Raw genomic sequence first — 57671 nt, 5'->3', positions numbered from 1 at the left:
AGCCGCGCCGCCGCACTCTCCACGGCAGATCTCACCGACGTATCCCTCTATGAGACGCTTCACGAGAAATGCGGAATCAGCATCCACCGCAGCGCCTACAGCGTCATTGCGGCCATAGCCGACGCAACCCTGGCAAGGCTGCTCGGAACCTCGATCGGCGCTCCAGTGCTCGTCGGAGCCGAGATCGCCTACAGCGCAGACGGCACCCCGGTGCTACTCGGCGTCAACAACTACCGCGGAGACGCATACCGTTTCGAAGCCGACCTGTTCCGGCGAGTCTGATGCCCCAGCCCACGACCGCAATCGCTCATCCGCAGGACCGGCGCCGAGGGTATCGCCGGTGTTCGTTCACTGTGCCCGGCTGGACACTGTCCACTTTTACACTGTCCACTTTGGAACACTCTCAGGCACTGAGTGTGCCCGGGATTTCGCGAGAGCCCAACTGCACCCGATCCGCCCTCAACGACAACACCACTTTGATTGTGCCGGTAACCTCAAAAAGCGGCAGAAAGTCAGACCCGCGAGCATCATCGGGAAGGCCGTTTTGACATCCGTGAGGTCCGACAGCACACAGTGTCAGCACTCTCTTTTCTACGGTCGTCGTTCAGCCTAGGGGGGGCAGGAGCAGCTGACGGGGCTGCAGGAGGCTCAGGCGTGACGCGGTTGCACACCTGCTCACGCAACGGCAGACGTTGGGAGGAAGACCCGTAAGCGGTCCTCGATGAAGAGTACCGGCCGCTGTGATTGGCGGATCAGTTGAGCTACAGCGCTGATCTGGCCTTTGTGGGGAGTTGCCTTTGGGTTGTACCCCGGCAACCTTGACTTTGCCGGCCATTGGAACTTGGCGGATGCCTGCTGGGCATCCTTGGCTGTGTCAACCAGGACCGGCCCCGGTCTTCCTGTCGAAGCGATCAGATGTGCTTCTGCGATCGTCGGCACAATGTCTTCGGCCTCGGTTACGAGGAAGGAGTCCTTGGTGATGGGCGTTGTCATGCCGATGATGTCTGCTTCTTGAAGCGCATCGGTACCGATGAGGTTCGAGGACACCTGGCCGGTGATGATGAGCAGCGGAATCGAATCGAAGTGGGCGTCTGCTATGGCGGTGATGAGGTTCGTTGCGCCGGGGCCGCTGGTTGCGATGGCGACGCCGACCCGCCCGGAAGCCGTCGCGTATCCCGCGGCGGCGTGGCTGGCACCTTGTTCGTGCCTTGTCAGGATGTTCCGTATGGTGCTTGAATCCATGAGGGCGTCGTAGAGCGGCATGACGTTGCCGCCGGGTATACCGAAGATGTCGGTGACGCCGAGTTCCTCAAGGCTCCAGACGATTGCTTTCGCGCCGGTGATTACCCGGCCGTTTCGTTCACGGCTACTGGCGGCGCGGGATTCCGTCCGCACGAACGGGTCTTCAGTGAAGCTCCCGTCATTCAGTGAGCTGGTGAGCAGTCCCGTGCCTTTCTCTGTCATTGGATCACGTCGAGGGTGGCGCGGATGATGCTGTCGATATCGATGCCGTGGTAGCGGTAGACAGCATCGACGTCACCGGACTGGCCGAACCGGCTGACACCGAGGTTGCGGCTTTTCACCTGGTTCACGGTGGCGAGGAAGGCCAGCGTGTGGGGGTGGCCGTCGAGTACGGTGATCATGGGTACGGCGCGCTCGGGCGGCAGGATCTGATCCAGGATCCACGCTTGGGCGTCCTGTTCCTGACCGTTCCGGCTCTGCAGTGCCTCATAGAGCAGTCCGGGGCTGGTGACACAGAGGACGTCGACCGGGGAGCCTTGGCCTGCCAGACGTTCGGCGGCGGCAATTGCCTCCGGGACGAGGGCGCCCATGGTGACGATGGTGGCGCGGGGATCCTTGGCCGCCCGGAGAATGTACCCGCCGGAGACCACTTGTCGCCGTCGACGTTCGCGTGCCGCAGGGTCCGCGGGAATGGCGGCCAGTTGCTGATCGATGGGCTTGGTGGAGAGCCGGAGGTATGCGGATTTGCCGCCGGGTCGGCCCATCTGTGCCATGGCGGCCAGCAGCGTCCATTCGGCATCGAGCGCGAAGGCCGGTTCGTAGCTGGTGCAGCCGGGCTGTTCAAGCCCGATGGAGGGTGTCTTAATGGACTGGTGTGCTCCGCCTTCCGGGGCGAGAGTGACACCGGAAGGCGTTCCGACCAGGATCGATTGCCCGCCGGCGTAGATCCCGTACGACCAGGGTTCAAGTGCTCTTTCAACGAAGGGGTCATAGAGAACGCCGATCGGAAACAGCGGCTGTCCCCAGCGGCTCCACGTAGCACCTAGTTCCCCTATCAGGCCGACGAGGTTGACCTCGGCGATGCCGAGCTCGATATGTTGACCCGCGGGATTCTCCCGCCAGTGCAGCACTGTTTCTGCATCGTCGCTGAACCAGTTCTGGCGCTCTTCAGCCGACCACACGCCGACTTTGTTAACCCACCCGGCCAGGTTGGTGCTCGAACTCACATCCGGGCTCACTGTCACGACGCGGTTGGCGACCTCGGGCGCGGCGCGCTTCAGATCCAGCAGCGCACGTCCCAGGGCCGCCTGGGTGGTTGCGGTGCCGGAGGGTGTGCGTCCAAAATCGGTGGGGATCTTGGGCGGTGCAACGGGCACAATCGCTTCCCGTCGGAGGCGTGCAGCGGTGTCGGCGATTAGCTTTCCGGCCTCACTCAAGGGGTCGAACCGCTGCCACGGTGCGGCGGCGTTTTCTCCGAGCCGTTCTGCGAGCTCTTGATACTGCTCGGTGGTGAGCAGCGAGGAATGGTTCTGGGGGTGGCCCTGGGTCGGGAGGCCGTTGCCTTTGACCGTGTAGGCGATGATGGCCGTTGGCCTGGTGTCATCAATCTGTGAGTATGCCTCGCGCAGTGCTGCCAGGTCGTGGCCCCCGAGGTTCCTGACGGCCCGGACCAGTGTGTCGTCATCGATGTCGGCGATGAGATTTGCGATAATCGCAGTTCCTTCGCCGGTGCCTGGGAGGCGGTCGCGCAGTTCGTGGGCGGGGCAGCGCAGCAGCCGCTGGTATTCGGGGTTGGACATGTCCAGGATCCGCCGGCGCAGGGCATCGCCGCCGGGGCGTTCCATGAGGCTTTCCAGCAGGTGCCCGAAGCGCACGGTGATGACCTGCCAGCCTGCTGCCGAGAAGAGCCGCTCGATCTTGCCGGCCGCGATGTTGGGCACGACACGGTCCAGGGACTGCCGGTTAAGGTCGATGATCCAGACGATTTCGCCCAGCTCTGCGACGCTCGAGTCGAGCACGGCCTCCCAGATGGCCCCTTCATCCAGCTCTGCGTCGCCCACGAGTGAATACTGACGCCCCCGGTTCCTCGTTCCGCTCAGCGTCTCGGTGTAGCGCCGGGAGATAGCACCCCAGATGGGTGCCGTGGCACCAATGCCGACGGAGCCGGTTGAGTAGTCAACCGGGTCCGGGTCCTTTGCCCGGCTGGGGTAGCTTTGAAGGCCCCCGAATTCCCGCAGGGTCGTGAGATATTTTTCATCCAGGCTGCCGAGGAGGTAGTTGATGGCATGCAACACGGGCGAGGCGTGGGGTTTCACGGAGACGCGGTCTTCGGAGCGGAGCTGACCGAACCACAGCGACGTCATGATCGTGGCAATCGAGGCACTGGAAGCCTGATGCCCTCCCACCTTGATACCGGACGAGTTGGGCCGCACCCTGTTGGCGTGGTGGATGATCGAGGTTGAGAGCCACAGGGTGCGCTTTTCGATGGCGGCGAGCGTGTCCAGATGCGGATCGCCGTACCCCGGCAGGGTGTTGTGCGCGTGCGTCTCACCGGCGGGAATCTGGTTCATGACGGTTGGCCTTCTAAGCGGTGTTGATGAATGCGGCTGTTGAGGATCCTCACGCACGGCATATTGGTTGGGCCTGAAGCGGGGGATTAGTGAGGCGGCTCTTGTGAGCCGGATGTCGGCGATGGTGTGGAAGCTCTCCGCTGTGCCGCCTTGTGCACTCGTGATGCAGAAGTTTTATCTATTGCAGCACTGATATACATACTGCGCAAGAGACGTATGATGAGATGATCATTATGCGCATGACTAGGCTTTGGGGAGATCGGAGAGGTAATCATAATGGGCAAACAACGGAGGGCTGACGCCATCGACGCGGCGTTGTTGCTGGCGTTGATCAAGGACCCTGACGCGACCAACATCGCGGTCGCTGAGTCCACGGGACTGGCCCGGAACACGGTGCGCGCACGCCTTGCCCGGTATGCGGAGGAACAGGCGCTGCGGACATTTGAGCGACGGATCGACCCGGCGTTCCTGGGTTATCCGTTGAGCGCATATGTTGTGACTAAAGTTGTCCAGCGCAAGTTGGCTTCGGTCGCCCAGGCACTTGGCGAGATCCCTGAAGTGCTTGAGGTCCAAGGGCTGAGCGGCATCAATGATCTGCTGGTTCATGTTGCCGCCCGGGACGCGGACGATCTGTACCGGATCGCCGGACGCATCCTGGACACGGATGGGGTGAAGCGAACAAACACCGGTCTGGTGATGCGTGAGCTTATTGGGTACCGGATAGCGCAACTCATCGAAGTGAACCAAGCCCAGGAACCACTATGAGCCTGCGCGAAATCCGATGGATGAGAACAAACTTGTGAAGCGTTCAAAGCGTTAGTAGAGGTGCTGGGTGGTGGTTTCGGCCAGAGCTTCCAGTGCCCTGGCGGCACGGGCGCCGGATTCAATTGCCAGGGCGGTGTAGAGGGCGTCAATGACGGCGAGGTGGACGATGCGGCTGTGCATCGCCCCCAACTGATAGGCGTGGACAGGGGCGCCGGCGACGAGGGCAACGGCGGCGGTTGCCGTGAGTGGGGTGCGCCTGTATCCCGTGATCGCAATGACGTCGGCGCCGCCTTGGGCGGCGAGCTGGGCGCCTTCGACGGTATCTCGGGTGACGCCGGAGTAGCTGATAGCGACACATACATCTCCTTTTCCCAGGAGGCGCGCGGCGCGGTGCTGGGCGAAGGAGTCCGCGGGTGCATGGGTATGCGGCAGACCGATGCTGGCCAGGCGGTAGGCGGCGTCTTCGGCTGGTGCGCGGGAGTTGCCGGATCCAAGGACGAGGATCTGGTTGGCATGCATGAGCAGGTCCACGGCTCGTTCGAAACTGCTGGGGTCGACAGTGGTGACCGCGGAGGTGAGTGCGTAAGCGGACATATGCAGGACGTGGTGCAGGATCTGCTGGCGAGTGGGCTCTTCCGGCAGGGTGGGAAGACTCGGTCGGCCATCGGATCGTCCGATGTCTTCTGCCAGTGCAAGCCGTAGTGTCTGGAAGCCGTCAAAACCCAGCGCCTGGCATGCGTGAATAACAGTGGACGGGGCCACCCGAGCGCGACGAGCGAGCTCGGCCACCGATGACGTGAGGGCGTGCTGCGGGTCCGCAAGGATGCTCTCGATAACCCGCCGGTCGCCTTCCCGCAGACCGGGTAGCGCCACCGTAATCGCTGAAAGCACCGAACTGGACGGGGTGCTGGCCGGAGAACCGACGGTAATTGTCTCAGCCTTCGTCATGGTGAACATCATACATGAACGCATGCCCGCTGTACCGAACAGTATTCGCTAACTTCACCCCGTGTTTACCGAATGCTCTTTCCCTTTATGGTCCCGAAGAATAGAATGTTGTTCGCAACACATACCGCCATGGAGACCCTCGTGGGCATCCTTCGCGCACACCCCGTCCTTCGACTCAAGAGAGATCTCAAATGTTTGGTATGAACTTACGTGCGTCCCAACACACGCCTGGGGCGCGCCGACGCCGATCCTTACGCCTCTGTGCGGGCGTTGTGGCAGTCAGCCTGGCCGCGTTCCTCGCTGCATGCACAGCGCCTGCTGCTTCTACGACCGACGGATCCTCCTCGAGCGCGCAGTCGGCCACGGCGGCTGACGGCGGAAATATGCGGATCGCCTTCGGCTCAACGAGCTCGGGTGCATTCAGCCTTGATCCTGCGACATCCAAGCGACTGTACGAGTCGCTCAGCGCCCTCTACGGCTACCTGGTCACTTATGGGCCGAAGTATGAACTGACCGGCGATCTGGCGACGTCCTGGACGCCGAATGCCGATGCGACCCAGTGGACCTTCAAACTTCGTGAAGGCGTGCGGTTCCACAACGGCAAGCCCTTCACCGCTGCTGACGTTGTATACACGATTCAGCGGGTAATGGACCCCGCCGTTGGGTCTTCGGCTTTGTCGCTGCTGAAGCCCGTGCTTGATCGTGACGGAGTGAAGGCAGCGGACGATCACACGGTGGTCTTCCAGCTCAAGACACCGAACAGTACTTTCCCGGGCATCTTCACCGCGCAGCAATTGGCGATCATTCCGGCCGGCAGCGGTGACACCATTGCGAAGACGGGTATCGGCACTGGCCCCTTCAAGCTCCGCGATTTCCCGCCCGGAGGCACCGTGGTGGTCGAGCGCAATAGCGACTACTGGCGAGGCAAGCCGAAGCTGGACACGATCAGCTTCGTCCCTATCCCGGATTCCGCTGCACGCATCAACGCTTTGCTTGCCGGAGAAGTCGACTTGCTGTACTCGGACTCGATCGGCGCCACGGACGCCCAGCGCCTGTCCCAGTCACCCTCCAGTTTCGTTTACTCCGCCCCTTCGGGCTATTGGGACAGCCTCGTGATGAACACCACGATGAAGCCCTTCGACGACGTGCGCGTCCGTCAGGCATTCAAGGCGGTGGTGGACGAAGATAAGATGCTTGCCACCGCCCTTCAAGGAAACGGCAGTACGGCATCGAACAACCCTGTCGGACCGCTGGACGCGGCACGGGTTGCATCCCCGGCGGTGCGGGACGTTGCGAAGGCGAAGAAACTACTCAGTGATGCGGGTTACCCCAACGGGATCGACATCACGCTGGATACCTCTCCCTACAACGCGAACTACACGCCACTGGCGCTTAGTTTCCAGCAACAAGCAGCGGAAGCAGGCATCCGTGTAGAGATCAAGCAGCACCCCTCAGACGGATACGAGACCTTCGCCGAATCGAAAAGCCCCTTCTACATGGACTACTGGGGCCCGCGTCAAGCCGACATCCTGATGAACACGATATTCCGCACCGGGGCAGCTTCGAACTACCCGCACTGGTCCTCGCCGGAGTTCGACTCGCTGCTGGATCAGATCCGAGCCACGACAGACGAAACGAAACGCAAGGAACTTTACGGCCGGGCACAGGAGCTGCTGGCCAGCGAGAGCGGGAACATCATTCCGGTCTTCGAGAACGTCGTCCGGGCAGGCGCGGCAACCGTGCGAGGGTTCCCCGGGGCCAATCCGGAAGCACGCCCCGATTACTTCACCCTCGGGTTCGCGGCTAAATGATGAATGTCGCCCTGCGCCTGGCCCGCCGCGTCGGCACTGCTGCCCTGACCCTGTTGATCGCCTCAGTCGCCATCTTCACGGTGAGCGAGGTGCTGCCAGGTGATGCGGCGACCGCGAGCCTCGGACGGGATGTCACCCCGGAACAGATCCAGGTACTGCAACAAGAACTCGGGCTGAACAAGCCCGCGCCCGAGCGCTATCTGGATTGGGCCACCTCCGCGCTAAGCGGCGATTTCGGACGATCGATTCAAAACCAGCAACCTGTCGCCTCGAATCTCGCGATCCCGCTCAGGAATTCGGCCATGCTCGCGGGAATCACAGCGCTCCTTGGGATACCGTGCTGGATAGCCCTAGGCGCCCTGGCGGCCTGGAAGCGGGGCCGGATGCTCGACATGTCCGTCTCCGGCTTCGTTCTCGCAGGTGTGGCTGTGCCGGAATTCGTCGTCGGTACGATCCTGATCCTCACACTGGCGATCGGCCTGAGGCTGTTTCCGGCTGTCACCACGGTCTCGCCGAATGCACCCGCCCTGGACCTACTACCAGCGCTCTGGCTGCCTGCCATCACGATCATCATCGGCAATGCCGCCTATGTCACCAGGACAGTCAGGGACAGCCTGATCGACGCCCACCAGTCGGAGTCGGTGATGGCAGCACGACTGCGCGGCTTAGCCCCGGCGCGGGTGTTCTTCCGCCACACGATGCCGCTCGCCTTGGCACCGACAATCAATGCCACCGCGTTGACTGTGGGCAGCTTCCTCGGTGGTCTCGTCGTCGTCGAGTCCCTGTTCAATTACCCGGGACTGGGCACGCTGGCGGTGAACGCGGTGTCCAACCATGATCTGCCGCAACTCCAGGCGGTGACGCTGCTGGGCGCAACGGTCTGGGTCGCCGTCAGTCTCGTTTCGGACGCGATAGGCGTCCTCATCAACCCGAGAATGCGAGCCATAACCCGATGAATGCCCTCCTAACCGCGCGCCGCTCACGGTCGACAGCCTCCGGACGGACGGCCGGCCGGATCTGGCGCTGGCTACGAGGCCACGGGGCCGTCATCGCCCTGGCGGTCCTCGGCCTCCACGTCGTCGTCGCCGCTTTGGCCAGTATCCTGGCACCATACGCGCCCAATGAAATGGTTGCGGCGCCTCTTCGCGCCCCCTCCGGTGCGCACTGGCTTGGAACGGATCCTCTCGGCCGGGACGTATTTTCCCGTCTGTTGTTCGGCGGCCGGAATCTGCTGTTGATAGCCCCGCTTGCCGCTGTGATCGGAGTCGCCGCCGGCACGGCGATCGGCGCAACGATCGGCTACATCGGCGGCTGGATCGACGAGACGGTCTCCCGGATCATTGACGGCATTCTCGCCATACCGACCGTGCTGATGATGCTCGTGGTGGTCGCAGGTTTCGGCAATAACCCGGTCGTGCTCGTCGTTGGCCTGGCAGGGGTTTACGGCATTCCCTGTGTACGCACTGCCCGCGCGGCAACGCGCGACTTGCTGGGACACGATTTCCTCCTGAGTGCCCGGGCACGCGGAGAGAGCCTCGGTCGGATCATCTTCGGCGAGATCGCCCCGAATCTGATCGGCGTCGTCACCGTCGACCTGCCCATCCGCATGTCGTACTGCATGATCATGCTCAGTTCCCTTGCTTTCCTCGGCGTGGGCGCGAACCCGCCCGCCTCCGACTGGGGGCTGATGATCGCGGAGAGCCGATCGACGATCACCCTCACGCCGTGGGCGCCGATCGGCCCCATCGTCGCCTTGGGTTCACTCATCGCGGCCCTGAACATCGCTGCAGGCGGGATTCGGCCTGATCGCTCACCACGGAAGGGAACATCATGATTGCGGAGGTCCGGAAACTCTCGATCGGATACAGCGACAGCCAGGGCAACCTCGTGCCTGTACTGCACGACATCGACCTCACCATTGAGCCAGGCCGCAACCTTGGACTCGCCGGAGAGAGCGGATCGGGAAAATCGACCCTCGCCCTCGCCCTCACCGGCGCGCGTGGACACGGCGCTGTACGGACAGGCGGAGACGTCATCCTGTATGACGCGACAGGCAAGCCGATCAACCTTTTCACTGCCTCGCATTCCGCACTGAGGTCGATCTGGGGCCGCGACATTGGCTACCTGCCGCAAAGTCCGGCCAAGACGCTCACGTCCACCCTGCGCATCGGCAGTCTGCTGATCGAGACGATCCGGACACACCATGCCTGCTCCCGGACCGAAGCGCGTCAGCGTGCAGAAGACGTGCTGCGTAGGGTGCAGCTGCCCGCAACGAACGATCTGCTGCGCCGTTACCCCCACCAGCTTTCCGGCGGGCAGCAACAACGCGTGGCGCTGGCGCTTGCTCTCGCCGGCGATCCCAGGATTCTGATCCTGGATGAACCCACGACCGGTCTGGATGCCACGACCAAGCTGGAAATCGTCGACCTTCTCGCCGGGCTGCGGGACGGGAAGCGGACGATCATCTGTATCAGTCACGACCTGGGGGTCCTGGCACGGCTGTGTGAAGACATCGCCGTCGTGTATGCCGGGAAGATTGTGGAGAGCGGCCCGGTGGATGCGATCCTCCGACGCCCTGCTCATCCCTACACACGAAGTCTCGCCGGAGTTGACCTGGCGGATGTTGATACGCAACAGCGGGCGGCAGCGACAGTTCCGCTGGAACCGGGCGGGGTCGCGTCCGTCGGCTGTGACTACACGAACCGCTGCTCCTATGCCCGTTCGGAGTGCCACTCTTTTCCGCCGCCAGTGGTAGCCGACCTGGACTTTCCAGGACGCATGGTGATGTGTCACTACCCGTTCCTTTCCGGGCAAGACACGATTCTTGGGCAGCGCACCGGTGACACGGAGAAGCCCCGCGATCATCCGGCACCTGAGGAACTGCTCAGCGTAAGTGGCGTCACCGTCCACTACCGTTCCTCGCGCCGCCAAAAGGACGCACCCGTCGGTGTCCACGAGGTCTCCGTGACCGTTGGCGCGGGGGAAACGGTAGCTCTGATCGGCGAAAGCGGAAGCGGCAAGTCCACGCTTGCACGGTGCATCGCCGGGGTCCTGCGCCCGGCCGCGGGCGGCATGCAGCTCCTGGGACGGTCGCTGCCTGCTGGAGTTGAAAATCGTGATCGCGGGCAAAGGCGCGCTATCACGATAGTTTTCCAGCATCCTGAGACTGCTCTCAATCCCCGGCACCGGGTCCGGGACATCATCGCCCGTCCCGCCCGGCTGCACTTGGGTCTTAGCCGCCGGGATGCATACGCCCGGGCCCAGGAGCTGATGGCGGAAGTGGGGCTTGCGCCGGACCTGGCAGAACGCTTCCCCCGTGATCTGTCCGGTGGGCAGCGTCAGCGTGTGGCCATTGCTGCTGCTCTGGCCAGCTCACCGAGCCTGATCGTCTGCGACGAGGTGGTCTCCGCTCTGGACGTCTCGACCGCAGCCAAAGTGATCGCTTTGCTGCGCAAGGTCCAGGCGGACCGTGGAGTCGGATACCTGTTCATCACGCATGACATCGCGATCGCTGAACGGATCGCGCACCGCCTCGTCGTCCTTCAGAACGGTCGTGTCATCGAACAAGGTAGGACCGCCGATGTCCTGGAACGTCCGGAGGACGCCTATACACGCAGACTCGTCGCCGCTGCCCGCATGGGGGAGTTTGCTCGCGAGGAGCTTCCTGTGTCGCAGCAGAGACAATGACGCATGTATGCAGAGCACATACCCAGCCCGCGATCATCACCACGGGCGGTGGTCCGCCTACTTCCGCCCGACTCACGACCCAACACCAACCCGTCATACACGACAACCCGAGGATGAACCCATGACAACTGAACAGTCAACCCGAACTCAGCTCTACGTGCACACGTATGGATACCGCTACCGTCTGCGCCACGACCCCGCGTTCACCTTCTTCGACGTCATCGCCGACGCCAAACGCCGCGGCTTCGACGGCATCAACGCCTCTGTCTACTCCCCCTACCATGAGATCTCTGGTAACTCCCCCGAGCACTTCGCCAAGGTCCGTGCGGCCCTGCAGGACGCCGGTCTTGGGATCGACATCGAGACCAACGGAACGGACCCCGAACACCTGAGCGGTATGCTCAGCATCGGTGCCCAACTAGGCGCGCAAAACCTCCGCACCTACACCACAGGATCGCTCGACCGCGCGGCCCGAGTCCAGGAAGCCATCACCAACCTTGCCGCAGCCGCGCCTCTCGCCGCCGAGCTCGGAATCTGCATTGTCCTGGAGAATCACGAAGAACTCGACTGCGACGAGGTCGCAACCGTCCTGAAAGCCGTCAACTCACCCTCGGTGCGGGCTCTGTTCGACTACGGCAACGACATGATGCTCAACAGGCATCCCCTCGACACAGTCGACGCAGTGCTCCCATGGATCAGCACCGCCCACCTCAAAGACCAAATCGTCTACACACCAAACGGATCGACCACCCGACGGACCCTCGGTGTCCCGATTGGTCAAGGACGGCTCCCGATCCGAGAGATCACCGAACTGCTCATCAACGCCGGCGTCCCCCGAATTTGCTTTGAGAACACCTGGGCCTACGTCGCGGGGATCAGCGGCTCCGCTGACGGCACCGAAAACCCCGATGGCATCTTCGATCCGCAGGCCCTGTCCGAAGAACCAGGGCACTGCATCGAAGCAGCAGCCCTCGAACGAACCCACCCCTGGTATCTCATCGAAACCGAAGCGCGCATGCTCGATGAGAGTTGCAACGGGCTCGCTGACCTGCTCCACGACCTAGCGATCACCAGCCCGCATCCTGTACCGGTGCCCTAACGCTCTGTTTACCTGCCGAGGGGCCAGTCGCCTGATGGCATCATCGTGTCCGTGGCGCCAAGCATCAGGGTCTTTCATACCTGCCAGCATGGCCGACAACTCATCGGGGTGTGTGGGCGCTGTGCACACCAAGTGCCAGCACCACGCACCCCTGGGCACTGCCACGGTATCACCGCCCGCTGGCCCGCGGTGATCAAATCCCCTTGCCTCATGCGTGGCGACAAACGTCTACGGGCCGGCATCCAAGGTGCCGGCCCGGAACGCCTCGACCGGCTCGTCGAGGTCCCGGGCGAGGACGCAGACCTCGGACTTGGACGTAACCCAAGCGCAACGTTAGAGGGGAAAGACATGGATCTTTTTGAGATCAGCCTTCGACTTGGCACCGCCGTAGCCGCTGGCCTTGTCGTGGGCATCGAGAGAGAGATCACCGGCCATCCGGCCGGAGTCAGAACCCACGTCCTCGTGGCACTGGGCGCGGCGATGTTCTCACTGGCCGGAGCATACGGCTTCGCTGACGTTACACACGGACCAAACGTGGATCCAGCACGCATCGCCGCGCAAGTTGCCTCGGGGATCGGTTTTATCGGGGCGGGGGCGATCATCCGGGACCGCGGCGCGATCAAAGGACTCACCACTGCTGCGACCGTGTGGCTGGCGGCATCGTGCGGAGTCGCAGCCGCGGCAGGCTCATATCTGGAGGTTTCCGTCGGGACAGTGTTCGTACTGATCACGCTCATCGGCTTGAGGCTTATTAGGCCCAGCAAATGGCGTCAGCAGCAAAAGATGCAACTGGAAATCGAATATTCGGCAAGGCAGGGAACCCTGGCCCCCATTCTGGAGACATTGAAGTCCTCCGGCACTGTCGTAACCGGCATTGACGTACGCGATGAACTGGACACATCCATGCGTCATCTCAGTCTGAGGGTCACCGTCCCGGCCCGGTCCAGCTCCGAGACGGTTGTGGCCGACTTAGCCCAACTCGCCCAAGTCCACCGGGTGGCCGTGTCGGACGAGGACGGATAGCAACTGAGACCGCGATGCGCTTCCTGTCGACAATAAGGCAAAATCCGATGTTGTCGCTGCGATAGCCCTGGGAACCCGAGCTTGTGCTTATCGTCCCTCCAGCAATTTCGACACCAGGAGCGCAATCAGTTGAACACTCCTCTAAATGCTCCACCATGAGTACCGCGTTGCATGGGAGTCTTCGGTCCAGACTCCGTAGCTGACGCCGATACCCGAGTTGTAACCACGCCCAAGTCCTCTAAATCAATAAAGGAAACCCATGAATTCGAATACCGCGTCTCCGCTTCCCAAAATCGCAACCTACCGGAAAGTGGGGAACCTGACGTTCCTGGCCGGACACGTGGGTTCGGGCCCAAAGATGGACCGGATCGAGAGCTTCACTGACGAAGCGCGTCTCACCTTCGAGAATCTGAAGTCCACATTGGCTGACGCCGGAGGCGGGTTTGAACACGTTGTCAGCATCCGTGCATATCTGACCGATTTTAAATATTTCGCGGACTTCAACGAGGTCTGGAGCGAGACCTTCCCCGTTAATCCCCCAACACGAGCAACCGTGCAGGTCGGTCTGGCGGATCCTTTCCGGATCGAGCTCGAGGCTATCGCCGAGATCTAGAGCGATGTCGCTCATTTCTGTCAAGGTCTTTCCTCAGCGGCGGACACCCCAGTCCCGCTCCAGTGGGCCGTTCTCTCACGTCCGCCGCATGGCTGGAACGGAATACTCCCCAGCTTTACCCGAAAGCGGACCCGAACCTGGCCCGCCCCTTCCTGATGTTCCACGGAGGTAGGCCGGACCAAAGATGCGCGCCTACTCGTGAACATGCGAAGATTCCGGGTGACCTGACGCAGCCTTCCGTCCACGACGGTCGGGAACCAGCCCGCGACCATGTCCCGCCACTCCGTCGCAGCGAGTCCGAGCCCGGGCGCGAGACCTTCCGCCTCTGCCGGGGCCAGATACTTCTGTACCGTCTTGCGGTCCATGCCCAGCGACATCGCGAGCTCGCTCGTTGAGCGGCCTGCGTCCCGGTGCAGGTACAGCTCGACCAGATCCATCGATTCCACACTCCTACGCCAAAACAACGAACCCTGTCTCCAACCTGACCATTAGACCCGGCACAAGGCCCTCGGACACGGAAGTGGCTTTATCGGTGTCCTTCAGGGGCGGATTTCAGCCGCCGGGATGCCTGGACCGGGAGGTGAGAACCGACGTTCCCGGCGAGGGGACGGCGTCGTAGACGAGCGACGGGGGGCGACAGCCTTGCAGCCGCCGCCCCCTTGCTGGCCCGGATTAGCATCGTGGCCCATCCTCTGGACTATCCCCCGCGTCTGAACGGTTCAGCCGGTGAGGACAGCCAGGCTGGCGGCGGTGAAGAATCCGTCGTCGGCCATTCGTGGAACAGTTTCATCGGCATCGAGGTCGGCCGCGGCGTCGACGTCGGCGGCGAAGCCCTTTTCGATTAGCTCGCGTCCGGTGGTCGAACCGCGCAGCCACCGGCCCAGCCCGTCGCGTTCGGCGGCTTCGAAGGTGGACGCGGCGGCGTGGGCTTCTGCGGACAGGACGATGCCTGAGTCGGCGGCGGCGCGGGCGATGGCACCGGCGCCGAGCCAGTCCTCGATGCTGGGACGGAGCCCGTTGACGGTGTCAAGGGTCGAGGCCCATTGTTCGGCGGCGGCTATCACGGTCACTCGGGTGACCGTTCCGTCCTGAAGTGCCGTGGCGCACCAGCGGGCGACGGCGCTGCGGTTGCGCAGGCTGCCTACGAGGAGCTCCGGGGCGTGTTGTGCGCTGCACGCCACTTCGGCTCCGTTCAGGGAGACCAGCCCGACCCGGTCACCTGGGGCGAGGTTGGCGACGCTGCTTGGCGAGAGGGTCAGTTTCGCGCCCGATTGGTCGCGCAGCAGGGCGGGTTCGGGCACACCGTACTTTCTGGCCACGGCCTCGACCCCGCCCAGCCCTGCGATGCTGGCGCGGGGCAGCGGGATCACCTGCGCCCCGGCCGCGACCGCCTTGCTGAGCGTTGTGGAGAACGTCAGCGTGTCGACGATGACGACGGCGTCGCCGCGGTCGGCGGCGAGCCTGGCCGCCTGCCCGCCCCACTCGACGTGCAGCTGCGCGGCGGGCCAGGGTTCGAATTCAGTGGCCGGCAGGTCGGCGCCGGGGAACGGCGCCGATCCGTCCGGCAGGCTCTGCTCAGGCACTTCGGACCGCCACGAGTACGCTTGAATCCGCGGTGACGGCCGCTTCGGCGCCGTTGAGCCGCGGGTGCCCGAAGGCGAAACGCCGCTTGTCGGCCTCGTTGTGCAGCAGTGCCGGGCCGCCCGGGGGTGTCAGGTCGTCCAGGACGATCGTTCCGCCGATTTCGAGGATGTCCACGGTGGCGTCCCAGCCGGAGGGGTGCAGCTCGGTCCGCAGGCCGGCGTCGGCGAACAGCAGGTAGACGTTGTGCAGTTCGGCGAGCACGTCGTGCCAGTCGGCGTGCAGCACGGTGACACGGGGGTCATCCGCGAACAGCTCCCGGACTGCGGTGGCCTGCTCGGCGTTCGTCTCGACGGTGACCAGCCGGCCCTGGGGCGATAGGCCGTGGAGCAGCCAGGCGGTGCCTACTCCGGCTCCGCTGCCGAACTCGACGACGGTCGCGTCCTCGTGTGCGGATGCTGCGGACGAGAGGGCTGCCAGGAGGCGGCCCACCTCGGGCAGGCAGGAGGTGGCGACGCCTTCGACGGGCCGGATCGGCGGCATGTTGAAGCGCTTGCCCAGTTCCAGTGCGGCGGGAAGGTGGCGTGGCTGGCTGCCGGCCACGGTCGTTGTGCCGTCGGCGGTGTCGGAGGCAGCGAGTTTGATGCGCTTGACCAGACGCGGCCGGACCCCTGTAATCTCGGTGCGCCCGTGCAGCACACGCGCGTTGTCGGCGAGCAGCACGTCACCGGGTTCGAGCTGGAAGGTGGTCGTCAGGTCCGGTCTCGTTGCGGCTTTGACGAAGGCCTCGACGGCGGCACGGTGTGCGGGTCCGGCGTGCTGGGGGTGGCGCTCGAACCCGGCGAGCAGTGCGTCGTGGCGGAACCGGGCGCCCCAGCGGCCGTATGTCTGCTTGGTCAGGACCGCCGCGACGACGGGTGCTTTGTCCAGGTGCAGCGGGGCATCAAGGTAGGGGAAGGTCGGTTCCTGCAGCAAACGGGTCGCTTCGCCGCCGTCCCGGGCGTCGAGGGCGGCTACGATGTCGTCCACGTGGACGATGGTGGACAGGCCTCCGCCGCCCGGGTCGCTGGTCACGCAGGCCAGGCTGAGCAGGGCGTGTGGCTCCTGGCGCACGGGCGAGTCGGTGTGCGGCAGCTGGCCGACGCGGCCCTTGGACAGGTTCGCCGGGCCCTTCGCTGCGTCGTCGGGCGAGACTTCGTAGACCAGTTGCTCCCGCGGTGCCCCGTTGCCGTTCTTGGTGGGCAGCCCGAACGCGGACAGCAGCCCGATCAGGGCGACGTTTGAGGAAACCGGGAAGCCGCGGAATACTACTGCGGAGTCGGCGTGCAGGTGCTGCTGGGCCTGGCCGATCAAGGCGGCCAGTTCCGGGACCTCGCGCTGGAATGCCTCGCTGATGATCTGCTGGTTCGCAGGCTCCCCCAGGTCGTCGTCGCTGAAGGGGTGCCGGTTCGCGGTGGCGAGCAAGCGGTCGTGCAGCTCAGCGAAGTCGAGCGCGGGCGGGGCGCTGCGGTGGGTGGTTTGGGTTGGTGCGGTCATGGGATTTCCTCCTTTGGTGGGGCATTCACCCGCGGGTCGTCGGCCTTTGTGTGCCCCGACCCCGGCGAATGCGGTTCTTGTTGTGGTATTCGATACGCATGTCGAAGACGTCCGGCCGGCTCCAGCCGCGGCCGTACTCCAGCGGCCGGCCGTCGCGGCTGTCGATCACGAGGCTCGTCAGGCACCACACGCGGGGCCGGCCCTCCAGCTCCAGGTCCGTAGCGACCCGTTCGGACGGGATCTGCATCTCCACCCGGGTCCACTCGCGCTGCGGGTGGTAGCCGAGGCTGGTGAGGATGGTGTAGAGCGACCCGCCCATGGCAACCAGGTCGTGCAGTCCGGGGGCGAGGTCCGCGGGAAGGTTGGTGAGGGTGGTGTTGGCGACCAGCCCGTTGACCAGCCCGATCCGCCGCAGCTCGATGACCTTGTCCTTGGGGCCGAGTTCGAGGTTTTCGGCCACGTCCGCGTCCGGGGTCACCAGGTTCGCCTGGACGAACCGGGTCGACGGTTCGCCGCCGGCGCGCCGCACGGTCTGGGACCAGCTCGGGGGCAGGTCGGCGCCGACGGTGAACGGCAGCCTCAGCGCCACGAATGTCCCGGAGCCCTTGCTGCGCCTGACCAGGTGCCGTTTTTCCAGTTCCTGCAGCGCTGCGCGGGCGGTGACCCGGCTGACGTCGTGCTGTGTGACGAGCTCGCTCTCGCTGGGCAGCCGTTCATTGCCGGCCATGCCGGCGATCAGCTCCTCGAGGTTGTCGGCCAGGGCGAGGTAGCTTGGTGTGGGACTTTTCAGCATCGTGGTTCCTCCGATACGTGATCTGCAGTGGTTACCGGCAGTATGCCTGACACCCGGCGCCCGTCGCGGTCGAACAGGTGGATGTCCGATGCCTTGGCGGCGACGGACACCTCGGCGGGCACCGGCCTGTCGGCGTGCACCCGTACCCGGATCCGCTGGTCTCCGGCTCCGGTGAAGTGCACGAGCCGTTCCCTGCCGAGCAGCTCCTGGGCCACGACCGGGCCGCGCAGCAGGAGCTCGCCGGCCGGTGCTTCCTCGCCCTCGTGAAGCAGCCTCAGGTCCTCGGCCCGGACGCCGATCTCGGCGACCTTCCCCGCACCGACCGAAGCCTGGAGCTCACCCGGCAGGACCATCGTGTGTGCGTCGCCGGTGCGGCCGGGCTCGACTGCGAGGAGGCTCATGCCGCCCAGGAACGAGGCTGCAAAGCGTGTGGCCGGTCGTTGGAAGGCGACCTCGGGCCGGTCGTCTTGCTCGATGCGGCCCTCCCGCATGATGATCAACCGGTCTGCCAGAGCCAGCGCCTCAGCCTGGTCGTGGGTGACATAAAACGTCGTCGTCCCGGTGCGCCGCTGCAGGCGCTGGATCTCGGTCCGCAACTCCATCCGCAGCTCCGCGTCCAGGTTGGACAGCGGCTCGTCCATCAGGAGCACGTTCGGTTCCCGGACCAGGGCCCGGCCGATGCCTACCCGCTGGCGCTGGCCACCGGACAACTGCGCAGGGCGCCGGTCGAGCAACGAGCCCAGGTGCAGCCGGTCCGCCATGGTCCGGGCGCGCTCCTGCCGTTCGGCCCGCGGTACCTTGGCCATCCGGAGCGGATACTCGATGTTCTCGAACACGGTCTTGCCCGGATACAGTGCGTAGTTCTGGAACACCATGGCCAGTCCGCGGTCACCGGGGTCACGGTCGGTCACGTCCTGCCCGCCGATCAGGATCCGACCCGAGGTCCGGCGCTCCAGCCCCGCGATGCAACGCAGCAGGGTCGTCTTGCCGCACCCGGAAGGGCCCAGCAGCACGACGAACTGGCCCGCCTCCGCCGTGAGGTTGACCCCGTCAAGGACCGGGGTGCCCTTGTCGTAGGTCTTGCTCAGCGCGGACACCTGCACCGACCGGCCGACCCCAGCGCGGTCCGGGCCGGCGGGGACCAGTCCCGTGCTGTCGGTGCTGCTGTGGCCGGGGTTGTTGCGTCCCGGTGCGGGGATGGTCCGCGTCGAGGTATTGAAGGTCACTCCCATCTCAGTGCCCGACCAGTCCGGCGGCCGAACGGGAGCCCTCATCCAGGGCCGCCTGGACGGGCTTGGCGCCGGTGAGCGCGGCGAGGACGGAGTCCCGCACGCCGTCCTGGGCTTCCTGGGCCCGGCCGCCGGGGAACTGGTACCAGGGCACCAGGGTCCCGATTTCCTTGGTGGCCGCGGCGCGCAGGGGCTGGCCGGCGAGGAAGCCCGCCAGGTATTGCGGACTGTCGATGGCGGTCCGGTTGACGGAGGTGTAGCCGCTGTTCTTGACCAGGACGGTCTGCCCTGCTGCGCTGATCAGCTCTTGCACGATGGCCCAGGCCGACTTCTGCACCTGGGGGTCGGTGGCGAGGATGGTCGCGGAACCGCCGCCCGGAGGAGTTTTGAGCGTGCCCCCGTCGGGAACCGGCAGCGTGTCGGTGCGGACCGGGAACGAAATACCGGCCGAGATCGCGGCGGTCTGCGAGGACGTCTGGAGCATCATGCCCAGGTCCCCGCGGGTGAAGGCCGCGGTCATGTCCGCCGATTTCATCGGGGTGCTCACCCCGGCCTGCACCAGGTCGCGCCAGAACTGCAGGATCCCTGCCGCGGGGGCCTGGTTGATCGTCACGTTCTTTTCCTGGCTGTCCATCATCGAGCCGCCTGCCGAGAACAGCATGTTCTGCAGCGACCAGTTCGAGTCGGCGTCATAGGCGAAGCCCGCGCCGTAGCGGGCCGCCTTCGCCTGAACGATTTTGGCCGCGGCCGCCTTCAGCTCGCTGAAGGTCCGGGGCGGATGGTCGGGGTCCAGGCCGGCCTTCCTGAATGCGTCGACGTTGATGTAGAGGACCAGCATGCTGACCGCGTACGGCACAGCCATGGTCTTACCGTCGAACCGGCCCACGTTCAGGAGTGAGGGCGGGTACTGCGAGGAGTCGACGCCTGCCTGGGTCATCAGCTGATCCATCGGCTGGGCCACCTTGCTGTCGGCGTAACTGCGTACCGAGTTGGTGCCTACCAGGGCCACGTCGGGCCGGTGGCCGGCGGTGATGTCGGTCTGGATGCGCGAATCAACGTCGCTCCACGTTGATCCGGCCTGCTCCACCGTGACCGTGATGCCGGTCCGCTGGGTGAATTCGGGGCCGAGCGTCGTTTTGACGCTATTGGCGATCTTCGGATCGCTGGAGGTCAGCACGGTGATGTTCTTCGGGTCGGCACTGCCGGTGCTGCTGGTACTGCAGGCGGTTGTCAGGCCGACGGTCAGGGTCAGCGCGGCGGTCACCGCGGACCAGCGCAGGAGTGTGGCACGCATGGGAAATCCTTTCGGGTACGAACGGGAAGGGCAGGTTGGGAAAGTTCCCCCGCCTTGATGAATGTGCTGCTTGCCTCACTCGCCGCCGTTGGTCAGGGCGATGCCGCGGACGAGATGACGCTGGATGAGCAGGAAGAAGATGAGGAGCGGGAGCACCGCGAGGGTCGCGGCGGCCATTTGCACCCCGTAGGTGCTCAGACTCTCCGGGGACGCGTAGCGGGCGATGCCGTACGGTACCGTCGCAACCCGGTCCGAACTGAGCAGGACCGAAGGCCAGAACAGGTCGTTCCAGTGCGAGACCACACTGAACACCGCGAAAGCCGCTATGGCCGGGCGGACATTGGGCAGCACGATCCTCCAGACGATGGCGACGGGCCCGACCCGGTCCACGCGTGCCGCGTCGAACAGGCTTTGCGGGATGGACAAGATGAATTGGCGTAAGAGGTAGATCCCGAACGCGCTGCCGACACTGGGCAGGATGAGCGCGGCGTAGCTGTCGAGCAGCCCGAGTTTGGACAGGGCAAAGAACACCGGGATGACCGTGACCTGCGGGGGGATCGCCAGGCACAGAAGCACGGTCCAAAACGACAGGCGCTTGTTCCGGAAGCTGCGCCTGGCCAGGGCGTACCCGGCCGGCAGGGAGGTCAGTATCTGGGCGAGGAAGACCAGCACAACCACCACGACGCTGTTCGTGTACAAGCCCACCCAGTCAACGTCGTGCCAGGCCTGGGCGAAGTTCGACAGGGTGAACCCGGCGAATTCGAACGAACCGGGCTTGAGCCGGTCCGCCGGTGTCACCGCTGCGAGCAGCATCAACAGGAACGGTGCAAGCATCACGACCGCGCCGGCGCCCAGGACGACGCGCAGCGCCATCCGTACCCGCCAGGCCCGGTCTCGAAGACCGCGGGGCGGGCGGGGCTCAGGGTCCCCCGCAGCAGGCTTCTGTATCCGTTCGGACGAAACAACGGAGACGCTCATCGACGTCCCCTCTCTTCCCAGTTGCGGCCGGCCAGCAGCAACTGTGCTGCGACGCAGACAAGCACCAGGACCAGCAGCACAGCGTTCACCACCGAGCCGCCACCGATGTCGAGGTACCGCACGCCGCGCTGCCAGGCGAGGAACGACAGGGTGCTGGTGCTGCCCAGGGGTCCGCCGTCGGTCAACACCTTGACCTGGTCGAAGACGCGCAGCGAGTCTCTGGTTGCGATCACCAGGGCGAACGCGGTGGCCGGACCGATGGCCGGCCAGATCACCGACCAGAAGCGATGCCAGGCATTGGCGCGGTCCATGCGGGCGGCGTCGTCAAGGTGGCCGGGAACGTTGGACAGCCCGGCCAGGAACATGACCACGCACGCACCGATCCCGGCCCAACTACCGACGATCGCGGTCGCAGGCAGCGCCAAGGCAGGAGAGTCAAGCCATCCGTGCTGGCCGACCAGCGCTCCCAGGGTCTGGTCGACGATTCCATCACGCGGGTAGAACAGCCACCGCCAGACCACGGACATCGCGGCCAAGGTGGCCGCGGCCGGTGCGAAATAGATGGTCCGCCAGACCGCGGCTCCGGCGCCGGCGGCCCGGATGGCCAAGGCGATCAGCAGGCCAAGCACCACCTCGACCGGGACCGTCATCAGCGTGTACAGGGCGGTATTGCCGGCGGCTTGCCACACCTCCTTCCCACCGAGCATACGCAGCCAGTTCTCCGCGCCGACGAAGCTGGTCGCCTGGGACAACGGGTTCAAGTCCACCAGGGTGAGTAAACCGATCGCGGCGATCGGAAGGAACACGAACAGCAGCAGGAAGCCGAACGCCGGTCCGAGGAGCGTGAGAGTGACTCCGGCGCGGCGCAGCCGAACGCCGAACGAGGGCCGCGGGTCGCCACCGGCGGCCGGCAGCTCCGTCCGGGACTGGGAGGAAACGAGGTTCATAACCCCAACCCTAGAAACCCCAATCAGTAGCATCAACCAACATAAGTGAACTAACAGGTTAACAACCTGTTACTACAGCTTTCGTTCGTGCCATCACCGGACGTTCACGTCCAGGACACCCTCACACCCCCTTGGCCTGCTATCACCGGAAGTCATGAACACGACGACACCGGCCTGCCAGGACAGAGACAGCACTTGGGCCAACGACGGGCGTTCCGCGCCCGGGCGCTACACCATCCGGGACGTGGCAGCCGTGCTGCCCGGACAGGTGCTGGGCCGGGCCAGCATCCACGTAGAGTCCGGCATCATCGTCGACATCCGCGAGGACCTCCTCACCGGCCCGGTCTCCTTCGACGGACAGGGACTGGTCCTCATGCCCGGACTGGTTGACCTGCACAGCGACGTCATCGAGCGCACCGCACTCCCCCGGCCCGGCACGGCAATGCCGAGCGACGTCGCCTTGACCGCCGCCGCCGGCGAGCTGACCGGAGCAGGCGTCACCACCGCATTCCACGGGGTGGCCTTCGCCACCACCCAAGGACGCGCACGGGACACCGGCGCCGCGCAGGGGCTGGTCCGGCAACTGCTGGCCCGGAACCGTCTTCTGGGAGATCACCGGCTGCTGCTGCGCCTGGAAGCGCACAGCCCGGCAGGCTGGGACGTGCTCGACCGACTAATACCGGATCCCACCGCCGCCAGCCGGATGATGGTCGCATGGCAGTGCCATCCAGACGTCACCCCATCAGATAACAGCGACCAGCAGCGGCTGGACCGGCTGTCCACACTGGCCCGCACCCGCCCCGGACTGCCCGTCCTCGCCCACGACCTCTCCACCGCCGGCGAGGTGGCCGCAGCACACGCGGCCGGCGCCTGCATTGCCGAATTCCCGACCACCCGGGAGGCCGCCGCCGCAGCCCGAAACCTCGGCCTGGCCGTCGTGATGGGGGCACCGAACGTGCTGCGCGGCGGATCGCACGTGGGCAACGCCTCCGCCCTCGAGCTCGTCGCCGCCGGCCTATGCACCGCGATCGCCTCGGACTACCTGCCCGCAAGCATGCTGTGCGCACTCCCCCGGCTGGCCGGTGCCGTGGGGCTGCCAGCCGCCGCGCGGTTGCTGACAACAGGACCGGCCGACGCCGCCGGACTCACCGACCGCGGACGGATCGCCCCTGGCGCCCGCGCTGACCTGCTGCTTGCCGACCTCTCCGGCACAGTGCCGGCCGTCAGACGGGTCTGGCACGCCGAACCGCAAGAATGATCAAGCCGCCGCCCATCACAATCCCGCCGACTACGCCGTAAAGGGCCACCGCCCGCCAGACCGGGGCGGCCTTCTTTCTGCGTCGACGGTCACATACGCCCCGGCAGCAGGAGCGCCGGGTTCCTCCTCCAAGTCCTCACAGGACGCGGGGACAACCTCCGCCGCGGTCACCTCAAACCAGCCCTCGCCGGGCTGGACCTTCCATGAAGGCGCATCATGGCGTTGTCGGTCTGGGAAGTAGGACACGCCCGGAGCTGACTTACCCAGCCAAACCTCAGCGGTGTGCCTGCGGGATTCTTCGGTTTGTCCCAGTTGACGGGGCCACTATTGGATGCTGCCTTCGCCATAAGGTCGGCGCCATGGGCATGAATGTGACCCGCACGCTGGCGCGCCCGGCCGGCGGAAATTTCCAACCGACAGTGTTGCATGGATCACATTTCGTCTATGGTTGTCCGGGGCGCCACAGCGTCGTGGCACACAACGGAGAGCGGAGAAATTTTCGTGACGACAGAGAAGCTTCGAGTGCTGGTGCGCGTGGACATCGACTGCGCAAAGGCCCAGGTTGCCACCCAGGGCCGCGTGACGTCCGAAAGCGTCCATGGCCTGTATGACGTGATGAAGCGTGCCAACTCGCTCACCGCGGGCATGACGCTGGAGCTCGATATGACCCGGGCCTGGATCGAGCCCGATGCGCTGGAAGAACTCCGGACTTGCTCGCGGTCCCGCCATCTGCCTGCCCACGTCGATCCGCTCCAGTCCGAATACCGGCTGAGCATCCTCGCCCCCGACTGCGCTGCGCCCCCGGGACCATTAGCTACCCAGGCGGCGTGACCGGCAACAGCAATCCCCAACATTGGGGTGGAAAACCCGTCAGCGAGTCTCCGCATGATTCGGCGAAACGGTCACCGCACGGTTCCTCACTCCCGTATTTTCCGGGGACTCTGCCAACGCCGATAGCAGCGACGTCCCCATTCAGCGTTGCTTGCCCATTCAGCGTTGCTTGAGAGTATGGACTCCATGGATAAGTCTGCAGCCAGGAACATGGATGGAGCGGACGCTGTCCTGGAGGTTCGTGTGGAGCTCGTCGGCAGCGTGCCTGCAATTTGGCGTCAGGTTGAGATCCGGGGCTCCATGGCTCTGAAGCAGGTACACAAGGTTCTGCAGGCGGTCTTTGGTTGGGAGGACGCGCACCTGCACAGGTTCACAACAGATGATCCCTTCGCCCGCTGCGGCCGGTAAACGGCGAGATTCCGGAAGTCCTGCAGTGGCTACCAAGGCAGGAATGCGAAGAACCGGGAGACAGGCCTGAAGAGGAGTGCTCACTGGACCAGTTGCTCGACCTGAGTTCAGGCGCGGCCTTCTACGAATACGACTTCGGCGACAGCTGGCTGCACCGGATCGAACTGATGTCCCGCCGCCCCGCAAACGACGATACTCCACCAGCTCTGCTGATTGACGGCGGCCGGCGCGGCCCGCTGGAAGACTCCGGAGGATTTCCCGGTTACGAGGAGATCATGGTCGCCCTCGCCGACCCGTCCCATCCTGGCCACGCCGAACACTCCGCCTGGGTGGCCGACATGACCGGCACCGACAAGCCTTTCGACCCTGCATTCCTTGACGCCAGGCACAACGCCTTCCACCCACGCTCCCCCAACCGCTTAACTGGCGTGCACGGTTATTCATGGAAGGGCTGTAGCCGGTTGCGCCTCTTCCCATTGGGCACCAGGCCGATGTGGATGGCAGCAGCGCGCCTTCCGCCTCTTCTCGTGGGGCGGGGAGTCGCACCGAGGGTTTATCAACTGATTTAACTTATTACTGCAGGTCCTGCATACTTATTCCTCTAAGGGCAAAAGAAATCAAATTCTACGCCGGTTCGTGACCGGATTGTTCACTAATCGCACGGTCGGGGGTTCGAGTCCCCTCGCCTCCACGCATGGGGGTGTAGCTCAGTTGGTAGAGGATGCGCCTGATTTAGCACCCTTCCGTGCCTTTCATCGTTCTCGGACATTATGAGCTTGTAGGCCTGTACACTCCATTCCTCGATGGCCTCAGCGACTTCTTGTGTTGTGAGGAGAGAAAGCCGCTGCAAGGGGCGAGACGCCGGGGCAACGCTCAAGTAGTCAGGTATCGCGCGTTGCCAGAGCTATTTCTACTCCCGTTGGGTAACTGGCATTCGAGGGTATTCATGGGCCGGGAGTAGCTGGGGTGCCCAGTTGACCGTCTGGGGTGTCGGTCCGCCGTGAGAAGCTGGCGTAATGAAGCCTGGTAAGGACGTGCATTACCGACACCTCAAGAACGGAGAAGTCTTTCCGCTGCTCCAAGAACTCCCCCGGCGGCGTCAGCCACCGCTCTGCGCCGGATCGGCCAATTAAGGTCGTGGAGCAGGCTATGCACTAAAGTTAGGAACTGCCCTGGATTGTGCTGATCGCCATTTGACGATTCGGTTCGCCGAAGGCTAGTGCGATTGCTTCCCCGACCTCCTTCTTCACAAGATAGTGACCGACGTCGTGCGGCCGAGAACCATTGTCGAGACTGCTCATCGACTTCACGGAAACTGCCGATCCGGCGGACGGGGGAAAGAGATGAGCCAAGTCCGTTACGACAGCGACGAGATCGTCCAGATCTGCGAAGTTATCCCAACGGGAGAGCGCAGTGGGAACGCGCGGCGGTCGGACCATCAGTCGGTCATAGACCACGTGAGGGGTGCCGAGAGGGGAACCAAGCGTGACCAGATTCACGTTGTTGTTAACGTCATGGAGGGCTTCATAGGCTACGACCGAGCCGAGTGAGTGCGCGACCACAACTCGAGTGTTGGCGTCGACGAGGTCACGGACACGCGCCTGGGCAGCAGTGCGAACGGAAGAGTTCGTAAAATAGGTGGTCACCTGACGGAGGGCGGGAAACAAGAACCGTTCCGTTGCGGCAACGCCACTGATTGAGAACCATCGAATCTTTGAAAGGGCCTGAACGGGACGGCGGAGGATAACGCCTGCGCCCTGAGAGACACCGTCTGCCTCCCGTGCAGCCAAGTAGAGTCCTGCTTCCGCGCGATCTCTGGGGTCCTCGGCACGCTCGGCGGTAGCCCTCAGCACTTGGAGAGCGAACTCGTCCTCCAATGCGGTCTGTTCTACCTCTTGATCGTTGGCTAGCGGACCCCTGTTGGACGAAGTAACAAAGAGATCGCCATAGTGAGCAACCCTTGCCAGTTCTCGCTCTTTCCGATCGACGATTCGTTCGGCGAGCTCAATGGCTCCCGCACGCCGCACCCCGTCAGAGAGCGCGGGGATCCAGCGCTGCAGCTCCACCTCGGGCCCGGACTGACTTGCTCCAATCCCGTGCACTAGCACTATCTCGGCCATGACATTCCCTTCGGCAAAGCGGTCTTTTGACATCCAATTGCATCCGGCCAGACACATGGGGTTATTTAGACACGGATGCCCCGCTCCTTCAATAGCATGGTCTCAAAGAGCAATCGACCGCTAGCGGGAATTGTGTGTATGCCTATGAAAGATGAACGCCCCTCTCGTATTGCCCTGTTGATCGCCTCGGCCAAGGGAGCTGCTCCTGATGCTGATCAAGGGTTTGCAGGGGATCGTGAGCTGAGACAAGCCGGAGAACTTGCAAAGAACCTCGCCCGCGAGTTGAGTCAGCGCGGACAATGGTCCATATACGAAGGCTCGCCTCTAATCGACCCAGATGCGGGTACGGCTGAGAAGTCAATTCGGTCTGCGGTGAAATTCGCGGCAAGCCAGGCGAAACCGCTGCTTATTCACTTCATTGGACACGCTAGAGCACAGCCTTGCCCGAATGATCTGTCTAGACTCTTGCTTCAGCTCCCGGGCGAGCATCCGATGCCCGGCATGGCGGCAGATGAGCTAGACATATTGGCTGTCATCAGAGAGGCACTCACCGATGCAGTCGGAATCGATGGCGTCATTCTCCTCATTGACGCCTGCTCGACCGGGGACGTGCCGCTGAAGGCCTCCATAGACTTCGCCGAACTGACAAGCGGGCGCCTTGAAGTTCTTGTCGCGAGTGACGCCCCGGACATGCCAGCCTTCGACGGGAAATTCACCCAGGCTTTAGCCGACCTGTTGCGCACTGGGCTGCCCGGCGAGGGCGCATATCTTCATCCGGCACGACTGCTGACCTATCTCGCCAAGGCATGTTCAGGGCAGGCGCCCCGTCAGATCTCGTTGAATAGCGGAAGGGTGAATGCTGCCGGATTCTTCGACGAAGGCCTCTGGCTCGCGCGGAACGCGAGCGTTCGCCGAAATGCGCTGACCGGACGGCCTGACGCTGCACGGGTGGAATCACTGCTTCGTGATATGCCACTCAGCGACGCCCAACGAGAAATCTTGGTGGCGATCGATGAGACCAAAAATGCTCGCCTTCGTATAATCCGAGGACCAGCAGGATCGGGGAAGTCGGCCATGGCCGCTGCGTTGATCGAACCTGAGCTCGCCACCCAAGTTTCCGATGCCCGGAGCTTGCGGCTACCGCAGCTAGTCTCGGCGGCAGTTTTCCTCGACCCCGTCAGTACTCCTGGAGGCGTTGCGGTAGAGCTCGCGACCCAGCTGGGGGAGACTTTTCCAGCCTTCTGGGAAGCCCACGAGAAGGTGCGAATCCTTCTTGACTCCGGAGGCTACTGGGTTCGACGCGCAAATATCGACACTGCTGAGCGGCACTTATTGCGTCCTCTTGCTGAATGGCTAAGGCAATACCCAACCGAACGCGCACATCTGCTGCTGGACGGGATCGACCAACTCGCACCCGAACACCGGCAGGCCTTTCACGACATGTTGCGGCGCCTCGTCTCCGACAAGTCGCTGACACGCGTGCGGTTGATCGTAACTGAACGCTCTGGCCAGGAGTTCGAAACGTTCGAGCAATGGGGAGGGCAGGTCCATGTAATTTCAGCCCCCACTTGGGCGGATGCAGCGCACGCCTTCGGTTGGGGCAACAGCTTTAGAGATGCATATCGTCAAGATGCTGAGATACCCGGCGGCTGGCTCACTGCTCGCCTCTTGACAGTTCTCCCGCGCGAACTCCTTCTTGGCGTCATGGTTGGAGCTCGAGACATGCAAGAGGATGGAAGCCATATATCTTCGCTGATTTTTGCGGGAACCACCACCGCCGCCCGCGACTACGCAGTGAGCAGCCTAGGGCGTCTCGGCGGCTTGGCCGAGGATGTACTTGCTATCTTGTCCGTCACTACTTTGGGGCCAACGCTCCCCCTCGCGGTTCTCCTGGGCACCTTACCTGATTCATTGTCCTTGTCGGATCTGCGCACTGTATTGGCAGCTCTCGAGCCCCTCATCCAGCGAGGTCAAGCCGGAACCGACAATGAACATGTCGGCATCGCCCATGCTGAACTCTATGCGCAGTTGCAGCCGAAGGAATCATGGCGAGCCGTTGAATCCCATGGGGCGGTGCAACACGCTATTAGCCAGAAGTTCGCTGACAAGGAGCGAAAGCCTTCACCAGAAATACGACGTTATGCACTCGAGGCATGGGCGGGTCATGCATTCGCGGCCGGAGATGGCAGAGCCGGCGTCTCCGCTCTCGAGATGCTCGACGACCCAGGCGATCCTCGCGGCACCTACGAACGGTGGGATTCTGCTGCGACCGAGATCGAGGCACTACTGGGGCCCGTCGCTCCAGGTACTTTGACAATGCGAAACAGCCGAGCAGGCTGGCTTGGGGAGTCTGGTGATGGGCCGGGCGCTGTCGCCGGCTTCCGGGAAGTCTTGCCCCTTCGGCGCACTCATCTTGGAGAGGTAGACGAAGCAACCTTGCGGAGTTGGAACAACTTTGCGCTCTGGATGGCGCGCACCGGTGACCTGGACAAGGGATTGGCGGAGTTCGAGAAGGTCCTTGCCGTCAGACGAGCGGTTCTGGGGATGGAGCACCGTGACACGTTACGCACATGGAATAACTACGCGTACTGGCTCGGTATCGCCGGGAACGTGAGAGCATCGCTCTCTGGGTTTCGAATTCTGGCTCCACTTCGCCACAAAGCAAATGACGTAACGCCTGGCGAAGCACTGCGGACTCGAAACAACTATGCGTATTGGCTTGGCCAAGCGGGCTATTTGCGTGAAGCTCTCGAAGAGTTCCACTCTCTGCTGCGAGATCGGAGGATGGTTTGGAGGGATGAGCATAGAGAGGCATTACGGTTTCGCATCAACGAAGCCGAGGTGTTGATGATGGCTGGCCGGCATCCTCTTTCATTGCAGTCATATCGTTCCGTTATTCCGGCCCAAGAACGTTCGCTCGGCGAACGGCATCCGGACACTCTGGAGTCACGTGGTGGGCTCGCGATTTTGCTGGGACTGCGAGGAGACGCTGCCGCTGCACGACACGAACTGCGGATGATCGTGAATGTTCAGCGTGAGGTGCTCGGAGAAGAGCATTACGCCACTTTGCGATTTACCAGCGAACTCGGGCGCTGGACAGTGGCCGCGGGCGCTCGTAGGGAAGGGATCCGTATTCTCAGGAAGGCCATCGAATACTTGGGCCGGAGGTACGGTGAGACGCATATGTATTCCTTGAGGGCGCGAGTATACTTGGCAAGCGCACGCCAAACGCGGCAAATGTCTGGGCGCATTGCCACTGAGCTGCGTCTTCTCGTTCGTTCGACGATCCGAGTTTATGGAAAGACCCATCCTGAGGTCCTGCTTGCGCGCCGCGAATATGCACTCGCATTGCGCCGGTCCGGGCGCATCTCCGAGGGAGTCCGCGAACTCACACGAACGCTCGGACTGCAGGAACGCCGATTGGGTAAGCGACACCCCGCTACCTTGGAAACTGCTGCAGCATTGCAATCTATGGCGCGCTCCCGAAGTCACCTCCCTTGAGTGGGTTCGCCGGTCCTGTGGCGCTTTGGTTGGGCAGGGCGCAGCCTCTCGGGTGGGCCGGCCTCATTCCGATGTTGGTCCGGTGCCTCGGGCTCCAGCCCGACCTAGCCATCACTGGGGCCGACGATGTTTGGGCCGCTGCTGATTGAACCCTTACGGGTCGAAGCCGTCCCCGATCCCGCGAGCCAGTTCGGCTGCACCCGCGTGCTGAGAATCCGCGGGATCCTCGTACGCATCCATGAAGTCAAATTAGGAGTGGGTTCCGCTGCAGTCTTCGGTTGGGCAGGCGTTCTCCCCCGCGATCAAGCGCACCGGGAGCGGGCATTGGGTGCTAAGCTGGCCGAAGTTTTACCAGTTTCACCAGTTTTACCTACTTTTACCCGGGAGGTTCCGTTGCAGAATCCCTTCAAGCCAACAGCGGGCGCCACTCCCCCTGATCTGGTCGGGCGGGCCGGGCTCCTGGACGAATTCGAATATGGTCTCCGGCAGGGTTCCGGAGCGCCCGGACTGCTAACGATCATCACAGGGTCCAGAGGCATCGGCAAGACCGTGATGCTCAGCGCAGCGGAATCGATCGCCCGGGAGCATGGCTGGGCGGTGATCTCCCGGACGGCCAACCCAGGGTTCCTGGCCAAGGTCGGCGATGACATGCTCCGGCTGCTCGACGAACTCGGAGACGGACCTCCGACGCGAAAAATCACCGCCTTCTCGGCCGCCGGTTTCGGCGTGACGACACAACTCGCGCCGGAACGGATCCCGGATTGGCGGCGCACCGGAGAGGAACTGCTGCGTCTGCTGGATAGCAAGGGCACCGGGCTGGTCATCACGATCGATGAAATCCATGCCGTGGACCGGACCGAAATCTCCCAACTCGCAGCAGATGTGCAGCACTTCATTCGCGACGGGTTGCCCGTCGGCCTCATCTTCGCCGGCCTGCCGTCGGCCGTTTCAGACCTCCTCAACGAAGGCGTCGCGACTTTCCTCCGCCGGGCCGACAGGATCAATCTCCACGAGGCCGCCATCGGCGAAGTCACCTCGTCCTACAAGGAACTTTTCAGCGAAGGCGGCATCGACGTCCCGCAGGAGCTCATCAACGAGGCCGCAGAGGCCACGGAAGGTTACCCGTTCCTCATCCAACTCGTGGGTTACTACCTCTGGATGGAGGCCGACAGAGCACGCTCGACCCTTGACCGGGCCGGTGTCACCAGCGCCATCGCAGCCGCGCGGCGACGGAACGCCCTGGTTGTCGTTGAGTCCGCCCTCTCAGACATCTCGGAGAAGGACCGTGAATTCCTTGACGCCATGGCCCAGCAGGAAGGCCCATCATCAGCTGCCCAGATCGGGAACATCATCAAGTCCAAACCCAGCCTTGTTTCGAAGTACCGCAACCGGTTGATCGCGGCGGGGCTGATTGAATCGGCAGGGTACGGCAAGGTCGACTTCGCCATTCCCGGACTGAGGGACTACCTGAGGCAATAACCGCCCGAACATCAGCCGGCCCGGCCGGGAAGGTTCAAGTGTCCAAAGAAGACGGATTCGCGAACACGTGCCTCGCACGGCAACGCGCACCGTTCTTCCCCCGCGAAGCCCCGGTCCATCACAATCGGAATCTGGCGATCCCCTCCAAATCAGGCCCCCTCCCCGCACGCCCGTCGACGTTGTTCGGGGCAGCTCCGCTGAACTGGTCAGTCAGCACCCCCCAGTTGTGCTTGGGGATGATGCTGGAGGATAGCTTGCCGGCCTTCGCCCAGGCGCGCCAAATGGTGAACGCGTTGGCTCTCGGTTCGCCAAACCGCAAGCTTTTCCAAGTATGCCGCGCCTCCCTCAATGAGGGACAGCAAGTAGCTCGCATCTCCTACGGAGCTCTGGCGTCGGTTGCCTACTGAGACATAGACCGCAGAGGTGTGGGCCGCTATATCGATGGGAGATTCGGTGTACAGCTTGCCCCGGCCGTAGCAACGCGCTGCGAGCCATGAACTGCCATCGATTCTCACCGTCGCCTCCAGATCGGCCGACAGCCCGTCGGGATTCGCATCCGCTCGGGCAATGACCTGTCCGTTCTGCACGAGGTCTATCACCTCGAAAGGCTGGCCCGCACGGGCTGTTGCCGTGACACGCACTTGCCCTCCTTCTGACGGGAACTGAATCACGTCGCCCGGCACCTTGCCGTCAACAGATAGTTCGAGCGACGGGCCGGTTGAAACAAACGTCCGGCCGTTCGTGATTGCGGCGCACCAGGCATCGTAGTCGAAGGACGCTCCATCGCCGAGATAGCTGTATGTGCGCAGGGCACCGACCGCCACTGCGTTGGACATCTTGTCTGTCCCGCCGATGGCCGGCAGGCGGTATCCCGCATTGAGGTAGGCGTACCACTGCTGCACACCGGGGAAGGAGAAGGGCGTTTCTCCCCAGTGGCCGTCGATCTGCAGATGGGCCGCGTACCCGAAGTCGAACCAGCGGACTTCTACTGCGTCGACCAAGCCCAGGGCAATTGCTGCACACACTTCAGCGTGCGGTGTTGGAGTCAGCTGAGCGAGCACGAGGCCGCCTTGGGCTTTGGAGGCCGAGCACCAGTCGATCAGGCTCGCCTCTTCCCAGCCGCCGATGTCGTCCCGCTCGGCTCCGCCGCTTGAGAGCGGGAGGATCGGCTCAGCGAGGTTCAGCAAGAACACGTCGCCCATCATATGGTGGCGGTTTTCGCTCCCGATCTGGACCAGCCGATCGGATGAGCCGTCCCCGTACGTCTGCGATATGCCGTGCGGGATGTTCGTATGGGCGCGGCCCCATTGTGCGGCCAGGATGTTGATCACGTTCAGGTCCTCGGCCCCCATTTCGAGCGCCGCCGTCACCGGATCGAGAAAGTGCACGTGGACGTCTCCGGAAAAGTATCCTTTCCGGCGAAGGTTGCTCCACCTTTCCACCTTCAGTACGAGTTCCGACTGCCCCGGCTCGATGTCGAGTTTGAACCTGGCGGTTTTATATTCGAAGCCGTGCACAACTTCGACTCCGACTACTCCAACGGGCAGCATTATCTCGAATCGGCCGGGCACGTAGGCATAGCTCGTCCTGCCTAGTTGCACGTCGCCGCCGACACTTTGGCCCCAGGTCTTGTCCACAACCGGCGTGTGCCCCAGAGGCGGCAGATACTCGCCGTGCTCTCCCCGGAAATGGATTCGGGACGGCAACTCACGCCCGTCTGCCGCATCCAGCACGCGAACGGCAAGGCGCGTCCACTCGTGTGCAGCACGCTTGATCGGTGACTTCGACTCCAAAATATCTTTCCAGCGGAAGGCAAGTGTGGAATTCTCCCTCCGCACCAATAGGTGCGCGTCGGGTGCTGCACTGATCTGTGCGTAGATGCGAGAGTCAGGCGCTTGTTCTGCTGGCGCCCCCCAGCCCCTGAAAGGAGCCTTGAGCCACTCTCCGATCGGCTCCGACGGCAGGGTATCGCATCGGATGACGTCGCCAAGGGTCACGGCCAACGCTATCCCGTCAGTAACAGGGATGAATTCGGTATTTGGTGGGAAGTCAATGATGGAGTGCTGCTCATCGCCCGCTTTATCCAGTTCTGCCAGATCGATGATGATACCTTCGCGTGGTCCCCGGCGGAGGGGATTGGCTGAAGACCGGGAAAGGGTGATTCCTCCAATGAGCGTCAAGTCTGGATGGCGGGCCGCCAGCTCGATGGCGGCGATCTCTTTGTTTGGAGACGGGTTCTCCAGGACCATGATCCAGTACGTTTGAGGGCTGTCTATTGTCTCGATGCCGGTGAAGTACGAGCGGCTGTCCGATCCAAGGGCGGTGGTGCGGGCGGGCCGATATTGGATATGGGGCAATGCGGCGTGGCCTTGCGTCCCGATTGTTCCTTGGCGCCCTGCGATGTCGAATTGCCGGCGCACCGGAATCTCGGCGCGCTCACCGTCGGAGAATATCAAGGTATAGCATGCGAGCAACTCGCCGAGTCTGGCTTCTGGCGTTTCCAGGTCGGTGAAATGGGCGACCACCAGGCCCGCGGCCTTCTGGGGCTCGGGCAGGCGGATTACGGTCCTCTGGCTGAACACGCCGGGTTGGTCGCTGAGCGCAAGCCAGCACAGGCCGTTGTTGCCGGCCGGATCTGGCAGATCGAAGGGAACGCCGTGGAAGAACTGGTTCCCCACCGGAAAGCCGTCCAGGTCGGGAGGACCGCCGGAGGGCCACCGCCTCACCGCGGGCCCTTTTTTCTTCCAGCGCAGTTCCCCGTCCGGCGACGTGTGCGGCCCGGCATTTGCGTAGGGGCCCAGCTCGATCGGCGTGAAGAGGCTGGCGATGTCTGATACTGGGACACCGGTTCCGGGTTGATCGATCTTCACGTCAATCAGCCTTCACCAACTCTGAGCGCAGGATGTCCAGCCCGCTTTTGAGCCGAACTTCCGGTTCATTGGTCAGTGACAATCGGGTTCCGCCTGGGCGAGGAAGCCCGGAGGCGGCAAACTCACTGGCTGGACGAGCGGCTAGTCCTTTCTGCTTCAGCCGGTCCGATAGCGGCTCGGATTCGTCTTCCAGCTTGGGGACCCAGACGTGCAGTGCCCCGGCTGCGTTGACTGCCTCCGTCCCGCTCAATGCTGTCCGTGCGGTGTCCGAGCGCCATCGTGCCTCTTCGCGTACTGCAGACAGGATACGATCGGCGTCTCCTGATTTCATCCAGTGACTGAAGAGTTCCGCGGAGAGCGGGGCTGCGTACCAGGTCGACTGCAGCAAAGATACGGCCAGAAATTCTTGTGCAAGCGCTTCGCTCGGGGCATTGATATAGGCAAGCCGCAGTCCGGTGGCGATGCATTTTGAAAGTCCCATTACCCACCATGTCAGGTTAGAGGTGGCGGCCAGCGGTTCCGGGGGCGAGTCAACGACCAAAGCCTGAGCATCGTCTTCAATGATGTGCAGACCATGCCGTTCGCTTATGCGTGTAATCGCATGCCGTCGCTCCCTGCTCATGGTGGCGCACGTCGGGTTCTGTGCGATGGGAACACAGAAAAGCGCTTTGCGGCCCGGTGTTGATCGGCAGCCGGCCTCTAACTCCTCCGGGCGTATGCCTTCGTGGTCCATGGAGAGGGGGACAACCCGGATTCCCAGCCGGTCCGCGAGCCAGGGCACGTGGTGGAATGTCAACTCCTCGACGAAGAGGGTGCCACCGTTTCCGACCAGATAGGAGAGCAGCATATCGATCGAGTTGAGCGTTCCGTGCGTCATCACCATCCGTTTCGGATCGAATGACCAGCCCCGGTTGCGACTGAGCCAACTTGATGCCAGTTCCAGGTCAGGGGCCGTTCCGCCGTACCGGTGGTTGCGAAGCGCCTCCCGGACTGCCGACCTTTCCAGGTCGCGAAGACCGGCGTCCACAGCACTGCTGTATGCGCTCGTATATGGGGACTTAATCTTGCTCAAGTCAATCAAGATATACCTCTCGGTTTGTGGGTGTGCATTGAGGTGCGCATGTCTTTTGTTCGAAGTTCCCTGCGGGTAGGTCTCTGGACGGCATGGGTTATTGCTTGTGCTGTCTGCGTCCGCGGAGTCGGCTCTTTTCCGGGTGCCCGTGCTCTGCAAACACTGGTTCTCTGCTAGGCCGGGCCGATCAGCTCGCGAATATCGTGTCGAAGACTGTCCATTTCGGCGAACAGCTCCATCATGTGGGTAGCAGTCGCTTCGGCTCCGTGGGCTCCCACGAAGAAGAAATGGCCGCCGGTGACGTTCCGTGACAGCCGCGGCGGGAGTTCTTCCGCCAAAGCACGAAGCCTGGTCCAACGGCCCACGTCCAGGTCGGTCGCCTGGGCCAGGGCATTGATTCTTTGCAGATTGAAGAAATTCCAGTTCACCCGGTCGCACAGGACGTGCTTGCCGTCGGAGCGGTCCGTCGGGGTGATCGTCGCGGTCAAAGGGAAATCTGAAAAGCTCGAGGCTCGCGTATCTCGATGGGCTTCATCGTGGCTCCAATACGAACCTTCGGCCGAGAAGCGTTGCGGAGTTCCTCGAAGCATGACCGGTGTATTGCACCGGTACTCTGTCAGGTAGCGGTCTTCATCGATAATCGTGTGGCCATTGAGCAGATCCTGGCCCAAGAGGCTGGGCACAAACCCATCGACGTATGCCCCTCCTCCCCATAGCCCTTCCGGGGTAAGCGGGTCGCCGCCGGGTGCAACATGGTTGACTCCGGGAAGCGGTGGAGAGGCTGCCAGCGATAAGAAGCAGACGGGACCGATGCCGCGAGCGGCAAGGGCCACATTGAGGGCTGCGACCGATCTGCCGGCCATGCTCCACATCGCGACGACAACGGGGCGGTTTGGTGTTCCACCGATCGCCTCAGCTGTTGCGTTGGCAGCCCAGTCAGCCCATGCCGCGATGGTGAGGTCGGGTGCGGGGGCTCCGACCGCGGGGTGGTCCGTTGGGTAGGACAGGGCGAGCGTGCCCCAGCCCTGCTCTTCAAGCCAGTAGTCCAAAAAGTCCGTACGGTTCGAGCCCGGATCGCCGTAGAAGACTCTGGCGAGGTGGGCTCCGCCGGGAAGAAGCACTGCAAGCGGGCGGGCATCGTCGCCCGCCCTGAAATAGCTCAGCCCTTGAATTTTATTATGCTCGAAATGCCTTTCCCCGGGGAAAGGCCGACTTCCATTAACCATATTTGCGTCCCTCTTCTCAAATTGCCTCCACAACTATCGACAACTGGTTGTGTGCTGGACTTTGCTTTGGCCGTGGATCTGCTTGTCGCAGGTGTCCCGGTTCTCGGAGAATGAGCGGTTCAGCCGTCGAGCACCGCGACCGCACGGATAGGGCTGGCAGTGCCGCCGCGTATCTTGAGCGGGAAGCCAATGAAACGGAATCGCCCCTTGCCGACGAGCTGGTCGAGATTCCACATGCTTTCCATGTGAGTGATGCCGCGCTCCGCGCAGGCCAGATGCGCTTTGTAATTCGGCTCCATGAGCGGTGCAGGACTAATCGCCTCGACACCGAACATGAGGATGCCCTGGTGGGCCAGCCAGTGCACTGCATCGACGTGCAGACCCGGAAAGTCGTGCAAGTAACCCGGCGTCCCCCAGAGGCGCTTGTTGACGCCCATGTCGATGAGTACGGTATCGCCCGGTTTGATCTGTTCACCGGTCTGTGCAAGCGCTGCTTCCATCTCGGCCACCGTGATTTCGTGCTTCAGAGGCACGTGGGAGAGATCCAGGCAAATCGCCTCGGTGTAGAAGTTCTCCAGGGGGATCTGATCGATCGAGGCGGCGCCTGGCGCTGGGTCGAAGTGGCATGGCGCATCGACATGTGTGCCTGAGTGATCGCTCATCGACAGGGCGTACGATTTCGATGTGAAGCGTGTCGCGCCGGCCTGTTTCACCTCATCGTGATCATTCCACACGCCCATGATGATGGGAGGATGTCCGACGGGGGCCGGTGCGCGATGATGCAGTTCGCGGCTTAGATCGATCAACTGCATTTGGAATGCCTTCCTGATAGAGGTCATGCGGGTCTTGCGCTCGTGTCGAGCTTTCGATGGCACGGGCGGTTTGTGGGTCGAGGCGTGGTGGTTCGCGGGAGCAAATCGGTGGGTTGCCGGTATGGCGCTCCCGTTACGGGCCAGACGGGTGCCGGGCGCTTACGCGACGCGGCGTCTCGGACACTTACCAATGGTCCTGCTGAGACTTTCGGGGATGTTCCTGGGATGGCTTTGGGCAGAGCATTTCGATCTTTCATGTGTGGGGTTTGTGTTCTTCTGAATCGTCATGATGCTGAGGCGATAGCAGGTGCCAGTCGGTCGCCATCTGATATGCGTGGGCGACGGAAAGAAGAGTTCTTTCGTCAAAGGGCCGGCCCACAAGTTGAAATGCGACGGGCAGGCCGTTCTGCGTGAACCCGCATGGAACAGTCACTGCCGGCAGTCCCAGATAGTTGAAGGGCCTCGTGTAGATATTGATGACTCGGGTGCGGTTGAACTCTTCGGTGATCTGCGGGTTGCGCATCGCTTCCATCGTCGGGACTGGAATAGGCAGGGCCGGGGTCAGCAGCACATCTGCGTCCGCGAAGACGCGTTCACAGAATTCTCTGAGGTAGCGACCGCGCAGCGCCAGTGACTCAAGATAACGAGGCGCTGGTATGAAATTGCCGCGTTGGAGCTGGTTGCGGTTGGGTTCGGTTATTTCGGCGCCCCGCTCACGCAGATGCGGGCCGAAGATCGTGGCGGTTTCGCAATCACTGAGGACCATGGCAAGATCCCACAGCAGATGCCCATCGGGGACATCCACCGTCTGCAGCTCCGCGCCTGCGGTTGCCAGGACCTCCTGGCATGCGGTCAAGGCGGCGGCGACCTCGCTATCCACCTCTGACCACCACCGTTGCTGCACAGCGATTCGGATGTCTTTGAGTTTGGGCGAGAGCATGGACTCATATTTCTCGACAGGATGGCCGCTCGAGGACGGATCGCTCGGGTCAAATCCGGCTATGCAGCCAAGCAGCCTCGCGACGTCGCGCGCGGTTCGCGCCATGGGCCCGATCGCGTCGAGTGACCATGAGCGCACAAGCGACCCATGCCGGCTGACCCTGCCATGGGTCGGCTTGAGTCCGACCACGCCGCAAGCTGCCGCAGGGATCCGGATGGATCCGCCCGTGCACGATCCCAGGGAGCCGAAGGTGAGGCGAGCGGCAATTGCGGCAGCGGACCCGCTCGATGACCCGGGATTGAAATGCTCTGCACTCCACGGGTTGTAGCACGGGCCCAGCGGCTCTTCACCGATGGTGTCGAATCCTGCGAGCTCGGACATATTGAGTGTTCCGACTTGGATGGCGCCGGCGTCTGCGAGGCGGTTCAGTGCAGTCGCTGTCTCCCCGGCAATTTCACCCGAAAAGATCCGGGTGCCGCAGCTTGCTTCCCGTCCGGCCCGACGGAACAGGTCTTTGTGCGCCAAGGGCACACCATGCAGCGGACCGAACACGTTCCCCTTGGCGAAATTGCGGTCAGCGTCGAGCGCCGCTTCCAACGCTTCTTCTCGATCGATCTCGACAAAAGCATTGATCCGCGGCTGCCACACATCGATGCGGTCGAGGCAGGCCTCGACCGCCTGTACCGAGGACACGCGGCCCGTTTTGATCGCTTCGGCCAGTTCGCACAAGCCCAAGGATGCGATGTCCTGTGTCACATCAGCTCCTTGCCGGACGACTCAGGTCGAGCAACAGACGATCGAAGAGCGCGGGCTGGTCGCTGCTGTCCATGCGGGCGGCCGCCGCGCGCACAACTTCGTTCAGCCCGGCAACATGCTGAGCCAGTGCGGTCGCCCTCCCCTGGTCCAGTGCCAGATGGTGAAGTTCATTCGCGAAGTCGCTTATCGTTTCGCTATTTAGCATGCTTATACACCTCAACAGTCTTCTTGGATCAGCAATTAACCGGTATGCACTATCGCTGCTTGTTCACCCGTGGAGGCAATGTGTGCTGCCCACCCACCCGAGGGCGTGCTCGCGCCGCTTCTGTTTCGGTTTTCTCATGACCAAAACATTATGGAAACCGGGGACCCCTGTAGCGACCGGCAGGTAAACAAGAATGGAACATTCCACATACAGATGATGTTCGTGGACCGTTCTTCCAGAGCGGTGACGTAAGGTCACTGATGTGATAGCGAAGACACTCAAGAAAATGAAACTGCCATCCCGGCCCCTGCCCGGTCGCCGCTCGGATCCTGGCCGTCCGGAAAGGATTCGCGCCCGGCGCGCTGAGGGCGGTCAACTGGCAAGCCTGCCTCGGCCAGGCTCATTGCTCCTGGATCTGAATCGCCTTGTCGTACGGGAATACCCGGATTGCACGCGAATCCCAACCGAGGGGCACGCTTCCCTGGCTCGCCGTCACACCATCAGCTGTCCTCGGACGCGGTCGCACGGGCCGGCGGACCCATTCGATGGCACTGGCATTTCTTTCGGGGGAAGGTAATCGAGGCATGGCGTTGCTCCAAGAGTTGACCGAGGGTGAGTTCATCACACGTGTGCAGTCTTCCCGAACCCTCATTGGGCCCACCGACAAGCGCATCATCGAAGCTATCGTCCAGGAACCGAAAGACGTCGTCGTGGGGACCGTGAGTGATCTGGCCAGACGGTCCGGGGCCTCACAGTCGTCTGTGATCCGCGCCTGCCAGTCCCTGGGATATGGCGGCTTTCAAGAGCTGAAGCTGGCCGTGACCCGGGACCTGGCAAGGCAGGAAATGTCCGCAGATGGGAACCCCGGACTGACGTTCAGCGGGGTGCTGACCAGCGATACTCAGCCCGAGGAAGTCCTGCGCGCGATCGCGGCGAAAAGCGCTGAAACGGTGCGGGGGGTTCCCGATACTGTATCGTCCGAGTCGTTCTCGGCAGCGCTTGATGCTCTCCAGCAGGCGACGCGAGTTGTCGTTGTCGGGAACGGGACCTCTGCCGGCTCCGCTCGAGACGCGTCCTATCGTCTGGCCATGCTCGGTCGAACGGTGAGCGCGCCCGGTGACTCGGCTGCGCAACGACTGCACTCCTATCACCTCTCCGAGGGGACGGTCTGCCTCGTCATCAGCCACTCAGGTTCCACCCGGGAAACCGTCGAGGCCGCGGCAGCGGCTAAAGACTCGGGAGCAACCGTTATTGCACTGACGAGTTTCCGCGCATCACCCTTGACGGAAATCGCATCCATCGTCCTCGTGGCCGGGGGATTCGATTACGGATTCCGTTTGGAGGTGATGGCCAGCCGGCTGGCCCACCTTGCTGTCATCGATGCACTTTTCGTCGGACTTGCGTTGAGAGCACCCGAGCAATCCGAGCGCGCACTGGAAGCGGCTGCGGACATGAGCGCCCGGGCAAAGCTGTGAACGGCGTTCAAAAAAGCCATACAGGCTGAGTGTGCCTATAAGCCAAAATCTGGTTGGAACCGAAGAACATCTCGACGCAGCACAGAGCCGGGACGAATGACCCACCCCGGCCGTCCCCTCAGTCCCTGGTGACTGCTCATCGGCTACCCGAGCTGTCTAAACGATGCCCAGAGAGGACCGCGGATGCCTGGATGGTTCGGGGCCAGGGTCGACCAAGGCACTGGCGTCGCGAACTTTTCACTGCTTATAAGGAGGAAGAAACCGTGACTGCAGTCAACCTGGATGCCGCCATCGGTGTCAAAGGAGCGCCGTCCGCCCACAACGGGAGCGGGCCCGGATCGCGGCCACCAACAGTTGCATCCGCCCGCCCGTGGCCGCCCACCCGCACCACATCCCCGTCACGGGCGGAACCCGGAATTGGTCTGGAAACGAAGACGGCTTGGCCCGCGAACACGACCGTCCTCGGCGCAACGTCCGCCGGCATTCGCCTTGACCGGCCCAAGCATTCCCCTGAACTCTTCGCCAGCACGAACGGCATCGCAGCCAGGCACAGACTGGAGGCTTTCGTGCCCGACCCCGATCTCCCCTGCGTCCTGGCCGCCCTCAATATGGAGAGCACCCCGCCTCCGAAAACGCCGGGTCCGAGATCGGGCTCCGCCGCGGACCCACCACTCCCGCAACCATCTTCTCCGAGTGCAAACTCAGCCGCAGCCAAGGTGACGGGTGCGTTCTCCGGTGGCACGCACCCTCGGCGTGACGAGGTGACAAGTGCCTAGCGGTCCCAGCGTGACGTGGCCATCTCCCGGGCTTGAAGTACATGCCGGTGTCGAGCGGCTGGCCTGCGTGGGCGGCCGGGAGGTGCTGGCCTACTTCCAGCCCGGATCACCGGCTCGTCCCTTGATCGTGTTGCTGCCAGGAGGCGGTCACCTCGCCCGCATCTTCTACGGTCATCCCGGTGCCGACGGCACCGAATTCCTCGCTCATGCGCTCGGAGCGAAGGGTTTTCCCGTGCTTGCGCTCTCCTACCCGTCCTCGAACGAGGTGTTCGCTCATGCTCATCCGGACCTGACAATCGGCGAATGGGGACAGTCGGCGGCCGCAGTCACCGCGCGAGTCATAGCAGAGCGGGGACTGGACAACCACGTGGTCCTGTGCGCCTGGAGCATGGGAGGGAGGGCAGTGCATCCGTTCACCACCGCCGCCCAGTGTCTCGGCCTGCAGGTCGACTGTTTCATTGCGATGGCGGCAGCAGCACCGATGCTGGCCCGCGGACCATTTCCCGACGGTGTCGCGTCGCTCACCCCGGAGGGGCTGTGGGACTGTGGCGCCTACGGCGTCTCTGGTGAGACCCTGTACCAGGACTTCTACCGCCAGGCCAGCGACCCTGTGGAAGGCGGAGGCGCGATCATGACCGAGCCGGAATACCGCCGCTACTACTGCGGCCTGCATGCGCTCGGGCTGCGGGGCGAGCTGCAGATCTTCGACGGCACGTCGAGCATTACCAGTCTGGACAACTACGAAACAGCCAGTGGCCACGGGCGATGGGAGGAGTTCCCAGTGTGCGCCGCCATCGCGCCGACCAGCCGCGACGATCCGAACTCCCTCACCAACCACATGCGCTGGCCGGTGGTGACCCTGGAAAAACTCGCCCGAACCCTCCACGCCGCCGAATCGACGACCGACCGCTGGCCCGACATCCTTCGACTCGCCCACCAGGCGCCGGAGATCCTCACTCGCATCGTCCAAGGAAACCATTTCTTCTTCCTTGGCCGCCGGGGCGCACATGCAACGGCCCAGGCCATTGCCGAGCTCATCGCCTCCAGCAGCGATCTGTGGCGCCGCGCCACCGGACCAAGTGCCTGACCGAACAGGCAGGTCAGTCAGTCCGGGCCCGCCTCGAAAACCCCGCTCCGATGCGGGAAACCCCTGGCTTATAGATGTAGGAATTCGGGAAGCCGGGCGATGCTTTCAAGGAGCGCGTGATGTGGCGCAGTCCGTAGCTGGTCAACAGTGTGCGCACCCGTCAGAACGCCGACATTGAGGGCGACTCCGGCGTTGTCACCTGACCAAAGGTCGTTGGTGGTGTCCCCTACGACAGCAGTCTCTCGGACTGAATGCGTCCCGGTACGCACGATCGCTTCAAAGATCATGTCAGGATACGGGCGACCGCGGCTGGTGTCTTCGGCTGAGATTACACACGCAACAAGGTCTGTCCACCCGAGAGATTCAATGAGCTGGGGACAGTGATGCTGAGTCAAACCTGTGGTGAATGCGATAGTGACGCCGGCGTCGGCCAATGTTCGCAGCGCATTCTCGGCGTGAGGAATGGGTGGGACCCTGCCCGCCTGAATGGAGTCGGTCACGGCGCGTTCAAAGTAGTGATAGGCGGCGTCTACCCTACCGTCGCCGTCACCAAGGAGTGCGGCGAACACGTCGCGCTTCTTCAGGCCACCGCGCAGCGGTGCGAGCCTTCCCGAATCCACGCGGTCCGAGCCCACGTAGGCGAGTGCATCGTTGATCGCAGCTTCCACAGGATCGGCGATGGTGGTGCCGACCAGATCGGCCACCAGCAGCCGGGGAAGCACTCTGTCAAAGCTATTGAGGCAATCGCCGCTTGTCATCTAATCCTCATATTTCGGTTGTTGGTATTGAGATCGAGAACTCACAGGAGCTTCTCCATGGCGCCGCTCTTGGGAGGGCCGCTTTAGGACGCTTCCTTTAGAATCCGGGGGCGCCGGCCACGCGTGATCGTAGAAGCGTGCTGGACACCAACCCTGCCCGGGCTGCCCCGCGTGTCATCGCCGTCACTGCAGTGACCCTACTTCAAGGCTCTGGAAGAACGGTCCACAAACATCATCTGTATGTGGAATGTTCCATTCTTGTTTACCTGCCGGTCGCTACAGGGGTCCCCGGTTTCCATAATGTTTTGGTCATGAGAAAACCGAAACAGAAGCGGCGCGAGCACGCCTTTGGCTGGGCAATGACCGGTCCGGCGATGCTGCTGATGGGCGTCTTCGTGCTGGTGCCGGTGCTGCTGTCAGTCGTGCTGACCGTCTTCGACTACGACCCGATCAGCCAGGTCTTCCAATTTGTCGGGCTGCGCAACTTCGATCGGGTGCTGCCCAGCAAGGAGCTGTGGCAGGCCACCGTGAACACGATCGCCTACACCTTCATCACGGTGCCGGTCACGATTGGCGGCGGTCTGGTGGTCGCACTGCTCATCCACGGCGTGTCCCGCGGCGCCGGATTCTGGCGCAGTGCATATTTCCTCCCGGTCGCGGCCACATTGACGGCGATGGCGGTTGTCTGGCGCTTTCTGTTCTACCCGGACAGCGGGCTCGTCGACGCCACCCTGGGCCCGTTGCTGGGGCTGCGGCACTGGCTGGATTCCACGACGCTGGCGTTGCCGGCGGTGGCCGTGGTTGGCAGCTGGGCCGGCCTGGGCAGCGCCGTGATCCTGTTCCTCGCCGGACTGTCGGGGGTTCCCGCCCACCTACACGAGGCCGCGGCCCTCGACGGTGCCGGGGCCTGGCACCGGTTCTGGGCCGTCACCTGGCCCGCCCTCGGCCCCGCTACCGTATTCATCCTCGTGCTCACCATGCGCGACGCGCTACGGGTATTCGACCAAGTACGAGTAATGACCGACGGCGGACCGCTCAACAGCTCACAGACCCTGTCGGTGCTGCTGTGGCGCAGAGGCATCCAGTTCCTGGACATCGGCGGTAGCTCCGTGGTGAACCTGGTCCTTCTGGTGATTCTGCTCAGCGCGACCCTCTTGCAGCTGCGGACCTTCGGGCGTCGCTGGGAAGCGGCGGGCACCCGATGAACATGCACACTCGACGCCTACTGGGCCAGCTCGTCCGTCACCTGTTGCTCGCCGCCGGTGCCGTGGTGATGCTGTTGCCGTTCGCGGTCATGCTGCAGACCGCGTTCACCGCCACCGGCACCTCTCTCCACGGAGGATTCTCCAATTTCACACTGTCGAACTTCGCTACGGTATGGGAGCAGCAACCATGGCTGCGCTTCTACGCCAACACACTGGTGATGACCGTCTTGATTTTCGCAGCCCAGGTCGTGATCGGGTTGCCGGCCGGATTCGCCCTCGCCCGCTCCGAATTCGCCGGCAAGAAGGTGGCGACGCTGCTCGTGATGGCCTGCCTGGTGGTACCGGCTCAGGTCATCGCGTTGCCCAACTACGTGATGCTGGCCCGGCTCGGCTGGACCGACAGCCTCGCTGCGCTTGTGGTGCCGTTCGCCGGTTCAGCGTTCGCAGTCTTCCTTTTCCGCCAGTTCGCCCTCACCCTCCCGCAGACTCTGTTCGACGCAGCCCGCCTCGACGGAGTCGGCCCGATCGCGCTGGTCTGGCGGGTCGCGCTGCCCAACATGGGACCTGCGCTGGTCGCCCTGGGCGTGTTCAGCGTCGTTTCGCACTGGAACGACCTGTTCTGGCCCTCCGTCGTGCTGCAGACCGACCGCGCAGCGACCGTGCCCTACGCCATCGCCACCTACGCCACCACCGAGTCCTTTAGCAACTACGGACTCCAGATGGCCGCCGCCACACTGGCCGTGCTGCCCCTGATGCTCGCCTTCCTCGCCACACAACGACAATTCGTCCGCGGCATCGCATTCTCTGTCAACAACGACTAATCCACAACCACCCCACCAATGGAGCTACCCATGTCTGTCACCCTGTCTCGCCGCACCGCACTCGTCGCGGGCGCGGGCCTCCTCACCACCTTCGCCGCCGCCTGCAGTGCGGGCCCTTCCACCACGGGCGCCGCCGGCCGCTCACCCAACCCTGCCAATCCGATCGAAGTCGAACTGGCGTTCATGAACAGCCCTGGCTACATCACAGCCCTGACCAAGACGCTGAACGCGGACTTCACCCGCCGCACCGGAATCACCGTCAAGCTCAACAACGTCGGCCAGAACAGCTACGAGGCCGTGGACCAACGGGTCCAGGCAGGACTGGCGGCGGGCAACCCACCGGACCTTGCACTCGTCGGGTTGAACTCGGTACGCACGTACGCCGAGGCGCGACTCGCACAGCCGCTGGACCCCTACCTGACCACTGGCGGCACGTTCGCCCCAGCCGATTTCTACCCGTCCTTTCTCGAACTCGGCAAACGAGACGGTAAGACCTGGGCCATTCCCTACGGCATTTCGGTAACCCTTCTCTACTTCAACGCCGACATCTTCCGCAAAGCCGGCCTCGACCCCGAGCAGCCGCCGGCTACCCTGTCACAGCTGCGCACCGCCGCTAAACAGATCGTCTCGACCGGCGCGGCGCGCTATGGAGTCGGTCTTGACACCGACAGCTCCGGGCTGTGGAACTATCAGAGCCTGATCCTCTCCAACGGCGGGGCCCTGATGAACGCCGACGAGACCAAGCTGACCCTCACTGACCCCAAGGTCAGCTCGATCCTCCAGTACTGGACGGACATCACCACCTCCGGGCTCGGCCAGCCGATGGACCGCAAGACGGTACAGGATGCATTCCTGCGAGGCGACCTTGCCATGTTCCTCCAGAGCAGCTCGCTTGTCGTGGGACTGCAGTCGGCCAAACCCGCCTTTCAGATCCGCACAACGACCCTCCCGACCCCCGACGGCGGCACCCGCAGGGCACCAGCAGCCGGCGGCGGTCTAGTGGTGCTGGCCAAAGACCCCGACAAGCAGGCGGCAGCGCGCGCGGTCATCGCCGAACTCACCAGCCCAGCCGGCGCCACCACTCTCACACAGGCCAGCGGGTACCTCACCCCCAACAAGGTCGCCGCCACCAGCGAGCAGTACCTCGCCCCCTTCTACCGCGAAAACCCCCTCATGTCGGCCGCGGTGTCCGAAATCCCGGACGTCGTGCCCTGGTACCAGTTCCCCGGCCGGCACGCCGCAGAAATCATGACCCTGGTCAGCGATGACTTCCTCGCTGCCCGCCGCGGCACCAAGACCGTGCCCCAGGCGTTGGCCGACGCCACCAGCCAAGCCGAAGCCCTGCTGCCGTGACGATCACCGACCCCACCACCGCGCCCTTTTCCGACACCAGGCTCATGGACCGCTCGGCCGATGTCCGGTGCGAGGGCATCACCAAGACCTTCACCGGCGGTACAAGCGCGCTGCGAGGGATCGACCTGAATTGCCCGTCCGGCGCGGTCACGGTCCTCCTGGGGCCCTCCGGATGCGGCAAGACGACCCTTCTGCGCTGCATCGCAGGATTGGAAAACCCCAGCGATGGCAGCATCCACCTCGGCGACTGCGACGTCACCGAAGTCGACCCCCGCAAGCGCGGCGTCGCGATGGTCTTCCAGAACTACGGGCTCTACCCCAATAAGACCGCCTACGGCAACATCGAATACCCCCTGCGCATGGCAGGGGTCTCCAAGACCGAACGGCGGGAACGGGTCACGAACGTGGCCGAGTTGCTGAAGATCGATCACCTGCTAGAGCGAAAACCGGCACAACTCTCGGGCGGGCAACGCCAACGCGTAGGGATCGGCCGAGCACTCGTGCGCCGCCCCAGCGTACTGCTCATGGACGAACCGCTGTCCAGCTTGGACGCCGAGCTGCGGGTAAGCATGCGCACCGAGATCCGTGCCCTGCAACGGCAACTGGGCACGACCATGGTCTATGTCACCCATGACCAGACCGAGGCGCTCGCCCTCGCAGACCAGCTCGTCGTGCTCCGCGATGGGAGAATCGAGCACTCCGGCACCCCCGAGGAGGTCTTCGGCTCACCGGCAACCACCTTCGTGGCGGGATTCCTGGGTGCGATGAATCTCCTCAAGGCGCAGCCGTTTGGACTGCCGCCTGGGACCCTGGGCATCCGCCCCGAAGACCTCCTCCTTGGCGATTCCCCCAACGCACTTGCCCTTTCGGGCCCGGTCATCGACGCCGATCTGATCGGCACCGAGCGCATTGTGCACTTCCGCTGGGGCCAGGAATCCGTCCGGATACGCCTCCGGGCCGATGATCGCGTACCCGAAAGGATCACCGCCCACGCCCCCGCTGACCGCGTCCACCGGTTCGACATCCATGGCAACCGGATCGAGGCACGCCTGTGACCGGGGAGCTGGTACCGCCAGTCGGCGAGGCGTTCGAGCGCCGCTATCCGAAAAGGGCCAGCGAAGTCAGAATGAGTTCCTTCGCCGGCGTCGAGGACCTGCTTGTTCGGCTGCAGCCCGCGGTGCGATGCTTCGTTGTCGCCGGATGAAGGGATCGCTGTGAGTCAACGAGGAAGCATCGACGTTCACGCACATTTCCTGCCCGAGAGGTATAGGACGGCTTACGAACAGTGTGGAATTCCGGGCCCGGACGGTTTGGCGGCATGGCCGGAGTGGGAGGTTGGCCAGGCCCTCCGCACAATGGATGATCTCGGCGTAGACGTGGCCATCCTGTCTGTCTCATCTCCGGGTGTCCATTTTGGTGACGACCGCTCGGCGGTGGTGCTCGCCCGTGGTGTCAATGAGGATGCGGCGGCGCTGGTCGCCCGTCACCCTGACCGGTTCGGGTTCTACGCGTCCCTGCCGTTGCCTGACGTGGACAGCGCGCTGGAAGAGATTGAATACGCACTGGGTGAGCTCAAGGCCGACGGGGTGGTGCTGCTGACAAACTACCGCGGGATCTACCTGTTCGATGAAAGGTTTCGTCCCGTCCTTGACGAACTCGACCGCCGGGGCGCCGTCGTCTTCGTCCACCCCACGTCGCCACCGTGTTGGGAGCAGACGTCCTTTGGTCAGCCACGCAGCATCATCGAGTTCCCAATTGAGACCACCCGGGCCATCACCGGCCTCATTCTGAAAGGTGCGCTGGGGGGATACAAGGGGCTGAGAATCATCGTCCCGCACGGCGGCGGAGCCCTGCCGTCGCTCGCTGACCGGATCCACACGCTCGGCCAAATGACGGCTGAGCGGCACGGTGCCGAGCCCGTCGACGCCCTGGCCATCTTGCGTCGGCTGCACTACGACCTGGCCGGGTTCCCGCTCGACACACAGCTGGCCTCGCTCCTGCAACTGGCACCGCCGAGCCAGCTGCTCTACGGGACTGACTGGCCGTTCACTCCCCAACCCCAGATCGCCTCGTCCGCCCATCGGATCGCGCAGACCCCGTTGCTGTCCGCTGCCGACCTCGACCTGATCCGGCACCGCAACGCTCAGCAACTCTTCGAACGCTTGAACCAACCGACTCACACCCAAAGCCTCCAAGGAGTAACTCATGGCTACCGCTCACGCTGACGACCTCGAGAAGTGGCGGGGCTTGCCCAGCGGCACCGTCTGCGACTGCCTGAACCGATTCCAGGCCATGCACGCGACCATGCGCCCGATCGTCGGCGGCACTCTGCTTGGGCGGGCATGGACTGCCCGGAGCATGCCGGGCGAGAACAACACCCTGCTGCGCGCCATCGAGACGGCACCGGCCGGCAGCATCCTCGTTGTCGACGCCGGTGGCTTCACGGACCGGGCCGTCTGGGGTGAGGTTCGCACCATGGAGGCCATGCGCGCCGGTGTGATCGGCCTGGTCGTCGACGGCGCGGTCCGCGATGTCGAGGCGATCCGCCAGCTGGGCTTCACCGTCTTTGGACGCGGCATCTGTGCCGCCGGCCCGAACAAGGGATGGGACGGCGACGTCGGCGGCCAGATCCAGTGCGCGGGCGTGGTCGTCAACCCGGGCGACCTCGTGGTGGCAGACACCGACGGGGTCGTCGTAGTCCCCCGTGACCGGGAAGGACAGGTCCTCATTGACGCCCGACAGCGTCAGCAGGAAGACGCCGACCTGATTGCCCGTGCCTCAAGGGCGTCCCGATGAGTATCGGATTCGTCGGTCTGGGCATCATGGGCCTGCCCATGGCGGCCGCGCTGCTCGACGCCGGTCACGACGTGATCGGATACAACCGAAGCCAAGCCCGGACGGACGACCTTGTCCGCCGCGGCGGGGCTGCGGCCGACAGCCTTGCCGAATTGGGACAACGCTGCGACCTGGTGATCACGATGCTCCCGGACACGCCGGACGTCGAGAAGGTCACTCTGGGCCCGGATGGCCTGCTTGCCGCGATGCCACGCGGAAGCCTGCTCGTAGACATGAGCACCATCCGCCCGGATGCCGCCCGCCGGATCGCCCAATACGGTCAGGACCGGGGAGTGGACGTGCTCGATGCCCCGGTCTCCGGCGGCGAACAGGGCGCGATCAACCGTGTGCTGTCCATCATGGTCGGGGGTGAGGCGGCGGTGCTCGACCGGGCACTCCCGTACCTGCGGGCGCTGGGCCACACCATCGTGCACGTCGGTCCAGCCGGCGCCGGCCAGACCGTCAAGGCTGCCAACCAGCTGATTGTGGCCGGCAATCTGGCCATCCTTGCCGAGGCACTGGTGCTACTTGACGCCGCCGGGGTGCCTCTTGCGCCGGCGCTCGAGGTGTTGGGTGATGGCCTGGCCGGCAGCCGGGTACTCAGCCAGAAAGGTGCCGCCATGAGCGGCGGTGACTTTACCCCCGGTTTCCGGGCCGCTCTGCACCACAAGGACCTCGGCATCGCGCTGGATACCGCGCGCGGTCACGGTGTTATTCTGCCTTTGGGATCCGTGGCCTCCCAGCAGATGGCGAGCCTTGTTGCCGGGGGCGCGGGCGCGCTCGACCATGCGGCCGTCATTCGCGTGGTGCGCCTGCTTTCCGGCGCGGGCAACAGGTGACGACAGTTTTGACCGTGCGACTCCACCAGCGCCTTCATCACGTCGCTAGGCGCGGCAACAGCGCTGGCGCAGACTTCAAAGCGGCCCAGGGGGAAAGTGCCGATGCATCCGAGGCCGCGGAGCCCGCCGGACCCCGGCGCTCGAACGGAGGACTCGCGTGACTGTCCCGGCCGGCCCATGGCCCGCACCATTCGCCAAGGGGCCGATTGACGCAACTGTTGCCGTGCCCGGCTCCAAGTCGCTCACGAACAGGTACCTCGTCCTTGCGGCCCTCGCCGACGGCCCGAGCCGGCTTCGTGCGCCCTTGCTCTCGCGTGACTCGCAACTCATGATCGCTGCCCTACGGGCACTGGGCGCGACCGTCACAGAGATCGCGGGGGACGGCAGCTACGGGCGGGACCTCGAGATCACCCCTTTGAAGCAGGGCCCGGATCTGGGCGCCATTACCGTCGACTGCGGGCTCGCGGGCACCGTCATGCGGTTCGTGCCGCCGATCGCTGCGCTGTGCCGCGGCGAGATCGCGTTCGACGGCGACCCCCACGCCCGGGTGCGTCCCATGGGTCCGGTAATCGACGCCCTCGACGCGCTGGGCGTCGGCCTCTCCTGCGCCCGCGGCCGTCCGTCATCGCTTCCGTTCACTGTGCACGGCGCAGGTGCCGTGCAGGGCGGGCACGTCGTGATCGACGCGGGCGGATCGAGCCAGTTCCTCTCGGCCCTGTTGCTCGCGGGCGCGCGCTTCGAGAACGGCCTCCATCTCGAACACGTCGGCGAGCACGTTCCGAGCCTCGACCACATCGCCATGACCGTGGCCGTGCTGCGCGAGCTCGGTGTCGAGGTCGACGATTCGAGCCCCAATCACTGGTTCGTCACACCGGGACAGATCCGGGCGTTCGACGTGAGGATCGAGCAGGATCTCTCCAATGCAGGCCCCTTCCTCGCTGCAGCGCTCGTTACACGCGGGACGGTCCGTGTGCCGGGCTGGCCCGCACACACGACCCAGGTCGGCGACTCGTGGCGTACCATCCTCCCGAAACTCGGGGCCGGCGTGACGCTCGAAGACGGCACACTGACGGTGCGGGGCGGGGAGCGCATCACCGGGGCCGAGTTCGCCGATACGAGCGAGCTCGCGCCGACTGTCGCGGCGCTGTGCGCGCTGGCGGACTCTCCATCACGCCTCACCGGCATCGCCCACGCCCGTGGACACGAGACGGACCGCCTGGCCGCGCTCGTTGCGGAGATCACACGTCTCGGCGGGGACGCTGAAGAAACCGCGGATGGTCTCCTGATCCGCCCCGCGCGGCTGCACGGCGGCGTCGTCAAGAGCTACGGTGATCACCGGATGGCCACGGCCGGGGCGGTCTTGGGCCTCGCCGTCGAGGGAGTCAAGGTCGAGGACATCGCGACCACATCGAAGACAATGCCGGAGTTCCCGAAGATGTGGGCCCGAATGTTGAGCCAGTAAGCACCTGCGAAAATCCCGGGTCCGGCGGGGATTGTCTCAGCGACGGCGGTGCAACAGCCCGTCGCGCGCTTGGATCCGGCGGTCGCCGGACGTGCGACCGTGAAGAATCCTGAACACAAGTCCACAAACCGGGTTCAACATCGCTTGGGAAGACAGCCGACAAGTATTCCGCCCACGGAGTGTAGCTCCGCGCTGCTGCGGCCACCAGGAAGCTGGCGGTCGCGGTGTGCCGACCGAGCGCTGAGGACTCAAACTCGAGCGGTGAGCACACTGATGTCGAGCCCCACCAAGACGAAATGCCGGAACGACCCACAACAGCACACAGCCGCCACGCCACGCCCACCTGCGAAGAGATCTATTCGCAGCGATGTACGCAGGGTGACGGTAACGTTCTTCACTGAACCTCGACGGCAACTGGAGCTGGAGCCTCATCTTTATGGATAGGAGCTAAGCGTCCACCGAGATCTCATGAGAACCCGCGGTCAACGCTGGCTCGTCTCGCGATGTTTCAATGGCCTCTCGCTGTTTGGAAGCCGCTACGGCCCTTCGTTGGGAACGCTGTCTTTGGATTGCCTGTTCGACGCGTCCGCGCTGAGTCTTGCGCTCAACTTCAGACTTGAATTTAAACCCGGCCACCGAAAGCTCGGAGATGTATCTCAGAAGGTACGCGTCATCTTCTGGATTCACGTCCATTTCGAAGTACGTGAAACTGCACAGGTTCAAGAAAAAGTCAGCGAAGACTTCTAGAGTCAGGTGCTCCGCACTCACAGCGCTCAGTTGCTTGGCCCAACCGGGCTCTCGGACGTTGAACACCATAAAAGCTGCTGAGATTGCCCCCTCTGGATCCGCCGTAAAGTTCTTGTCTTCGATAGCCTTGTCCAGCGCCTTCAGCAACTTCCTGGAGGAGAGCGAGGACGCGATTCCGGACGTAACCATTAACGGTGGAAATATCGTCGTGAGACGTTTGATGAAATACTCGCGCTCGTCCGCATCCTCGATTCCTAACGCCTCCGCCGTGGTGTCGGCGACGTTGCGTAAGGCTTCGCGAAATCCCGTATCTGCCTCAAACAGTGCCAAGTACCTGCCCCACCCGATGAGGACCTTTCGAAGGAGCCTAGCTTTGAGTTCCGGTTCAGGAACTTGGAAGCAGTCCCGCAATGCGGTAGATACGACGTCTAGGACGATCGAGTATCGGTAGGCTGGAGGCAGGTCCTCTGGAAGCGCAAGGGGGAACGCTTCTGGCTCGTTGTATGGGAGAACTTCCTCCTCTTCAGGCAGTTCAGGTGAGGGTACAGCGCTGCTCGATGCACTGCTGGTGTCCCCGAGGAACGCGATATCAAGTTCCTCCGGTGCCTCTACTACATCGACCTGACGAAGTGCCGGGCGTCCTTCAGTCAAATGCTGTGACTCATCGAGATACAGTTCCATTCTCGCCAACAAGTCAGAGTCTTGGCGCTTGAGCGAAGCGTAATGTCTGATGATGGGAGCGAAAAGAGTTGGATCTTGAAGGATCAGTTCGCGGAACGCGGAGTCGTCGGCCGCCGCTTTGGCGGCGAACAGGTACAAATAACTGTGGTGGCTGAAGCGGATCATATTTCCGTCGCTTCGCAGTACACGCTGAGCACTGAAATAACTGAGTAGTTCAAAGGCCGATTCAGAGATGTCCCTAGCCTCGAAGTAATCCTCTATCCGTCTACTCACCACCGATCCCTGGATTGAGCCGGCTCTCTGCTCGACAAATAGTTTGGCCAAATCCGCTAGGACGGCCTCCCTAAGCCCCGCATCCAACGACCAACGTGCGTCCTCATCGACATTGCCGCGGCCCAGAAGCTGACTTAGGTACTGGTCCAACAAGGTCGTATGTGAGCTGTTGGCTTGAATCGCGTTGCCGGCCAGGAGGATCGAGGCCAGCAACGAGACTATGAATGGGGTGTGCGGAAGATTCTGCTGCGCCAGTACGGCGACAACCCGCGAAGCTATCTGCTCTGGTCGCACTGGAGCAGCAAGACGTACGAGTTTGACCACGTCTCGCCGGCTGAATCGACCCATATATCTAACCTCAGGTGTCAGACCGGCCGATGTAAGCCGGTCCAAGAACTCTGGTTCTTTGTCTGTGCGACAACCTAAGAAGACCTGTCTCGGATTAATCTTGAGCAGATCTTCGATCATTTGGTCGCATCGTTTGCCGGCAAATGGAGTGACGTTATCAATAGCGATCACAGCCTCCTCCAGTTGATCAACGCCCGGAGGAAGGAGGCTCAAGATGCGAGCCTGGCTACGCAGCTGTTGGATCAATGGACGCCCACCTTTAGGGAACTTGTTAAAGTCCAAGAGAATGGGCGGAAGTGACGACTCGGCTGCAGCTTGATCAAGAAGCCACTGCAGGGCAGTAGTGAGGCCCGAGTTCTCGTCTCCGACGATGAGTACTACGCCCTTCAACCGACTCACCTCAAAAGGGTCCGACCTTTTGATCTTCTTCTTCGCCGCCAGTTGTTCGGCCGCTTGCATATTTTCGTTTGAGACCGGGTACAGCACCGGGGGAACGATAAGCTCTTCAACACCACGGGTTTCTCGGTCATCTGAGTTCTCACAGACGATTGATTGAAGCCGCACTTGACCTGCCAGAGCATCCCTAGCCAGCTGCGTGGAGTCAAGAACCAGGCCACTTGGCGACAGGAGGACGGGAGTCGAAGAGGTTGGTGATATTGACGCCAGAAAGGCGGGCAAATCACCAAAGTCATCTCCGTAAGCCACGGGTAAGATATGGTCTGCTCTATGTTCAACGAGGAGTTCTTTTAGCTCCGACTCCCTGCAGAGCCGGTAGTGACGATGCTGAGAATCCTCGAAGCTTCGACGATGCCAGTCGATTAGCCTGGAAAAATTGGGATCTTCCAAGCCCGACCCGACTCCAACGTAAATAATTGACTTGAGTGCCGAAGCAGCCTTTTGTAAGTCTTGAGCTGTCTGACTTGCTAATAGCTTCGTGTAGTCCCGGTCACTCAGAATGACCGATTCCGGTTCTGACCAAAGGCCATGAAGATGGCCCACGCTATTGGAGTTGTTGGCAAGTATCCTTTGAATCTCCCCCGCGTTCTCCCAGGTAGCTGATTGGCGGCCGGTGCTCTGCTCAATGAGCGAGTCGTAATTGGTGGTCAAGATCGGGCAGCTCACTCCATCCAGAGCATTAGCCCAGGAGTCATCAACGGGCTTCAGCTCCCCAACCATTTCCTTCAGCCATTTGGCATAGGCGAAGTCCCCGGCAAGCTTTATCTGTGTTTGCACCATCCCTGCTACTGACACGAGAGCTGCAGTGTCGCTTGTCGTGCGAGCGTACCCAAGCGTGTGCTCGATCATTGGCCGCCACTGCTCGTGGGCCATTTTCCTGTCAGATATATAGTCCAGGCTCTCCTCCAGGAGACCGACCCAGCTTGCCGTCGACGCTCCAGCGGAGCCGGCGATCGAAAGGCCGGTGCCGACCACGAAGATCGCACGGCCTTTGACTACGGCATCCTGCAAATCCTGCAATTGAAAACTCCTGCCTAAAAACTGCGGATGGCGAATCTGCAACACATTCCTTGCCCCAGACTGAGACATCATCTCAGGAGCTGCCGACTTCTGGTCGATAGGCGCACAGGTTCTCGGCGGCAAACTTGCATTGTGTCTCTGATCTATGGAGGGACAGGTCGGAGTGGTGGGGTGTTGTGCCCGATGCCACGAATCGTTGCGCCGTGATCTTCCGGTCTTGAGTTCGTTGACGAACAGAGCCGGTGACCGCAGCAACGAGGGCTTGGAGCACCGCTCTCCGCCGGCCGAGGCTGCTGATAGCAGCGTATATGACACGCCAGGCTGCGTCGGCCGCTACATCGCCTGCACGTCGGCAAGATAACCACTGTGGTTGCGAGGTCGACATTCGACGCGTGGGGCGTCTAGTCGGGCCCGATCATTCGCCTGAATTGTCCAAAGCGCTTTGGACAATTTAAGCGCCTGACTCCGGCGACCGAGGGCTGAGGTAGCCGATAGTGTGGTTGCGTGCCCACGATCGAACCTGACCTGCCCAGCGGATATATAGGAACACTTGCTTCACTGAAGGAGCTGGTGACCGCCGCACAGCTACGTGCCCAGCAGGCAGCCAGTTCTGCAATGGTGGAGATGTATCGGGGCATCGGCGCCACGATTCTGCAGCGACAGACGCAGGAACCGTGGGGTTCGAAGATCCTGCAGCGCCTCGCGCCAGATCTGAAGGCTTCATTCCCGCACATGCGTGGTTTCTCCCGCTCGAACCTTTTCTACATGCGGTCTTTCGCCGCTGCCTGGGACTTCTCCGACGCCGACGTGCGGGACCGCATCGGGACACTGGGCTGGGGACACATCATCGAACTGCTCAAGTTGAAGGACCCTGAAGTACGCGACTGGTACGCCGAATTGGCCAGCAAACAAAAGTGGAAACTCACGGTCCTCGAGCACCAGATCGCCACGGGCTTGCACCGGCGGATCGGGGCCGCGCCCAACAACCTCGAAGCACGCCTGCCAACAGGTGGTGCCGAGCTGGCTCAGAACGTCGCTAAGGATCCGCTGGTACTGGATTTCCTGGGACTAACCACCGAAGCAGAAGAATTGGCCATCGAGGAGGCTATGACACAACGCATGTCCCAGACGTTGGCCGAGTTTGGCAGGGGCTTCGCGTTCTACGGTCGCCAGTATCATCTGGACGTCAAAGGCGAGGACTTCTACATAGACCTTCTACTAGTGCACGTGCCAACAAACAGGTTCGTGGTCGTTGAACTTAAGGCTGGCAAGTTCCGTCCGGAACAGCTGGGGCAGTTGAACTTCTATGTTGCCGCGGTCAACGACCTCGTGAAATTCCCCGGCATGGCGCCTTCGGTCGGGATCCTCGTGTGCGGGTCGAAACACGACCCCACCGTCCGATACGCCCTCGACGGCTCGTCCCAGCCTATCGCCGTCACCTCGTATACGTACGAGACACTCCCGGACAAGGAACGCGAGGCGCTCCCCTCCCCCGCCGCGATCACGGCTGCCTTGGAACAAGGGACCGTCGGGAACCAGGAATCCATCGACGACGAATGATCGCGGCGGGGTCGCCATCTCGTCATACTGACGGCTCAGGAGGCTGCCCAGTCCAGCAGCAGGCCGTCGTTGCCCGTCGTGTTTCTGCCACAGCCTGTGGCAGAATTGCGACTCAGCTCTCGGATGCGTGCCTTGCCGCTAGCCGTTTCCCGCAGCGTCCGGGGATCGGCAGTTGGAAATGTCGGTGTCGTTCGGGTCAGTCAAGTGCGTGTGGGGCTGCTGGCCAAGCCTCGGCCAGGTGCTTGTCAACGGCAAGTTAGAAATGACCGGGCGCGGCATGTTGAGTTGCCCGTTGGCGGCAAGTGATTGACCGGGCGCGGCAAGTATTTTTGGACAGGGTCAGGCGCCCCGGGCGTGCCGGGTTGGCGGGGGCGCCTGACC

45 protein-coding genes and 1 pseudogene (1 of these 46 running past the window's edge) are annotated in these 57671 nt (G+C 63.1%); 26 read left to right on the top strand and 20 right to left on the bottom strand.

Annotated features, from left to right (window positions below; all coding sequences use genetic code 11):
* Positions 1-282, top strand: the 3' portion of a protein-coding gene (locus AC3WJM_RS08565; protein WP_492271632.1) for a GntR family transcriptional regulator. It extends 438 nt beyond the left edge of the window; the window shows 282 of its 720 coding nt (coding positions 439-720); its start codon lies off the left edge, out of view; it ends in the stop codon at positions 280-282.
* Positions 283-720: 438 nt separating this feature from the next.
* On the opposite strand, the pseudogene AC3WJM_RS08560 reads toward AC3WJM_RS08565, so the two are convergent.
* Both AC3WJM_RS08560 and AC3WJM_RS08555 read right to left on the bottom strand, forming a co-directional pair.
* Positions 721-1464 (bottom strand): annotated as a pseudogene (locus AC3WJM_RS08560) (thiamine pyrophosphate-binding protein); the annotation flags it as partial.
* Positions 1461-3812: a thiamine pyrophosphate-binding protein gene (locus AC3WJM_RS08555; RefSeq protein ID WP_492271631.1), complete on the bottom strand. Its 2352-nt coding sequence runs from the start codon at positions 3810-3812 to the stop codon at positions 1461-1463. The pseudogene AC3WJM_RS08560 and the gene AC3WJM_RS08555, both read right to left, overlap by 4 nt.
* A 276-nt stretch (positions 3813-4088) precedes the next feature.
* On the opposite strand from AC3WJM_RS08555, the gene AC3WJM_RS08550 reads away from it, so the two are divergent.
* Positions 4089-4577 (top strand): Lrp/AsnC family transcriptional regulator, encoded by a 489-nt coding sequence (locus AC3WJM_RS08550; protein ID WP_492271630.1) that lies wholly within the window; start codon positions 4089-4091, stop codon positions 4575-4577.
* Between the two features lie 51 nt (positions 4578-4628).
* Here AC3WJM_RS08550 and AC3WJM_RS08545 read toward each other — a convergent pair whose 3' ends face one another.
* On the bottom strand, positions 4629-5525 hold the full coding sequence (locus AC3WJM_RS08545; RefSeq protein ID WP_492271629.1) for a MurR/RpiR family transcriptional regulator: 897 nt from the start codon (positions 5523-5525) through the stop codon (positions 4629-4631).
* A 272-nt stretch (positions 5526-5797) separates the two neighbouring features.
* Between AC3WJM_RS08545 and AC3WJM_RS08540 the strand changes: the two genes are divergently transcribed.
* The 7 genes from AC3WJM_RS08540 to AC3WJM_RS08510 all read left to right on the top strand — a co-directional run bounded on the left by AC3WJM_RS08540 (position 5798) and on the right by AC3WJM_RS08510 (position 13758).
* Positions 5798-7336 carry an ABC transporter substrate-binding protein gene (locus AC3WJM_RS08540; protein WP_492271628.1) on the top strand — a complete coding sequence of 513 codons (1539 nt, stop codon included), beginning with the start codon at positions 5798-5800 and terminating at the stop codon, positions 7334-7336.
* A complete protein-coding gene (locus tag AC3WJM_RS08535) occupies positions 7333-8292 on the top strand; it encodes an ABC transporter permease (protein WP_492271627.1) in 960 nt (319 codons plus the stop codon). The genes AC3WJM_RS08540 and AC3WJM_RS08535 overlap by 4 nt, the downstream gene beginning before the upstream one ends.
* Positions 8289-9170, top strand: a complete 882-nt coding sequence (locus tag AC3WJM_RS08530; RefSeq protein WP_492271626.1) for an ABC transporter permease — start codon at positions 8289-8291, stop codon at positions 9168-9170. The genes AC3WJM_RS08535 and AC3WJM_RS08530 overlap by 4 nt, the downstream gene beginning before the upstream one ends.
* Complete coding sequence (locus tag AC3WJM_RS08525; protein WP_492271625.1) at positions 9167-11023, top strand: ABC transporter ATP-binding protein; 1857 nt, start codon at positions 9167-9169, stop codon at positions 11021-11023. The genes AC3WJM_RS08530 and AC3WJM_RS08525 overlap by 4 nt, the downstream gene beginning before the upstream one ends.
* 121 nt (positions 11024-11144) lie before the next feature.
* On the top strand, positions 11145-12122 hold the full coding sequence (locus tag AC3WJM_RS08520; RefSeq protein WP_492271624.1) for a sugar phosphate isomerase/epimerase family protein: 978 nt from the start codon (positions 11145-11147) through the stop codon (positions 12120-12122).
* Positions 12123-12470: 348 nt separating this feature from the next.
* A complete protein-coding gene (locus AC3WJM_RS08515) occupies positions 12471-13145 on the top strand; it encodes an MgtC/SapB family protein (RefSeq protein WP_492271623.1) in 675 nt (224 codons plus the stop codon).
* Positions 13146-13404: 259 nt separating this feature from the next.
* A complete protein-coding gene (locus tag AC3WJM_RS08510; RefSeq protein ID WP_492271622.1) occupies positions 13405-13758 on the top strand; it encodes a RidA family protein in 354 nt (117 codons plus the stop codon).
* Between the two features lie 20 nt (positions 13759-13778).
* Here the strand turns inward: AC3WJM_RS08510 and AC3WJM_RS08505 are convergent, their stop codons facing one another.
* The 8 genes from AC3WJM_RS08505 to AC3WJM_RS08470 all read right to left on the bottom strand — a co-directional run bounded on the left by AC3WJM_RS08505 (position 13779) and on the right by AC3WJM_RS08470 (position 22116).
* The gene (locus AC3WJM_RS08505; protein ID WP_492271621.1) at positions 13779-14195 is read right to left on the bottom strand and encodes a hypothetical protein; all 417 of its coding nucleotides are present in this window, start codon (positions 14193-14195) and stop codon (positions 13779-13781) included.
* A gap of 282 nt (positions 14196-14477) precedes the next feature.
* Positions 14478-15341, bottom strand: coding sequence for a 2-phosphosulfolactate phosphatase (locus tag AC3WJM_RS08500; protein WP_492271620.1), 864 nt, complete (start codon positions 15339-15341; stop codon positions 14478-14480).
* The gene (locus AC3WJM_RS08495) at positions 15334-16875 is read right to left on the bottom strand and encodes a TauD/TfdA family dioxygenase (RefSeq protein ID WP_492271619.1); all 1542 of its coding nucleotides are present in this window, start codon (positions 16873-16875) and stop codon (positions 15334-15336) included. The genes AC3WJM_RS08500 and AC3WJM_RS08495 overlap by 8 nt, the downstream gene beginning before the upstream one ends.
* Positions 16876-16900: 25 nt before the next feature.
* Positions 16901-17668, bottom strand: coding sequence for a GntR family transcriptional regulator (locus AC3WJM_RS08490; protein WP_492271618.1), 768 nt, complete (start codon positions 17666-17668; stop codon positions 16901-16903).
* Positions 17662-18894: an ABC transporter ATP-binding protein gene (locus AC3WJM_RS08485; protein WP_492271617.1), complete on the bottom strand. Its 1233-nt coding sequence runs from the start codon at positions 18892-18894 to the stop codon at positions 17662-17664. Before AC3WJM_RS08485 ends, AC3WJM_RS08490 begins: the two co-directional genes overlap by 7 nt.
* A gap of 7 nt (positions 18895-18901) precedes the next feature.
* On the bottom strand, positions 18902-20191 hold the full coding sequence (locus AC3WJM_RS08480) for an ABC transporter substrate-binding protein (protein ID WP_492271616.1): 1290 nt from the start codon (positions 20189-20191) through the stop codon (positions 18902-18904).
* Positions 20192-20266: 75 nt separating this feature from the next.
* Positions 20267-21169, bottom strand: a complete 903-nt coding sequence (locus tag AC3WJM_RS08475; protein ID WP_492271615.1) for a carbohydrate ABC transporter permease — start codon at positions 21167-21169, stop codon at positions 20267-20269.
* Positions 21166-22116 (bottom strand): carbohydrate ABC transporter permease, encoded by a 951-nt coding sequence (locus AC3WJM_RS08470; protein ID WP_492271614.1) that lies wholly within the window; start codon positions 22114-22116, stop codon positions 21166-21168. The genes AC3WJM_RS08475 and AC3WJM_RS08470 overlap by 4 nt, the downstream gene beginning before the upstream one ends.
* Before the next feature lie 154 nt (positions 22117-22270).
* Here AC3WJM_RS08470 and AC3WJM_RS08465 point away from each other — a divergent pair, with 154 nt between their 5' ends.
* The 4 genes from AC3WJM_RS08465 to AC3WJM_RS08450 all read left to right on the top strand — a co-directional run bounded on the left by AC3WJM_RS08465 (position 22271) and on the right by AC3WJM_RS08450 (position 25182).
* On the top strand, positions 22271-23374 hold the full coding sequence (locus AC3WJM_RS08465; protein ID WP_492271613.1) for an amidohydrolase family protein: 1104 nt from the start codon (positions 22271-22273) through the stop codon (positions 23372-23374).
* Positions 23375-23875: 501 nt separating this feature from the next.
* A complete protein-coding gene (locus tag AC3WJM_RS08460; protein ID WP_492271612.1) occupies positions 23876-24205 on the top strand; it encodes a hypothetical protein in 330 nt (109 codons plus the stop codon).
* A 177-nt stretch (positions 24206-24382) separates the two neighbouring features.
* Complete coding sequence (locus tag AC3WJM_RS08455) at positions 24383-24613, top strand: IS1096 element passenger TnpR family protein (protein ID WP_492271611.1); 231 nt, start codon at positions 24383-24385, stop codon at positions 24611-24613.
* A gap of 92 nt (positions 24614-24705) precedes the next feature.
* Positions 24706-25182 carry a plasmid pRiA4b ORF-3 family protein gene (locus AC3WJM_RS08450; RefSeq protein WP_492271610.1) on the top strand — a complete coding sequence of 159 codons (477 nt, stop codon included), beginning with the start codon at positions 24706-24708 and terminating at the stop codon, positions 25180-25182.
* A 591-nt stretch (positions 25183-25773) separates the two neighbouring features.
* Here the strand turns inward: AC3WJM_RS08450 and AC3WJM_RS08445 are convergent.
* Entirely contained in the window at positions 25774-26766 is a 993-nt protein-coding gene (locus tag AC3WJM_RS08445) for a hypothetical protein (RefSeq protein ID WP_492271609.1), read from the bottom strand.
* 111 nt (positions 26767-26877) lie between these two features.
* Here AC3WJM_RS08445 and AC3WJM_RS08440 point away from each other — a divergent pair, with 111 nt between their 5' ends.
* Both AC3WJM_RS08440 and AC3WJM_RS08435 read left to right on the top strand, forming a co-directional pair.
* Positions 26878-30234, top strand: coding sequence for a tetratricopeptide repeat protein (locus tag AC3WJM_RS08440; RefSeq protein ID WP_492271608.1), 3357 nt, complete (start codon positions 26878-26880; stop codon positions 30232-30234).
* 393 nt (positions 30235-30627) lie between these two features.
* On the top strand, positions 30628-31713 hold the full coding sequence (locus AC3WJM_RS08435; protein ID WP_492271607.1) for a DUF8462 domain-containing protein: 1086 nt from the start codon (positions 30628-30630) through the stop codon (positions 31711-31713).
* A gap of 206 nt (positions 31714-31919) precedes the next feature.
* Here AC3WJM_RS08435 and AC3WJM_RS08430 read toward each other — a convergent pair whose 3' ends face one another.
* The 6 genes from AC3WJM_RS08430 to AC3WJM_RS08405 all read right to left on the bottom strand — a co-directional run bounded on the left by AC3WJM_RS08430 (position 31920) and on the right by AC3WJM_RS08405 (position 39594).
* Positions 31920-34238, bottom strand: coding sequence for a CehA/McbA family metallohydrolase (locus tag AC3WJM_RS08430; protein WP_492271606.1), 2319 nt, complete (start codon positions 34236-34238; stop codon positions 31920-31922).
* A 346-nt stretch (positions 34239-34584) separates the two neighbouring features.
* Entirely contained in the window at positions 34585-35610 is a 1026-nt protein-coding gene (locus AC3WJM_RS08425; RefSeq protein ID WP_492271671.1) for an aminotransferase-like domain-containing protein, read from the bottom strand.
* A gap of 218 nt (positions 35611-35828) precedes the next feature.
* Positions 35829-36776 carry a hypothetical protein gene (locus AC3WJM_RS08420; RefSeq protein ID WP_492271605.1) on the bottom strand — a complete coding sequence of 316 codons (948 nt, stop codon included), beginning with the start codon at positions 36774-36776 and terminating at the stop codon, positions 35829-35831.
* Positions 36777-37000: 224 nt separating this feature from the next.
* Entirely contained in the window at positions 37001-37693 is a 693-nt protein-coding gene (locus AC3WJM_RS08415) for a cyclase family protein (protein WP_492271604.1), read from the bottom strand.
* Between the two features lie 253 nt (positions 37694-37946).
* A complete protein-coding gene (locus AC3WJM_RS08410; RefSeq protein ID WP_492271603.1) occupies positions 37947-39389 on the bottom strand; it encodes an amidase in 1443 nt (480 codons plus the stop codon).
* Between the two features lies 1 nt (position 39390).
* A complete protein-coding gene (locus tag AC3WJM_RS08405; RefSeq protein ID WP_492271602.1) occupies positions 39391-39594 on the bottom strand; it encodes a hypothetical protein in 204 nt (67 codons plus the stop codon).
* A 584-nt stretch (positions 39595-40178) separates the two neighbouring features.
* Here AC3WJM_RS08405 and AC3WJM_RS08400 point away from each other — a divergent pair.
* Both AC3WJM_RS08400 and AC3WJM_RS08395 read left to right on the top strand, forming a co-directional pair.
* Positions 40179-41069 carry a MurR/RpiR family transcriptional regulator gene (locus AC3WJM_RS08400; protein WP_492271601.1) on the top strand — a complete coding sequence of 297 codons (891 nt, stop codon included), beginning with the start codon at positions 40179-40181 and terminating at the stop codon, positions 41067-41069.
* A 786-nt stretch (positions 41070-41855) separates the two neighbouring features.
* The gene (locus AC3WJM_RS08395) at positions 41856-42932 is read left to right on the top strand and encodes an alpha/beta fold hydrolase (RefSeq protein WP_492271600.1); all 1077 of its coding nucleotides are present in this window, start codon (positions 41856-41858) and stop codon (positions 42930-42932) included.
* 68 nt (positions 42933-43000) lie between these two features.
* On the opposite strand, the gene AC3WJM_RS08390 is transcribed toward AC3WJM_RS08395, so the two are convergent.
* Positions 43001-43690, bottom strand: a complete 690-nt coding sequence (locus tag AC3WJM_RS08390) for an HAD hydrolase-like protein (protein ID WP_492271599.1) — start codon at positions 43688-43690, stop codon at positions 43001-43003.
* A gap of 311 nt (positions 43691-44001) precedes the next feature.
* On the opposite strand from AC3WJM_RS08390, the gene AC3WJM_RS08385 reads away from it, so the two are divergent.
* The 8 genes from AC3WJM_RS08385 to aroA all read left to right on the top strand — a co-directional run bounded on the left by AC3WJM_RS08385 (position 44002) and on the right by aroA (position 52205).
* Positions 44002-44895, top strand: coding sequence for a carbohydrate ABC transporter permease (locus AC3WJM_RS08385; protein ID WP_492271598.1), 894 nt, complete (start codon positions 44002-44004; stop codon positions 44893-44895).
* A complete protein-coding gene (locus AC3WJM_RS08380) occupies positions 44892-45716 on the top strand; it encodes a carbohydrate ABC transporter permease (protein WP_492271597.1) in 825 nt (274 codons plus the stop codon). Before AC3WJM_RS08385 ends, AC3WJM_RS08380 begins: the two co-directional genes overlap by 4 nt.
* Positions 45717-45746: 30 nt before the next feature.
* Complete coding sequence (locus AC3WJM_RS08375) at positions 45747-47069, top strand: ABC transporter substrate-binding protein (RefSeq protein WP_492271596.1); 1323 nt, start codon at positions 45747-45749, stop codon at positions 47067-47069.
* Positions 47066-48124, top strand: coding sequence for an ABC transporter ATP-binding protein (locus AC3WJM_RS08370; RefSeq protein ID WP_492271595.1), 1059 nt, complete (start codon positions 47066-47068; stop codon positions 48122-48124). The genes AC3WJM_RS08375 and AC3WJM_RS08370 overlap by 4 nt, the downstream gene beginning before the upstream one ends.
* 159 nt (positions 48125-48283) lie before the next feature.
* On the top strand, positions 48284-49294 hold the full coding sequence (locus AC3WJM_RS08365; protein ID WP_492271594.1) for an amidohydrolase family protein: 1011 nt from the start codon (positions 48284-48286) through the stop codon (positions 49292-49294).
* Positions 49275-49865, top strand: a complete 591-nt coding sequence (locus AC3WJM_RS08360; RefSeq protein WP_492271593.1) for an RraA family protein — start codon at positions 49275-49277, stop codon at positions 49863-49865. The genes AC3WJM_RS08365 and AC3WJM_RS08360 overlap by 20 nt, the downstream gene beginning before the upstream one ends.
* Positions 49862-50743, top strand: a complete 882-nt coding sequence (locus AC3WJM_RS08355; RefSeq protein WP_492271592.1) for an NAD(P)-dependent oxidoreductase — start codon at positions 49862-49864, stop codon at positions 50741-50743. The genes AC3WJM_RS08360 and AC3WJM_RS08355 overlap by 4 nt, the downstream gene beginning before the upstream one ends.
* 157 nt (positions 50744-50900) lie before the next feature.
* Positions 50901-52205, top strand: a complete 1305-nt coding sequence (aroA, locus tag AC3WJM_RS08350) for a 3-phosphoshikimate 1-carboxyvinyltransferase (protein WP_492271591.1) — start codon at positions 50901-50903, stop codon at positions 52203-52205.
* 447 nt (positions 52206-52652) lie between these two features.
* Here aroA and AC3WJM_RS08345 read toward each other — a convergent pair whose 3' ends face one another.
* The gene (locus AC3WJM_RS08345) at positions 52653-55730 is read right to left on the bottom strand and encodes an SIR2 family protein (protein WP_492271590.1); all 3078 of its coding nucleotides are present in this window, start codon (positions 55728-55730) and stop codon (positions 52653-52655) included.
* A gap of 504 nt (positions 55731-56234) precedes the next feature.
* On the opposite strand from AC3WJM_RS08345, the gene AC3WJM_RS08340 reads away from it, so the two are divergent.
* Positions 56235-57290, top strand: a complete 1056-nt coding sequence (locus AC3WJM_RS08340) for a PDDEXK nuclease domain-containing protein (protein ID WP_492271589.1) — start codon at positions 56235-56237, stop codon at positions 57288-57290.
* Positions 57291-57671: the final 381 nt, after the last annotated feature.

It is taken from the genome of Arthrobacter sp. FW306-1B-G06A (assembly GCF_058781765.1).
Note: the sequence above shows the minus strand (reverse complement) of the source record. Positions and strands in the feature narration are given on the sequence as shown.

Coding starts and splice junctions, on each gene's coding strand:
- AC3WJM_RS08555 (WP_492271631.1), bottom strand. CDS start 3,812: ATGAACCAGATTCCCGCCGGTGAGACGCACGCGCACAACACCCTGCCG.
- AC3WJM_RS08550 (WP_492271630.1), top strand. CDS start 4,089: ATGGGCAAACAACGGAGGGCTGACGCCATCGACGCGGCGTTGTTGCTG.
- AC3WJM_RS08545 (WP_492271629.1), bottom strand. CDS start 5,525: ATGACGAAGGCTGAGACAATTACCGTCGGTTCTCCGGCCAGCACCCCG.
- AC3WJM_RS08535 (WP_492271627.1), top strand. CDS start 7,333: ATGATGAATGTCGCCCTGCGCCTGGCCCGCCGCGTCGGCACTGCTGCC.
- AC3WJM_RS08530 (WP_492271626.1), top strand. CDS start 8,289: ATGAATGCCCTCCTAACCGCGCGCCGCTCACGGTCGACAGCCTCCGGA.
- AC3WJM_RS08525 (WP_492271625.1), top strand. CDS start 9,167: ATGATTGCGGAGGTCCGGAAACTCTCGATCGGATACAGCGACAGCCAG.
- AC3WJM_RS08520 (WP_492271624.1), top strand. CDS start 11,145: ATGACAACTGAACAGTCAACCCGAACTCAGCTCTACGTGCACACGTAT.
- AC3WJM_RS08515 (WP_492271623.1), top strand. CDS start 12,471: ATGGATCTTTTTGAGATCAGCCTTCGACTTGGCACCGCCGTAGCCGCT.
- AC3WJM_RS08510 (WP_492271622.1), top strand. CDS start 13,405: ATGAATTCGAATACCGCGTCTCCGCTTCCCAAAATCGCAACCTACCGG.
- AC3WJM_RS08505 (WP_492271621.1), bottom strand. CDS start 14,195: ATGGATCTGGTCGAGCTGTACCTGCACCGGGACGCAGGCCGCTCAACG.
- AC3WJM_RS08495 (WP_492271619.1), bottom strand. CDS start 16,875: ATGACCGCACCAACCCAAACCACCCACCGCAGCGCCCCGCCCGCGCTC.
- AC3WJM_RS08490 (WP_492271618.1), bottom strand. CDS start 17,668: ATGCTGAAAAGTCCCACACCAAGCTACCTCGCCCTGGCCGACAACCTC.
- AC3WJM_RS08480 (WP_492271616.1), bottom strand. CDS start 20,191: ATGCGTGCCACACTCCTGCGCTGGTCCGCGGTGACCGCCGCGCTGACC.
- AC3WJM_RS08475 (WP_492271615.1), bottom strand. CDS start 21,169: ATGAGCGTCTCCGTTGTTTCGTCCGAACGGATACAGAAGCCTGCTGCG.
- AC3WJM_RS08470 (WP_492271614.1), bottom strand. CDS start 22,116: ATGAACCTCGTTTCCTCCCAGTCCCGGACGGAGCTGCCGGCCGCCGGT.
- AC3WJM_RS08465 (WP_492271613.1), top strand. CDS start 22,271: ATGAACACGACGACACCGGCCTGCCAGGACAGAGACAGCACTTGGGCC.
- AC3WJM_RS08455 (WP_492271611.1), top strand. CDS start 24,383: ATGGACTCCATGGATAAGTCTGCAGCCAGGAACATGGATGGAGCGGAC.
- AC3WJM_RS08445 (WP_492271609.1), bottom strand. CDS start 26,766: ATGTCAAAAGACCGCTTTGCCGAAGGGAATGTCATGGCCGAGATAGTG.
- AC3WJM_RS08440 (WP_492271608.1), top strand. CDS start 26,878: ATGAAAGATGAACGCCCCTCTCGTATTGCCCTGTTGATCGCCTCGGCC.
- AC3WJM_RS08415 (WP_492271604.1), bottom strand. CDS start 37,693: ATGCAGTTGATCGATCTAAGCCGCGAACTGCATCATCGCGCACCGGCC.
- AC3WJM_RS08405 (WP_492271602.1), bottom strand. CDS start 39,594: ATGCTAAATAGCGAAACGATAAGCGACTTCGCGAATGAACTTCACCAT.
- AC3WJM_RS08400 (WP_492271601.1), top strand. CDS start 40,179: ATGGCGTTGCTCCAAGAGTTGACCGAGGGTGAGTTCATCACACGTGTG.
- AC3WJM_RS08390 (WP_492271599.1), bottom strand. CDS start 43,690: ATGACAAGCGGCGATTGCCTCAATAGCTTTGACAGAGTGCTTCCCCGG.
- AC3WJM_RS08385 (WP_492271598.1), top strand. CDS start 44,002: ATGAGAAAACCGAAACAGAAGCGGCGCGAGCACGCCTTTGGCTGGGCA.
- AC3WJM_RS08380 (WP_492271597.1), top strand. CDS start 44,892: ATGAACATGCACACTCGACGCCTACTGGGCCAGCTCGTCCGTCACCTG.
- AC3WJM_RS08375 (WP_492271596.1), top strand. CDS start 45,747: ATGTCTGTCACCCTGTCTCGCCGCACCGCACTCGTCGCGGGCGCGGGC.
- AC3WJM_RS08360 (WP_492271593.1), top strand. CDS start 49,275: ATGGCTACCGCTCACGCTGACGACCTCGAGAAGTGGCGGGGCTTGCCC.
- AC3WJM_RS08355 (WP_492271592.1), top strand. CDS start 49,862: ATGAGTATCGGATTCGTCGGTCTGGGCATCATGGGCCTGCCCATGGCG.